This is a genomic window from Rhizobium sp. WW_1, assembly GCF_003610155.1.
Taxonomy (GTDB): domain Bacteria; phylum Pseudomonadota; class Alphaproteobacteria; order Rhizobiales; family Rhizobiaceae; genus Rhizobium; species Rhizobium tropici_A.
Window position 1 is genome coordinate 166,130 of record NZ_RAIN01000004.1, and the last position, 56,380, is coordinate 222,509.

At 59.7% G+C, this 56,380-nt stretch carries 55 protein-coding genes and 1 riboswitch (2 of these 56 cut by a window edge); of the genes, 16 read left to right on the forward strand and 39 right to left on the reverse strand.

The annotated features are described in order from the left end of the window. Positions 1–438: the 3' portion of a hypothetical protein gene (locus tag BJ928_RS13890; RefSeq protein WP_047629880.1), read on the forward strand. It extends 195 nt beyond the left edge of the window; only the last 438 of its 633 coding nucleotides appear in the window; its start codon lies beyond the left edge, outside the window; the stop codon is at positions 436–438. A 167-nt stretch (positions 439–605) separates the two neighbouring features. Here BJ928_RS13890 and BJ928_RS13895 read toward each other — a convergent pair whose 3' ends face one another. Beyond that, positions 606–854 carry a hypothetical protein gene (locus tag BJ928_RS13895; protein WP_047629883.1) on the reverse strand — a complete coding sequence of 83 codons (249 nt, stop codon included), beginning with the start codon at positions 852–854 and terminating at the stop codon, positions 606–608. Between the two features lie 279 nt (positions 855–1,133). Between BJ928_RS13895 and BJ928_RS13900 the strand changes: the two genes are divergently transcribed. Further along, a complete protein-coding gene (locus BJ928_RS13900) occupies positions 1,134–2,354 on the forward strand; it encodes an ROK family transcriptional regulator (RefSeq protein WP_047629886.1) in 1,221 nt (406 codons plus the stop codon). A gap of 82 nt (positions 2,355–2,436) precedes the next feature. Here the strand turns inward: BJ928_RS13900 and BJ928_RS13905 are convergent, their stop codons facing one another. The 8 genes from BJ928_RS13905 to BJ928_RS13940 form a co-directional block, all read right to left on the reverse strand. Then, entirely contained in the window at positions 2,437–4,464 is a 2,028-nt protein-coding gene (locus BJ928_RS13905; RefSeq protein ID WP_183079407.1) for a beta-N-acetylhexosaminidase, read from the reverse strand. A gap of 22 nt (positions 4,465–4,486) precedes the next feature. Beyond that, positions 4,487–4,957: a GNAT family N-acetyltransferase gene (locus BJ928_RS13910; RefSeq protein ID WP_047629889.1), complete on the reverse strand. Its 471-nt coding sequence runs from the start codon at positions 4,955–4,957 to the stop codon at positions 4,487–4,489. Between the two features lie 13 nt (positions 4,958–4,970). Next, on the reverse strand, positions 4,971–5,897 hold the full coding sequence (locus BJ928_RS13915) for an ABC transporter ATP-binding protein (protein WP_047629891.1): 927 nt from the start codon (positions 5,895–5,897) through the stop codon (positions 4,971–4,973). Next, entirely contained in the window at positions 5,894–6,709 is an 816-nt protein-coding gene (locus BJ928_RS13920; RefSeq protein WP_047629892.1) for an ABC transporter ATP-binding protein, read from the reverse strand. The genes BJ928_RS13915 and BJ928_RS13920 overlap by 4 nt, the downstream gene beginning before the upstream one ends. Further along, positions 6,706–7,608: an ABC transporter permease gene (locus BJ928_RS13925; protein WP_047629896.1), complete on the reverse strand. Its 903-nt coding sequence runs from the start codon at positions 7,606–7,608 to the stop codon at positions 6,706–6,708. The genes BJ928_RS13920 and BJ928_RS13925 overlap by 4 nt, the downstream gene beginning before the upstream one ends. Continuing rightward, positions 7,605–8,588 (reverse strand): ABC transporter permease, encoded by a 984-nt coding sequence (locus BJ928_RS13930; protein WP_047629898.1) that lies wholly within the window; start codon positions 8,586–8,588, stop codon positions 7,605–7,607. Before BJ928_RS13930 ends, BJ928_RS13925 begins: the two co-directional genes overlap by 4 nt. A gap of 22 nt (positions 8,589–8,610) precedes the next feature. Next, positions 8,611–10,299: an ABC transporter substrate-binding protein gene (locus BJ928_RS13935; RefSeq protein ID WP_047629900.1), complete on the reverse strand. Its 1,689-nt coding sequence runs from the start codon at positions 10,297–10,299 to the stop codon at positions 8,611–8,613. 436 nt (positions 10,300–10,735) lie between these two features. Next, on the reverse strand, positions 10,736–11,131 hold the full coding sequence (locus BJ928_RS13940) for a RidA family protein (protein ID WP_082011793.1): 396 nt from the start codon (positions 11,129–11,131) through the stop codon (positions 10,736–10,738). Positions 11,132–11,528: 397 nt separating this feature from the next. Between BJ928_RS13940 and BJ928_RS13945 the strand changes: the two genes are divergently transcribed. Continuing rightward, the gene (locus BJ928_RS13945) at positions 11,529–12,323 is read left to right on the forward strand and encodes an SDR family oxidoreductase (protein ID WP_047629901.1); all 795 of its coding nucleotides are present in this window, start codon (positions 11,529–11,531) and stop codon (positions 12,321–12,323) included. 89 nt (positions 12,324–12,412) lie between these two features. Next, positions 12,413–13,300 (forward strand): non-homologous end-joining DNA ligase, encoded by an 888-nt coding sequence (gene ligD / locus BJ928_RS13950; protein ID WP_052227579.1) that lies wholly within the window; start codon positions 12,413–12,415, stop codon positions 13,298–13,300. 2 nt (positions 13,301–13,302) lie between these two features. Here ligD and BJ928_RS13955 read toward each other — a convergent pair whose 3' ends face one another. From BJ928_RS13955 to BJ928_RS13975, 5 genes are all read right to left on the reverse strand, one after another. Further along, positions 13,303–13,869, reverse strand: a complete 567-nt coding sequence (locus tag BJ928_RS13955; RefSeq protein WP_047629902.1) for an isoprenylcysteine carboxylmethyltransferase family protein — start codon at positions 13,867–13,869, stop codon at positions 13,303–13,305. A gap of 3 nt (positions 13,870–13,872) precedes the next feature. Beyond that, entirely contained in the window at positions 13,873–14,610 is a 738-nt protein-coding gene (locus BJ928_RS13960; protein ID WP_047629904.1) for a glutathione S-transferase, read from the reverse strand. Positions 14,611–14,876: 266 nt separating this feature from the next. After that, positions 14,877–15,191 carry a hypothetical protein gene (locus BJ928_RS13965; protein WP_047629906.1) on the reverse strand — a complete coding sequence of 105 codons (315 nt, stop codon included), beginning with the start codon at positions 15,189–15,191 and terminating at the stop codon, positions 14,877–14,879. A 40-nt stretch (positions 15,192–15,231) separates the two neighbouring features. After that, on the reverse strand, positions 15,232–15,426 hold the full coding sequence (locus BJ928_RS13970) for a hypothetical protein (protein WP_047629908.1): 195 nt from the start codon (positions 15,424–15,426) through the stop codon (positions 15,232–15,234). Between the two features lie 274 nt (positions 15,427–15,700). Beyond that, a complete protein-coding gene (locus BJ928_RS13975; RefSeq protein WP_047630467.1) occupies positions 15,701–15,970 on the reverse strand; it encodes a DUF2934 domain-containing protein in 270 nt (89 codons plus the stop codon). Positions 15,971–16,305: 335 nt separating this feature from the next. Here BJ928_RS13975 and BJ928_RS13985 point away from each other — a divergent pair, with 335 nt between their 5' ends. From BJ928_RS13985 to BJ928_RS13995, 3 genes are all read left to right on the forward strand, one after another. Beyond that, on the forward strand, positions 16,306–17,769 hold the full coding sequence (locus tag BJ928_RS13985) for a phosphatidylserine/phosphatidylglycerophosphate/cardiolipin synthase family protein (protein ID WP_047629909.1): 1,464 nt from the start codon (positions 16,306–16,308) through the stop codon (positions 17,767–17,769). A 123-nt stretch (positions 17,770–17,892) separates the two neighbouring features. Continuing rightward, positions 17,893–18,732, forward strand: coding sequence for an endonuclease/exonuclease/phosphatase family protein (locus BJ928_RS13990; protein ID WP_047629911.1), 840 nt, complete (start codon positions 17,893–17,895; stop codon positions 18,730–18,732). A gap of 103 nt (positions 18,733–18,835) precedes the next feature. Then, positions 18,836–19,633 (forward strand): NAD(P)-dependent oxidoreductase, encoded by a 798-nt coding sequence (locus BJ928_RS13995; RefSeq protein ID WP_047629912.1) that lies wholly within the window; start codon positions 18,836–18,838, stop codon positions 19,631–19,633. Positions 19,634–19,637: 4 nt separating this feature from the next. Here the strand turns inward: BJ928_RS13995 and BJ928_RS14000 are convergent, their stop codons facing one another. From BJ928_RS14000 to kdpF, 12 genes are all read right to left on the reverse strand, one after another. Beyond that, entirely contained in the window at positions 19,638–20,684 is a 1,047-nt protein-coding gene (locus tag BJ928_RS14000; RefSeq protein WP_047629913.1) for a sulfate/molybdate ABC transporter ATP-binding protein, read from the reverse strand. 11 nt (positions 20,685–20,695) lie between these two features. Then, positions 20,696–21,568 carry a sulfate ABC transporter permease subunit CysW gene (cysW, locus tag BJ928_RS14005; RefSeq protein WP_047629914.1) on the reverse strand — a complete coding sequence of 291 codons (873 nt, stop codon included), beginning with the start codon at positions 21,566–21,568 and terminating at the stop codon, positions 20,696–20,698. After that, positions 21,558–22,415 (reverse strand): sulfate ABC transporter permease subunit CysT, encoded by an 858-nt coding sequence (cysT, locus tag BJ928_RS14010; protein ID WP_047629915.1) that lies wholly within the window; start codon positions 22,413–22,415, stop codon positions 21,558–21,560. The genes cysW and cysT overlap by 11 nt, the downstream gene beginning before the upstream one ends. A gap of 6 nt (positions 22,416–22,421) precedes the next feature. After that, a complete protein-coding gene (locus BJ928_RS14015; protein ID WP_047629916.1) occupies positions 22,422–23,450 on the reverse strand; it encodes a sulfate ABC transporter substrate-binding protein in 1,029 nt (342 codons plus the stop codon). Between the two features lie 161 nt (positions 23,451–23,611). After that, positions 23,612–24,067: a PTS sugar transporter subunit IIA gene (locus BJ928_RS14020; RefSeq protein ID WP_047629918.1), complete on the reverse strand. Its 456-nt coding sequence runs from the start codon at positions 24,065–24,067 to the stop codon at positions 23,612–23,614. 100 nt (positions 24,068–24,167) lie between these two features. Next, on the reverse strand, positions 24,168–24,860 hold the full coding sequence (locus BJ928_RS14025; protein WP_047629919.1) for a response regulator transcription factor: 693 nt from the start codon (positions 24,858–24,860) through the stop codon (positions 24,168–24,170). Next, positions 24,857–27,568 carry a sensor histidine kinase KdpD gene (locus BJ928_RS14030; RefSeq protein WP_047629921.1) on the reverse strand — a complete coding sequence of 904 codons (2,712 nt, stop codon included), beginning with the start codon at positions 27,566–27,568 and terminating at the stop codon, positions 24,857–24,859. The genes BJ928_RS14025 and BJ928_RS14030 overlap by 4 nt, the downstream gene beginning before the upstream one ends. A gap of 62 nt (positions 27,569–27,630) precedes the next feature. Further along, complete coding sequence (locus BJ928_RS14035) at positions 27,631–28,236, reverse strand: K(+)-transporting ATPase subunit C (RefSeq protein WP_047629922.1); 606 nt, start codon at positions 28,234–28,236, stop codon at positions 27,631–27,633. Between the two features lie 12 nt (positions 28,237–28,248). Next, a complete protein-coding gene (gene kdpB, locus BJ928_RS14040) occupies positions 28,249–30,336 on the reverse strand; it encodes a potassium-transporting ATPase subunit KdpB (RefSeq protein ID WP_047629924.1) in 2,088 nt (695 codons plus the stop codon). Between the two features lie 48 nt (positions 30,337–30,384). Continuing rightward, the gene (locus BJ928_RS38810; protein WP_183079408.1) at positions 30,385–30,546 is read right to left on the reverse strand and encodes a hypothetical protein; all 162 of its coding nucleotides are present in this window, start codon (positions 30,544–30,546) and stop codon (positions 30,385–30,387) included. Positions 30,547–30,557: 11 nt separating this feature from the next. Then, on the reverse strand, positions 30,558–32,261 hold the full coding sequence (gene kdpA / locus BJ928_RS14045; RefSeq protein ID WP_047629927.1) for a potassium-transporting ATPase subunit KdpA: 1,704 nt from the start codon (positions 32,259–32,261) through the stop codon (positions 30,558–30,560). A gap of 27 nt (positions 32,262–32,288) precedes the next feature. Next, a complete protein-coding gene (gene kdpF / locus BJ928_RS14050) occupies positions 32,289–32,378 on the reverse strand; it encodes a K(+)-transporting ATPase subunit F (RefSeq protein ID WP_047629929.1) in 90 nt (29 codons plus the stop codon). A 652-nt stretch (positions 32,379–33,030) separates the two neighbouring features. Between kdpF and BJ928_RS14055 the strand changes: the two genes are divergently transcribed. After that, entirely contained in the window at positions 33,031–34,050 is a 1,020-nt protein-coding gene (locus BJ928_RS14055) for a LacI family DNA-binding transcriptional regulator (protein ID WP_047629930.1), read from the forward strand. 24 nt (positions 34,051–34,074) lie between these two features. On the opposite strand, the gene BJ928_RS14060 is transcribed toward BJ928_RS14055, so the two are convergent. From BJ928_RS14060 to BJ928_RS14080, 5 genes are all read right to left on the reverse strand, one after another. After that, entirely contained in the window at positions 34,075–35,085 is a 1,011-nt protein-coding gene (locus BJ928_RS14060; RefSeq protein ID WP_047629932.1) for a zinc-dependent alcohol dehydrogenase family protein, read from the reverse strand. Positions 35,086–35,182: 97 nt separating this feature from the next. After that, positions 35,183–36,247, reverse strand: coding sequence for a carbohydrate kinase family protein (locus tag BJ928_RS14065; RefSeq protein ID WP_047629934.1), 1,065 nt, complete (start codon positions 36,245–36,247; stop codon positions 35,183–35,185). Continuing rightward, positions 36,247–36,918, reverse strand: a complete 672-nt coding sequence (locus tag BJ928_RS14070) for a D-lyxose/D-mannose family sugar isomerase (protein ID WP_047629935.1) — start codon at positions 36,916–36,918, stop codon at positions 36,247–36,249. Before BJ928_RS14070 ends, BJ928_RS14065 begins: the two co-directional genes overlap by 1 nt. Continuing rightward, on the reverse strand, positions 36,915–38,072 hold the full coding sequence (locus BJ928_RS14075; protein WP_047629936.1) for a Gfo/Idh/MocA family oxidoreductase: 1,158 nt from the start codon (positions 38,070–38,072) through the stop codon (positions 36,915–36,917). Before BJ928_RS14075 ends, BJ928_RS14070 begins: the two co-directional genes overlap by 4 nt. A gap of 21 nt (positions 38,073–38,093) precedes the next feature. Further along, entirely contained in the window at positions 38,094–38,918 is an 825-nt protein-coding gene (locus BJ928_RS14080) for an aldolase (RefSeq protein ID WP_047629937.1), read from the reverse strand. A gap of 262 nt (positions 38,919–39,180) precedes the next feature. Here BJ928_RS14080 and BJ928_RS14085 point away from each other — a divergent pair, with 262 nt between their 5' ends. Beyond that, positions 39,181–41,199 carry an ankyrin repeat domain-containing protein gene (locus BJ928_RS14085; RefSeq protein WP_052227542.1) on the forward strand — a complete coding sequence of 673 codons (2,019 nt, stop codon included), beginning with the start codon at positions 39,181–39,183 and terminating at the stop codon, positions 41,197–41,199. 88 nt (positions 41,200–41,287) lie between these two features. Here BJ928_RS14085 and BJ928_RS14090 read toward each other — a convergent pair whose 3' ends face one another. Together BJ928_RS14090 and BJ928_RS14095 are read right to left on the reverse strand one after the other, a co-directional pair. Beyond that, the gene (locus BJ928_RS14090; protein WP_047629938.1) at positions 41,288–42,286 is read right to left on the reverse strand and encodes a Tim44 domain-containing protein; all 999 of its coding nucleotides are present in this window, start codon (positions 42,284–42,286) and stop codon (positions 41,288–41,290) included. A gap of 190 nt (positions 42,287–42,476) precedes the next feature. Further along, a complete protein-coding gene (locus BJ928_RS14095) occupies positions 42,477–42,698 on the reverse strand; it encodes a hypothetical protein (RefSeq protein ID WP_047629939.1) in 222 nt (73 codons plus the stop codon). A gap of 353 nt (positions 42,699–43,051) precedes the next feature. Between BJ928_RS14095 and BJ928_RS14100 the strand changes: the two genes are divergently transcribed. Beyond that, entirely contained in the window at positions 43,052–43,330 is a 279-nt protein-coding gene (locus tag BJ928_RS14100; protein ID WP_047629941.1) for an HU family DNA-binding protein, read from the forward strand. Between the two features lie 139 nt (positions 43,331–43,469). Here BJ928_RS14100 and BJ928_RS14105 read toward each other — a convergent pair whose 3' ends face one another. The 5 genes from BJ928_RS14105 to nrdH form a co-directional block, all read right to left on the reverse strand. Continuing rightward, a complete protein-coding gene (locus tag BJ928_RS14105; RefSeq protein ID WP_047629943.1) occupies positions 43,470–44,312 on the reverse strand; it encodes a glycerophosphodiester phosphodiesterase family protein in 843 nt (280 codons plus the stop codon). A 196-nt stretch (positions 44,313–44,508) separates the two neighbouring features. After that, complete coding sequence (gene nrdF / locus BJ928_RS14110; RefSeq protein WP_047630469.1) at positions 44,509–45,483, reverse strand: class 1b ribonucleoside-diphosphate reductase subunit beta; 975 nt, start codon at positions 45,481–45,483, stop codon at positions 44,509–44,511. 26 nt (positions 45,484–45,509) lie between these two features. After that, positions 45,510–47,663 (reverse strand): class 1b ribonucleoside-diphosphate reductase subunit alpha, encoded by a 2,154-nt coding sequence (nrdE, locus tag BJ928_RS14115; protein ID WP_047629945.1) that lies wholly within the window; start codon positions 47,661–47,663, stop codon positions 45,510–45,512. Further along, complete coding sequence (nrdI, locus tag BJ928_RS14120; protein WP_047629946.1) at positions 47,651–48,046, reverse strand: class Ib ribonucleoside-diphosphate reductase assembly flavoprotein NrdI; 396 nt, start codon at positions 48,044–48,046, stop codon at positions 47,651–47,653. Before nrdI ends, nrdE begins: the two co-directional genes overlap by 13 nt. An 11-nt stretch (positions 48,047–48,057) precedes the next feature. Next, entirely contained in the window at positions 48,058–48,279 is a 222-nt protein-coding gene (nrdH, locus tag BJ928_RS14125) for a glutaredoxin-like protein NrdH (protein WP_047629947.1), read from the reverse strand. 249 nt (positions 48,280–48,528) lie between these two features. Beyond that, a riboswitch (cobalamin riboswitch) is annotated at positions 48,529–48,747 on the reverse strand. 161 nt (positions 48,748–48,908) lie between these two features. On the opposite strand from nrdH, the gene aztD reads away from it, so the two are divergent. Then, positions 48,909–50,147, forward strand: coding sequence for a zinc metallochaperone AztD (aztD, locus tag BJ928_RS14130; protein ID WP_047629949.1), 1,239 nt, complete (start codon positions 48,909–48,911; stop codon positions 50,145–50,147). 197 nt (positions 50,148–50,344) lie between these two features. On the opposite strand, the gene BJ928_RS14135 is transcribed toward aztD, so the two are convergent. Further along, positions 50,345–51,487: an acyltransferase family protein gene (locus BJ928_RS14135; RefSeq protein ID WP_047629951.1), complete on the reverse strand. Its 1,143-nt coding sequence runs from the start codon at positions 51,485–51,487 to the stop codon at positions 50,345–50,347. A gap of 244 nt (positions 51,488–51,731) precedes the next feature. Between BJ928_RS14135 and BJ928_RS14140 the strand changes: the two genes are divergently transcribed. The 5 genes in view from BJ928_RS14140 to BJ928_RS14160 are tightly spaced (at most 49 nt apart) and all read left to right on the forward strand, a layout consistent with a single transcriptional unit that may run on beyond the window. Continuing rightward, positions 51,732–52,745 (forward strand): LacI family DNA-binding transcriptional regulator, encoded by a 1,014-nt coding sequence (locus BJ928_RS14140; protein WP_047629954.1) that lies wholly within the window; start codon positions 51,732–51,734, stop codon positions 52,743–52,745. Between the two features lie 20 nt (positions 52,746–52,765). Continuing rightward, the gene (locus BJ928_RS14145) at positions 52,766–54,085 is read left to right on the forward strand and encodes an extracellular solute-binding protein (RefSeq protein ID WP_047629958.1); all 1,320 of its coding nucleotides are present in this window, start codon (positions 52,766–52,768) and stop codon (positions 54,083–54,085) included. Between the two features lie 49 nt (positions 54,086–54,134). Continuing rightward, positions 54,135–54,980 (forward strand): sugar ABC transporter permease, encoded by an 846-nt coding sequence (locus BJ928_RS14150; protein ID WP_082011794.1) that lies wholly within the window; start codon positions 54,135–54,137, stop codon positions 54,978–54,980. After that, positions 54,977–55,810, forward strand: coding sequence for a carbohydrate ABC transporter permease (locus BJ928_RS14155; RefSeq protein WP_047629960.1), 834 nt, complete (start codon positions 54,977–54,979; stop codon positions 55,808–55,810). Before BJ928_RS14150 ends, BJ928_RS14155 begins: the two co-directional genes overlap by 4 nt. 32 nt (positions 55,811–55,842) lie before the next feature. Next, positions 55,843–56,380: the beginning of an ADP-ribosylglycohydrolase family protein gene (locus BJ928_RS14160; protein WP_047629962.1), read on the forward strand. 1,571 nt of this gene lie beyond the right edge of the window; the window shows 538 of its 2,109 coding nt (coding positions 1–538); its start codon is at positions 55,843–55,845; its stop codon lies beyond the right edge, outside the window.

Sequence of the window (56,380 nt, forward strand, 5' to 3'; positions counted from 1 at the left end):
AAGATCCGGGAGCGGCAACGGCGCTGGATTACCAAAGTGCAGTCCTGCAGCGACGCCACATGCGTCCGGCAGGCCTATGACGACCAGATCGGCTCACTGCTCAGAACCAAAGGCGGTCAAGGCATATCGGCAGATTTCCAGTCAAACGGCGCTGATGGCAACGAGGGGCATCTTGTGATCTATGGACCGGTCGACGGCTTCCTCGCGGTCTCGCTCAGTTCGACCTATGTCGGCTCTGGCGGCGCCGACGCAGGCGATGTCAATGCAGATGGCATCGACAGCGTAGTTGGGCTCACGAAGGAACATGCCGAACTTTCCAGAGACGAGTGCAAGGTCAGCCTCGATCGCCTCACCGCAACGACCTGGCGCGTGTCGCAGGCGGGCCAATGTAATTTCGCTGACGGAGTGACCATGCAAGGCACTTATCACAAGGATTGACGCCGGCTGGCGCACGGTTGATTGCTGGCATGAAAATGCGATGCAAGCGACATCTCGTGGCAACGAAATGTCGCTGCGCCTCCGATCAGCGCCGGCGACGATGATCACGTTACTGCCCGGCCGCCACAGACGGCCGGAGCGCCTCAAGAGAAAACGAAACCGGGCGATCAACTGCCGACGGCGTCGGAGGTGCACTTCTTGACGAAGCTCGTCTTGGCAGCGCCGGCAAGCTTCTTTGTCGCCGCCTGCGTATCACAGGCGCTCGCCGCATCCTTCTCACATTTCTTGGTAAAACTGGTCAAAGCGGCGCCCGCCAGCTTCTTGTCGGCGGCCTGGGCCTTGCATGTTGCATCTGCCGCCATCGCACCGCCTGCAATGCAGGTCGAAACAATAGCAATTCCGAGCAATTTGATCATCGAATTCCTCCACGCGATCCCCGGCAAAAGACCGGGGTCAGAAAACTCTAGTCGAATACCTGTCGTAGTAAAGATCTACTCCGATCATCTACAGAAAAGAAAAAGCTCCACGTATTACCCAGCAAACGACGTAAACCCGGTCGATCGCGCCTTGAACCGATCGACAAAAGGATGGAAACTACCCACATAGGGGGAACAACGGCATGCTTCCACCCTCACCTCGCTCGATGACAAAGCGCGAGGAGCAACAACACCAACCGAGTCCTTCCCTATCCTCTCATGAAGACTATTTCAGGCACGAATCTCGAACAGGCCAAATCGCACAACCGGCGTGTCGTGATCGAAGCCATCCGCACCAACGGGCCGATGTCGCGCGCGGCCATTGCCCGCATGACGGCGCTGACCACGCAGACGGTTTCCAATATCGTCGAAGAACTGGCGCGCTCGCACCTCCTGATCCCGATGGCAGCGCAAAAAATTGCCCGCGGTCAGCCGATAACCCCCTACATGATCAATCCGACCGGTGCCTACTCCATCGGCCTCGAACTCGGTCGCCAGCGCGCGGCGGGCGTGCTTACCGATCTGTCCGGCACGGTCTGCGCCCGCATCGAACGCCATGTCGACAGGCCGGGACCGATAGAGGCCATGCCCGTCTTTGCCGAGGTCGTCGGAGATCTGCAGCAGGCCTTCACCTTCGATCGCGACCGCCTGCTCGGTGTCGGCATCGCCCTGCCTGGGCGCTATGCCGATGGCGGCGTGACGTCGCTGAGCCCGCTGAACCTGCCGGGCTGGCAGGATTTCCCGGTTGCAAGCGAGCTCGAACGGCTCATCGACCTGCCCGTACTCGTCGAAAACGATGCCACCGCCGCCGCCATCGGCGAGCGCCTCTATGGCGTGGCGCGCGGCCTTGGCAGCTTTGTCTATCTCTTTCTGGCGGGAGACGGCGGCATTGGCGCCGGCATGTTCCTGGACGGCCATCTCTATAAAGGTAGCCGCGCCAATGCCGGTGAAATCGGCCACATCATCGTCGAGCCGCATGGCAGGCTCTGTACCTGCGGCAAGCGCGGTTGCCTCGACCGCTATGTCTCTCCATCCGTTGCCTATGAATGTCTCGGCATCGAAGACGCGCAGGAATTGAACCCGGACGAACTGGATGCGATGATCTCAGCCAACAGCCACGGCCTGCAGGTCTGGCTGGAACAGGCGGTGCAGCCGCTACGGCAGACGATCGATTTCCTCGAACTGGCCTTCGATCCACAGACGATCGTGCTTGGCGGCAGCGCACCCACATCCCTGATGATCGGGCTGGCCGAGCGCGTAGAGCCGCTGCACATACCGGTAAATCCGATGGAAAAGCGCACCATTCCCCGCTTAATGATCGGGGCGACCGGCAAGGATACTGCCATTCTCGGCGCGGCGGCCCTGCCGATCTTTTCGGAGACCAACCCGCAATTCGATGTCCTGCAGAAGCCGCTGACGCATCGCGCGGTCATGGGCTAGGTAAGCGGCTCGACCTGCATCCCCCCAATCTCGCTCAGGCGCGACCCGCATGGATCGCGCCTGAGGGCCATGCATCAAGCTGTCAAAATTGATGCAGGCCGTAGAGCAGCGGCATGGTGCCGGCGAGCGCCTTGAAGCGCTCCCAGGATTTTGCCGAGGGCTTGGTCCAGCCGGTTTCTGCCAGTGCCGAAAGGCGCGGGAAGACGAGCCGGTCGAATACGGCGCGGTCGGTCATCGGTTCCGACCAGATGCAGGCCTGGATGCCGCGCAGCTTTTCCTTCTGCACATCGGTCCAGCCGCCGACCGGATCGAAGGTGTAGATCTTCTCCGCATCGGAATAGCCTGCCCAGCTGCCACCCGGCTCGTCCCAGTCGGGGCGCATTGCCATGTCGAGATAGTAGACCTGGCCCGGGCAGACGACGATCTCATATCCGCGTCCGGCAAGCTCGGCTGCGACCTCGACATTGCGCCAGCTGCAGAGGTAACTCTTGTCCTTGTCGATCCTGTCGCCATGCGCCGCCTCTTCCCAGCCGCCGGTGACGCAGCCCTTCGAGGCGAGAAATGCCTGGATGCGCTCCAGAAATTCGGCCTGAAGGACAGCCGCGCCCGAACCGTGAATATCGTCGGCTCCATGCGTATTCGTGACGACATTCAGGCGTTTGGCATGCGCGTCCGCAATCTCGTCGCCGGCCAGCTCACGCAGATGGGCCAAGGCTTCCGGCGACCCAGACCACGCGCCGAGCGGCACCTCGTCGGCACCGATATGGATAGTCTTGAACGGAAAGAGTTCAATCAGTTCGGACAGGATTGTCTCGATGACCTCATAGGTCTTCTCGCGCGCCGGATTGATGCAATTGTCCGGAAAGCCCTGAACCGAATAGTAGCTGCCGACTTCGCTTGGATCGCGAAGTTCCGGGATCGCCTGCTGCATCGCATAGCAATGGCCGGGCATATCGATCTCTGGCAGGATCTCGATGCCGAAGCCCCTGGCGTAGCTGACGATCTCGCGCACGGCCGCCTTGGTGTAATAGCCGCCTGTGCGGGCCGGACTGGAGCCGAGAAGCGGCGGCAGCGGCAGGCCGTGGCCGCGCCATGCGCCGATCTCCGTCAGTGCCGGATAGGCGTCGATCTCGACACGCCAGGATTCGTCGTCCGACAGGTGCCAATGGAAGCGGTTCAGCTTGTTCCAGGCAAGTACCGCCATCAACTTCTTGATTTCGGCCGTGGCGTAGAACTGGCGAGAGACATCAAGATGCAGGCCACGCCAGCTCATGGATGGTTCGTCGACAATCTCGCCAGCCGCCGGGAAATGGAAGGCTTGCGGATGCAGACGCGCACCGCGCCAGATCTGGCCGATGGTCACGAGGCCATAGACGAAACCGGTCTCAGCACTTGCCTCGACAGTGACGATCTCGGGTGAAAACTCCAACCTGTAGGCCTCGGGACCAAGACCTTCCATCTGGCGCAGAACGACCGTTGTCGCCCCTTCGGCTTCCGGACGGACAAGACCTTCAGCCGAGAAGAGATGCTCGACAAGGGTCGTGAAGCTTGCGGCGGCTGCCTGTGCTGCCGGTGTATCGGCTTCGAGCGCAAAGCCTGCCGGCAGCGGACGGCGAGAGGAAACGGCAACGCGGTTCGGCCAGGGAATGATCGACAGCGGAACTGGCGGATTGGCCGGAACGGGATAGATTTCGGCGCCACGCTTCAACGGCGCATTGCTCGATGACGTCCGCGTCGGCTCGGCGGCAAGCGATACGGCAGTTCCATCCGGCAGCGCGAGATAGGCGCTGGTGGCGCCATCGGTCCAGTGACGGAACGGCCAGCTGAGGGCATGGACCGTGATGGTCCATGTATCGCCGGCTCCCAGCACGAAGCCCTCGGGCGGCTGGAACTCTGTAAAATTGGAAAGCCGTTTCGTCACAGTCGCACCTTCGACGACGCCGGCTGGGTCGACGCGGCCAGGACCGCTGACGCAGAGCGCGAAGCCCGAAAGCGGCTCCGAGGACAGGTTCTTCAGCCGCAGGACATAGGAAAACTCCTTGTCGTCGGTCGGCGGGTTCCAAGTTGTTTCAAGCCGCAGAGCCAGGGATCGCGGTGTGGACATGAGCATTCTCTCTTCTTGCAAGGTTCGTTCAAAGCTTGAGCATGCCGGCATAAATGCCGGGTTCTGAATTGGGAATCTGTATCGCACCGACCGTTTTCTCGTAGAATTCCGATGGGCCGACATCGCCGATGACGGTATAGGCGTAGCCCATGGCCTTCTGGTCGTTGAGGCAGGCGAAGAGCAGCGCGCGGCCGATGCCGAGGCCACGAACGCTTTCGTCGACGCCGGTTGGGCCGAAGAAGCCGCGCGCCGTCGCCTCGTGGCAGGCAAAGCCGACAAGCTCCTGATTACGCGTGGCGACGAAGCATGTCGGCGGCTGTCGCGTCATCGCTACCGTCGTCTCGCTCGCCCAGCCCTGGCTGAAATGTTCGGCCACCCAGCCGGTGATGAGCCTCAGCTCCGGCGGCAGCGCGCGCCGGATGGTGACGCCAGCCTTCGCCATGCGCTCAGCCGATTGCGTGTCGACCGGCAAGGTCGATAAATTGACCAGGTAATCCAAGGCAAAAATCCTTCTAATTCGATGCGACGAGCGCACGCATGAAATGATTGGGACCGATCTGTTCGACCTCGGTCGAGATCGGCCGGCTGAGCGCACGGATCTTCTCCGCCTGCTCCAGGAAGCGAGCGCTACCGCCAGTTACGAACCTGCGGCCACCATCCGGCACCGCTGAAAGCAGAAGCTGCGTATAGGGATGCTTCGGGTTAGCGAGCACGGCATTGCTCTCGCCCCACTCGACCATCTGCCCGGCAAACATAACCACGATCTCTTCGGCGACATGCGCCGCCGTTGCGATATCATGGGTGATGTAGAGCATGGCGAGATCGTTTTCCCGCTTCACTCGGGCCAGCAGATCGAGAATGTCCTTACGGATCGACACGTCGAGCATCGAAGTCGGCTCGTCTGCCACCAAGACGCTCGGCGCAACGGCCAGAGCGCGGGCGATATTGACGCGCTGGCGTTGGCCGCCAGACAGTTCGTGCGGGAACTTTTGGCGCGTCACGGACGCATCGAGACCGACGCTTTCGAGCAGCTTCGCTATATCCTCGTCCCGCTCGACCTTCGGCTTGTCTTCGCCATGCAACTGCAGCGGCCTTGCGATGTGATGATTAATCGTGAATGCGGGATTGAGCGACGAGAACGGGTCCTGGAAGACCATCTGGACGTCCTTCCGGTACATCCGCTCGTCCTTGCCCGACCCGCGTGCGGTAAGGTCCTGTCCGCGGAAGAGGAGTCTCCCCGCGGTTGGCTTGTCGAGCCGGGCGATGATGCGGGCACAGGTGGTCTTGCCGCAGCCGGATTCACCGACCAATGCCAGCGCCTTCCCCGCAAATAGCGAGAAAGAAACGCTCTTCAGCGCGTGCACCGAGCCGAAATGGCGCTGGATATCATCGAGCCGGATGACGGGTTCTGCAGTTACGGCCTGTATCTGCGGTTTCATGCGAAAACTCCGGAAGGGTGAACGCTGGCTGGAAGCTGCGGGATCGCATTCCAGAGCTTGCGCGTGTATTCATGGGCGGGCGACTGGCTGACCTGCGTGACATCGCCGACCTCGACCAGTTCTCCTTTCAGCATGACGCCGATACGGTGGCAAAGCTGCGCCATCAGATGCAGGTCGTGAGTGATGAAGAGCACCGAGAAACCATAGGTCTGCTGCAGATCGAGAACCTGTTCCAATATCTCGCGCTGTACGACGACATCCAGAGCCGTCGTCGGTTCGTCCATGATGATGAGTTCGGGACGTAGCGCCAGGCAGATGGCGATGACGATACGCTGGCGCATGCCGCCGGAAAACTGGTGCGGATAATCGCTGACGCGATCCGGGGCGATGCCCACCAGCTTGAACATTTCTTCGGCGCGAGCCCGAGACTCCTGCCGCGAGCATCCGGTATGACGATGTAGCACATCGTGGAACTGCGCTTCCACCCGCATCAGCGGATTGAGCGAATTCATGGCGCTCTGGAATACCATGCCGATGCGCTTCCAGCGAATCCTCTGCAGATCGCGCTCCGGCATCTTGAGCAGATCCTGCCCGTCGAGCCGGATGCTTCCGCCGCTGATCCAGGCCGGCGCCTTCGAGAGCCGCGTGATCGCATAGGCGATCGTACTCTTGCCGCAGCCGGATTCACCGGCAAGACCAAAGATCTCGCCGCGGCCGATATTGAAGGACACGTCCTTCACGGCACGGAAATCACCCTTGTCGACCAGATAGTCGATGTCGAGATGTTCGATCTCAAGCAGATTATCGCTCATTGGCCTGACCTCATCATGCGATTGCGGGCACGCGTCAGGCGGAACCAGCGGGTCAAGGCCGGACCGGAACGCAATTGCGGATTGGCGATTTCGTCGAAGGTGAAGTTGATCAGCGCGAGACCCAGCCCCGTCAACGCGATACCGATGGCCGGCACGCCGATATCCCACCAGGCGCCGACCATGATCGCCGAGGCATTCTGGGCGTTGTAGAGCATGGTGCCCCAAGTGACCTTCAGCGGATCGCCGAAGCCGAGATATTCAAGCGTGGTCTGGGCAACAATCGCGTAGATGATGCTGCCGACCAAATTGATCCCGATGAGCGGCGTCAGGTTCGGCAGGATTTCGACGAAAATGATGCGCCAAGCCGGCTCGCCGATCATCTTGGCAGCGGTGACGAATTCACGATTGCGCAGCGCCATCGTCTGCGACCGCGTCATGCGCGCGCCCCACGGCCAGGACGTCAATGCGATGATGATCATGATCGTCATCGGCCCGACCGTCCCCGCGAAGGAAGCGAGCAGGATAAGGAGCGGCATGTTGGGGATGACCAGCACGGCATTGGTAGCGAGATCGAGTGCTGCGTCCGTCTTACCGCCGGTATAACCGGCGATGAGACCGATCGCTGTGCCGAGCACGGTAATCGCGATGCCCGTGGCGAAGCCGACGGACAGCGAGCTTCTCGCGCCCCAGACGAATTGCTTATAGACGTCGCGGCCCATCTTCGTCGTGCCGAAAACATGTTCGACGGATGGCGGCTGATGCGACCGGCCGACGCGGGCGCCGGGTTCGCCGGGTGCGATGATCGGCGCGAAGATCGCCGTCAGGCATAGGGCGGCAACGATGATGAAACCGACAAGCGCTTTCTTCTGGCTGAAAATGGTTCGGAAGGAGAAGCTCATCGGCCGCCCTCCCTCAATCGTGGGTCGACAAGGCCATAGAGGATGTCGACGAGGAAATTGGCGCCGAGCGTCGCAAGCGTCATCAGCAGCAATTGCCCCTGGATGACCGGATAGTCGCGCGCCACGCTGGCGGTAAACAGCGTCAGGCCAAGGCCGGGATAATTGAAGACGATCTCGGTGACGATCGAGCCGCCGAACACGGCGCCGAGTATCAGCGCGAGATTGGTGAGGACAGGCAAGAGGGCGTTGCGAGCGCCATAGCCGAACATGACGGCGAGATTACTCAACCCCTTGGCACGGCCCATCGTCACATAGTCCTCGCCGAGCACGACGATCATGGCCGAACGCATGGTCGTCTGGAACTCGCCGATAAGGAATGGCGACAGCGTCAGGACCGGCAGGATGGCATGCATGAAGACGCTGCCAAAGAAGGTGAAATTAAAGCCCGGATCGAGATTGGGATCATAGGCATATCCGACGGGGAACCAGCGCAGCGACACGGCAAAGACGAACAGGGTCGTAAGTGCCACGATGACGGGCGGTATCGAGAACAGGATGACGGCGAAGGGCGATACGACCGTATCGAACCGCCCGCCGCGCCTCCAGGCCGCAATCGCGCCGAGGATGACGCCGACGCACAGCGAAAAGATGATCGCGGTTACCACCAGGAAGATGGTCCACAGCGTGGCCCGGCTCAACACCTGGACCACCGTCTGCGGATAGTATTTGACCGAAACGCCAAGATCGAAGGTGGCAAGGCCTTTAAGGTAGTCGAAAAACTGCATCATGATCGGCTGATCGATCTCGCCGAAGCGGGCCTTGATCGCCTCGACTGCCGCGGGCGTGGCCCGCGGCCCGAGCTGGGCAACCATGGCATCGACGGGGCTCCCCGGCATAAGCCGGGGAAGAATGAAGTTCACGACGATCGCGAAGGCCAAAGCCACCGCATAGACGCCAAGGCGCCGGCTTGAAACACGCATGTATGCTTCCTTCGCTGTGGTCTTATTGGACCGGCTTCAGACGCAGCAGATGCATGAGACGCATGCGGTTGTTGTCGTGGTTTTCCGGGTTCATGACCGGGTCCTTATCCGTGACCCAACCGGTGAAACGCTTGCTGGAATACTGATACCAGGTAGGACCGTTGAAGACGGGAACGACCGGGAAATCATCGGCAATCAGCACCTGAATGTCGTTGAAGATCTTCTTGTGATCGTCATCGGAAGACGATTTCAGATACTGATCGAAGAGCGCATCAAGCTTCGGGTTGGAGTAACGCGGCGCAGAAACCGTGAGCTTGCCGGCATAGTTGGTCGACAGGCTCTGATAATAGCCCTGGAACGGCGTGGCGCTATCGGCGCGCGAGTTCATGACGACATCGAAGCTGCCATCGAGAAGCTGCTTGCGCCACTGCTCGTATTCAGGCGTGGCAACTGAGGCATTGATGCCCGCCGCGCGCAGGCCTTCGACGGCGATCTGGACGGCATCGATCCAGTCGGTCCAGCCATTTGGCACAATGACCGCAAAGGTGATCGGCTTGCCGCTCGGCGTGGTGCGGAAGCCATCGGCACCCTTCTTGTAGCCGGCATCATCGAGGATCTTGTTTGCCTTGTCGGTGTCGAAGCCCATGAAGGCATCCTTGTCGCCTTCGGCAGCCTTGTTGCGCCAGCTGTCGAAGCGTGGCGGCAGGCCGCTGGCATGCAGGTTGACAACGGGATAACCGAAGCCGGCAATATCGACCATCGACTTGCGATCCATCGCCATACTGAAGGCGTGGCGGAAATTGAGATCCTTGAAAGCCTCGAGGTTACCGGCATTCGTCGACTTGAAGTTCATCTGGAAGGCGACGGTTTCTGCCGGCGGCTGCCAGTAGCCGTTATGTTGCGGATCGAGCGCGACGAAGGTCTTGTCGATCTGCGGCAGGAACGAGCCGATCCAGTCGACCGTGCCTTCCGGCAGCAGCGCCAGCATCTGGTCGTTGCCCGAGATCTGCGGCAGGCGCAGGCAATCGACATGAAGCGACGCGGCATCCCAATAGTTCGGATTGCGGCACTGCTCGTAAACCTGCGGCGTGAAGCGGCGAACTTCCGTCATCGGGCCAGAGCCGATGGGCTTTTCGTTCTTGAAAGCGACCGGATCGGCAACGTCCTTCCAGACATGCTCGGGCACGACGGCGAGATCGGCGAGCGATTCCGGGAATTCGGAATTTACGGTCTTGAGGTTGATCTTCACCTCCGTCGGCGACGGCGCTTCGACGGAGGCGACCGTCTGGCCAACACCGACGGTATCGACGGCCGGATTCTTGAGCATCAGGTCGATCGTGTATTTCACGTCGGCCGAGGTCAGTGGCTGACCGTCCGACCATTTCACGCCGGGACGCAGCTCATAGGTGATCGACATCAGATCATCGGAGAACTTGTAGCTCGTCGCCAGGCGCCAGACCGGCTTGCCGCCATCATTCGCGTTGAAGATGACCAGCGGCTCGTAAATGAAATCCATCGTGCTCTGGCGGCGACCGGCGAGATCGAAGGGGTTGAAGTTGCTGACCCAGCTGGTCTGCTCTTCGATGTGCATCGTCAGCACGGATTCGGCCGCGGAAGCAGCGCCCGCACCGAATGCCAGCGAAGCGCCAAGCGCCGCTGCCAATGATGTCCGTTGAAATAGATTGCGCAATGACCTTTTCCTCATTCCCATTTGCAGCTCCCTCTCGCTGTTTTGAGTAGTCAATCAAATTGATTTAATCGTGAGTTTTGGGAATCGTCAATCGCTGATTGGAAATCAACAGGCACTCATTTCGATGCTCGCGGGAATGACTCAGAGCGCGGCAACGATCGATTGCCGTTCGGGATCGATGGTGAAAATCGCGGGCTGCTCGCCTCTCCCGGCTCAAAGGCGGGGAACAAGGAGCGACGCATCGCGCGGAGGCGCAACAAAAACGGCTGCTGGAAAGAACGAGACATGCATCTCCGATGCCGGCCCTCCGGCGTTGAAGGCGTGACAATCAAATGTACCGGTAGATGTCCCAGAGATCAGCCATTCGCTCGGCGTCTACGCCCGGGGAAAACGGCTGATAGTTCGGATTGCGATGAGGCCACCCTCATCGCAATCCGAACGGCAAAGCCGCTTGCACTCAGTCGAGCGGCTTGTAGGCGATGACGTCCATCTCGACCTTTACGTCGACCATCATCGGCGACTGAACGGTCGAGCGCGCCGGCGGATGATCGATGAAATGCTTCTCGAATACGGCATTGAAGCTCGAGAAATCTCGCGCATCATCCAGCCAAACATTGACCTTCACCACATGCTCGAGCGTGCAATCGGCAAGGGCAAGCACATCCTTGATGTTGGCGATGACCTGCTCGGTCTGTTTGACGATATTGCCGGTAACGATTTCACCGTTGACGGTCGGGACCTGGCCCGAGACGTAAATGAAATCCCCTGCCCGAACTGCTTTGGCGAAGGGACGCCGCTGGCCGCCGGCCTGATTGTCGGCGACGTCAAAACGGATCAGCTTTTTCTTGCTCATGATATCTTCGATTTCTCCCTATTGCCGAAAGCCGCAGCCGCCATCGCCCCATCGTACAAGGCGCAAGCACCCAGCTCCTCTGCGTCCTCATTATCTGGCGCGGCATCGGCACGCCAGATCGTTTCACGTATTCAGCTGGCTGATTCTGACTATTCAAATCCAGCTCAACTGAAGCAAGAACGTTAGCTCTCCAATAAAGAGGCGCAAATTCAATAGGTTGCAAGAGCAATCTCAGTGAACTCCTCTCGCACCAAGCCTCACTTCCTCTGCTTTAGCCGGTCGGCAGGGAGCGTCGCCTGCTTTCGCAAACCCCGCCACGATTGCATTTCCGCCCTCGCCCCTGATAAGACATGACATGTTTCGTCATATGATTGATTGACGTTCAGGAGGAGTTGTCATGGCAGAACTCGCGCAATTGCTTGCGTCCATTCGCATTCCAGATCTTGCCGGCAAACGGGTGTTGATCACGGGCGCTTCGACCGGCATCGGCGCTGCGGTCGCGCGCGCCTTTGCCGCGCAGGGCATGAAGATCGGTCTACACTTCAATGCGAGCCGCGATCCGGCTGAAAAGCTGGCCGCCGAAATCAAGGCTGGCGGTGGAACAGTGCATCTCATCCAGGGCGATGTCTCGCAGGACGGCGAGACCGAACGCGTCGTCAAGGATGCAGCGGAAGCGCTTGGTGGCCTCGATGGTCTCGTCAACAATGCCGGCGGCATGCTGGGGCGACTTCCGACCGCCGAGATGACCGATGCGCATTATGAGCGGGTGATGAACCTCAATGCCCGCTCCGTGCTTGCGGCGACCCGCGCCGCCCATCCTTACCTCAAGCAGCAGGGCGGCTTCGTCATCAATACGACTTCCATCGCCGCGCGCAATGGCGGCGGCAACGGCGCCATTCTCTACGCGGCGTCGAAGGGCTTCGTCTCGACCATTACGCACGGTCACGCCAAGGAGTTCGTCAACGACAAGATCCGCGTCAATGCCGTCGCGCCCGGCGTCATCGCAACGCCGTTCCACGAGCGCTATACCAACGACGAGCAGATGGAATTGCAGCGCAAGACGATCCCCATGGGTTTTGTCGGCACGTCCGAGGATTGCGTCGGCGCCTACCTCTTCCTCGCCTCTCCGACGCTATCCGGCTACGTCACCGGTCAGATCATCGAGGTCAATGGCGGTCAGCTCATGCCGTGAAACCGGCTATTGGTCGCTTTGCGCGCCGGGCGATGCTAGTCTGGCCAGGCGCGACGGCCTTCACGTTGCAGAAGATGGAGCGGATGCGGATGGCAAGGACGCCCATTCAGGACGGCAGCAAGACCTCGGTGGAATTGACGCATCCGGAGCGGATCTATTGGCCCGATGACGGGGTCAGCAAGCAGGATCTTCTCGACTATTACGCCCTGGCTTGGCAGCGCATGATGCCTTTCATCGCCAATCGTCCGCTGGCTCTGCTGCGCTGTCCCGATGGCATTCAAGGGCCACGTTTTTTCCAGAAGCATGCCTGGAAGGGGATCAACCCGCATATCGAGGAAATCGCCGATCCCGAGGACAAGGACGCCACGAAGCTCCTGAAGATCACCGATTTCGACGGTCTCGCCGCCCTCGTCCAGTCGGCTGCGCTGGAAATTCATCCCTGGGGCACGACGACGGACCATTGGGAGAGGCCAGACATGATCATCATGGACCTGGACCCCGGCGAGGACGTCGCCTGGAGCAAGGTCGTGAATGCGGCGAAGGAAATCAAAGAGCGTTTCTCGGCTCTGGGGCTAACATCCTTCGTCAAAACCTCCGGCGGCAAGGGGCTGCATGTTGTCGCATCCGTCAAGTCGCAGGCGACCTGGCCTGATATCAAGGGCGCCGCCGAAGCGATCGCCCATACCATGAGCGCGGATAGTCCGGAGGCATATTTATCGATTGCAAGCAAGGCAAAGCGCACTGGCCACATCTTCATCGATTATCTACGCAACGGCCGCGGCAATACGGCAGTGGCGCCCTATTCGGCGCGGGCAAGAAAGGGCGCAGCGGTTTCTATGCCGGTCACTTGGGAGGAATTGGACGGCAAGATCGGGCCGGCTTCCTTTACCGTCAGCAACGCGGCCTCACGCCTCGGCCAATCGAGCAACGATCCCTGGGCCGATTTTTTCACGGCGGCAGCGCCACTCAAGGTCTGACCTCATACCAGAAACGGAATCAGCGCCGGCGTGCTGGCCTTGTAGTCGGCATAGGCCGGGCCGAAGGTCTCGCTCATCCAGCGCTCCTCGATCGATACGCGGCGGAGCACCGCATAGAGCATGGCGGCAACCGCAAACACGGCGGCGATATCGCCGCGCGCAATTGCCGAGCCGATGATGGCGAGCATCAGACCGGAATAGATCGGGTGCCTCACAAGCGCATAGGGGCCGGAACGGATGAGCGTGTGATCTTCCTTCAGTGTAATCACCCCGCTCCAGTTGCGCCCGATATGATAGCGGGCCCAGACGGCGAAAAGGAGACCTATGAAGGTCAGGGCAGCACCGATCGCGTAGGTTGCCGGGTCTTGCGGGATGATGCGATACTGCAGCGGACCCAGCCAGATCCGGTTGACCGCCAGAAGAAAGGCACCGATCCAGATCGGCACGGTATTGCCGAGCCTAGATAGCGGGTCCTCCTGCCGCACGCTCCTCTTGACGCTGAACGAGGCAAACAGCCAGATCAGCAGCCAGACGATCCAGCAGGCAGGAATGAATTGATAGAGGAGCATCGCTTACGCCATGTCTTTATCGAGCTCCGGATAATGCCGGAAAATGCCGTTCTCATTGAAGGGAATGCGGCGGTCGGAGTGAAGATAGCGAGCAATGTTGGGCCGTTTCATGACATCAGCGTGCAGTGCTGTCAGATGCTGATATCGCCGATCCAGATGCTTCGTCGCGCGGGGGAAAGCATAGCGCAGCCCCTCATAGACCTGAAACAGCGAGAGATCGACATAGGTCAATTCACCGCCGAAGATGTGGGTCGGTCCGTGCGTGTTCTGCTGCAGCACCCGCTCGAAATAGCCGAGAAATTTCGGGATGCGGTTTTCGATGAATTCCGCGGCGCGCGCCTTGGCTTCAGGCTTCTGGTCCTCGTAATATTTCGATGTGGCGATGGGATGGTGTGTGTCGTGCACCTCGGCGACAAGATCGGTGATCGTCAGTTGCAGGCCGTTCAAGACGTGACGCTGGCCCTCATCAGCGGGCGCCAGGCCAAGCTTCGGCCCAAGATACATCAGTATGTTCGCGACATGCGGGATAATCAGATCGCCGTCCTTCAAGAACGGTGGGGCAAACGGGATGTCGGGCTCGGCCTTGCCATCCATGATGGCAAACATCGCTGGCATTCCCTGCCCCTTGCTTGTCGGGCCGCGACAAATATCCACATAGTCGGCACCAGCTTCTTCCAGCGCGAGCCGCACGAATTCACCACGCCCCTGGATGCCGTCCCAATAATAGAGTTCATAGGCCACTGGTTTTCGCTCCCACGAATTGAAGACGGCTGGCGGCGGCTATCGCAACACCCGGCGCTGCACCGTCGCATCACGTTCAATGCCAAACGACGTTTCCGGCCGAGCCGACCATCGGCTCGTTCCAAGCTTACAATCTAGCGTCGGCATGGCGGAAGATAAGGGGCAATCGACGACGAGGGACGATACTCGTGCAAGGAGACTGCATGGCTTCGTCACCGTCTGCCCGAAGGAAAGGATCGCGCTGAGGGCGCCCTTCCCGTCCGTGATTAGGAATTCGGGCTTTGCTCGTGGCGCTTGCGCGTCGCGGCCGCCTTCTTTGCAGAGGCGGATCGCTCGCCGGCCGGCCGGCTTGCCGCAGCATGGCCACCGATCCTGCCGCCCCTTTCGGACGATTCATGATTTTCGGGATGCCCGCGGCCCGAACCCGACTTCTTGCCGCCGCCACTTTCCCTGTTCACCGTCGCCCATGCACGCCGTTCCGCCTCCTCATGGGAGACGCCGCGGCCCTCATAACTTTCTTCGATATGTTCAGCCTTGCGCTTCTGCTTGTCGGTATAGGCGGATTTATCTCCTCGGGGCATGATCTTTCTCCTTGGCTCAGGATGAAAGACCAATCCGTCGTCAGGGAAAAGGTTCCGAAATTTGGCCGGGCGAATTGCGATGCGCAGAGAACATCCGAAAGCGCCGATCATGCGGGGCCGGGACATGTTGCTTGGCCGACGCCGGAAAGAAGACGCCGACCGAGCGATCGATGATCAAAATGAGGACCAAAGCCGTGAGAAGATAGATCGCGGCGAGCACAAGGAGAGATGTCATCTCATCGTCTCCAAGCTGCCGGCAGGACACAAAAAACACCACGCTGCGACGATCGTCATAACAGTCATTTCCAGATCATCGATATAGCTTCCACACATTGCCGGACTCCCTTCGCAACCTGTAGCAGCGATGTGTGACAACTATTTCGCGGAATGGAGCCAAATCACCGAAATGATTGCGAATATTTCGCCCGCAGCCGTCTTCTGAAAGAGAGACGGCCCGATGTTGCCATCGAGCCGCTCTCATCTCCGCCACACCCCTAAAGCTGACAGGCCTAGGCCTTTGCGGCAGTAGCCTTCTTCGACGATTTCTTCGCTGGTTTGGCTACCTTCTCCTCGGTGACGGCGGCTGCGGCAGCCGGCGTCTTGCGCTTGGCCTTCGGCTTGACGTCGATCGTGCTGCCGTTTGCTGTGGTTTCTTCAAGCTCAATGCGCTCGCTGCTCGCCCGAGCCCAATGCTCGACGTCACGTCCCGAAGGATGACCTTCCTCTTCCCATATGGCGTATGCGCGCTTCTTGATCCATTCGTCCCGAGGTTCCAACATCTGCCGTTCTCCGTTCGCATCATTGAACAAGGTTTTGATGAACAATGCCCGTTCTTGAAATGCGGGCTTTCACGCCTCCCCCGAGCAGCCAACCAAGACGCCGTTGCTGGCATTCTTCCGGTTTCGACTCTCGAACCGCAGTGGCGCTTCAAACAAGAAACAGAAGTTACCGTGGGGGCGGTAGCGAAGCAGCCGAAGCACTCCGAGTATGCTGCTGGGAGCAACAGGGTTCAATTAAAAATATCTAGTGGGCTCAGGTTTCACACCGCTATCAATGGTGCGGTGATCACGAGTCGGCTCATTGCAGCTTTTGCGGGCAAGGATATACTCGTGGCATGATCGACCTCGTGGCTGCCCATTGGGGCCAAATTCTTGCCGTCCTATCGATATTGATGGGGGCCGCCGCTGCAATCCATGCAGCCATGACCAAAGAGGATGTCCGAGCCGCGATCGGGTGGGTCGGTGTCGTCATCCTGTCGCCGATCATCGGCGCCCTGCTCTATGCCGTCGCCGGTATCAATCGCATTCGCCGGGCCTCACTCGGCTCGCAGCGAGACGCGCTCTTTCGCAAGGATGCGAATGGCGAGCTCTCCAGCTTCGATGCCGATGACGAACAGGTGCGGCAGCTGTTCGGCGATCGTTTCGGCTCGATGAAGACACTCGGCGATCGCGTCGTGCGCTACACGATGAGTACCGGCAACACGATCGAGATGCTGACGAACGGCGATGTCGCCTATGCCGCGATGAAGGCCGCAATCGACGGTGCCGAACGCAGCATCCTGATGGAAACCTACATCTTCGATCGCGACCCGATCGGCCTTCGCATCGCCGATTCGCTGATTTCGGCCACCAAACGCGGCGTCAGCGTGCGCGTGCTGATCGATGCCGTCGGCGCACGTTATTCCGTGCCGAGCATCATGGGCTATCTGAGCGAGGGCGGCGTGAAGGTGGACGTCTTCAACGGTAACGTCATCATCGGCCTGCGATTGCCCTATGCCAATCTGCGCACGCACCGGAAGATCCTTACCATCGACGGGCGGATCGCCTTTACCGGCGGCATGAACATCCGTCAGGGTTTCACACGAGAATTCGCACATGAGCACAGCGCCCGTGACATGCATTTTTGCGTCACGGGTCCGGCAGTCGCCGATCTCTTCAATACGGCCGCCGAGGATTGGCGCTTCACCGCAGACGAAATCCTGAATGGCGAGGAATGGCGGATCGCGGCGCCCGCCAACGAACCTGGAGCGCCAGTCTTCATGCGCGTGGTCGCCTCCGGCCCGGACCGCAGCGTCGAGACCAATCACAAGATGCTGATTGGCGCGCTGTCGGTGGCGCATAAGTCCATCCGCATCATGTCGCCCTACTTCCTGCCGGATCGCGAACTGATCAGCGCGCTGGTGACGGCGGCCCGGCGTGGGGTTGAGGTCGATATCGTCGTGCCGACGGCCAACAATCTGGTGCTTGTCGACCGCGCCATGACGGCACAATTCGACCAGATGCTGAAGAACTATTGCCGCATCTGGCGCGCCGAAGGAGCGTTCAACCATTCGAAACTTTTGGCCATTGACGGCACATGGGCCTATGTCGGCTCTTCCAATCTCGATCCTCGCTCGCTGCGGCTCAACTTCGAAGTGGATCTCGAGGTGCTCGATCGGGGTTTTGCCGGCACGATCGACGCTCATATCGGCGCAATCCTGGAAACGGCGCACCCCGTCGATCTCGAAAAGCTCCGGGCACGGCCTTTCATCGTGAGACTTGTCGAAAAGGTCCTCTGGCTCGGCTCGCCCTATCTCTGACGGTGCCCCTGAGGGGCGATCCGCCATTGTCGCAGCCTTTTTACATGACAAGGCGAGCTATAGCTCCCTATACTCGCCTTGAGGTACCCGACATGGTCTGATCAAGGAACGGTCGACGGATAGATGCGAAAGAAGAAAGAAAGTCTCCGTGCGAGCATTCTGGAAAGCCTGAAGAATCGAAAAAAGGCGCGCCCGAGATCGGCAAGCGGGCTCGACCGCCCCGAGGGCACGCTGATCGCCTCCTACAACGTCCATAAATGCGTCGGCGCGGATCGCCGCTTCGATCCCGAACGGACCAGCCGCGTCATTCATGAAATCGATGCCGACGTCATCGGCCTGCAGGAGGCCGACACGCGTTTCGGGGAGCGCACCGGAATCCTTGATTTGCGCCGGCTGGAGCGCGAGACGGGGCTCATTCCGGTGCCGATCGCCGGCGTCACCAAGGCGCACGGCTGGCACGGTAATGTCGTTCTTTTCAAGCAGGGCACGGTGCGCGACGTCCATCAGATCAATCTGCCTGGGCTCGAACCGCGCGGTGCCCTGATCGCCGAACTGGAACTGGTTCGCGGCGGCAGCATCAGAATCATCGCCGCTCACCTTGGCCTGCTGCATCGCTCCCGCGCCCAGCAGACGCGCCTGATCGTCGAGCTCATGAACGATGGCAGCGAGACGCCAACCATCCTGCTTGGCGACCTCAACGAATGGCGCCTCGGTGACCGTTCGTCCCTCAATACCATCCAGAACGCATTCGGGCCGCTGCCGCCCGCCGTGCCGAGCTTTCCCTCGACGTTGCCGCTTCTGGCTCTCGACCGCATCATGGCAAACCGCCGCGGCATGATCTCAGCGGTCGAAGTGCATGACTCGCCGCTGGCCCGCGTTGCTTCCGATCACTTGCCCATCAAAGCCGTGGTCAGTCTGGAAACGCTCGATAGCGGCGCCGAAATGCATTCGCGGACTGCCTAGACATCATCGACATGCTTCATGTCGATTCCACCGATATATGTGATGACGGGCGCTGGACCATCTTATAGGCTGTCCGCCGAAATGACCGATCCGGGAGACAATCATGCTGAAAACTCTGTTGCTGACTGGTGCCGCCGGCGGTGTCGGCCAGGCACTCAGGCCGCTTCTATCGCAAATCGCCGAAAACGTCGTGCTCTCCGACCTGGCGCCGATCAGCGATCTCCGTCCGAACGAACGTTTTATTGCCTGCGACCTCGCCGACCGCGACGGCGTCGACGCGATGGTCAAGGGTGTCGACGGCATCATCCATCTCGGCGGCATCTCGGTGGAAAAGCCATTCGATCTCATCGTGCAGGGCAATGTCATCGGCCTCTACAATCTCTATGAGGCCGCGCGTGCGGCCGGCAAGCCGCGCATCGTCTTCGCAAGTTCCAACCACGCAATCGGCTTTTATCGCCGGGACGAGCGGATCGACAACAAGGTGCCGACAAGGCCGGATTCGCTCTATGGCGTGTCAAAGGTGTTCGGTGAGGCGGTCGCGAGCCTCTACTTCGACAAGTTCGGCCAGGAAACACTCTCGGTGCGCATCGGCTCGTGCTTTCCCGAACCACGCAACACGCGCATGCTCGCAACCTGGTTCAGCGTTCGCGATTTTCTTTCCCTTTGCGGCTGCGCATTCGACGCGCCCCGGCTTGGCCACACGATCGTCTACGGTGTCTCCGACAATGACGAGCAATGGTGGGATAATAGCAACGCCGCCTTCCTAGGCTGGAAGCCGCGTGACAGCGCGGCTCCGTGGCGGGCTGAAATTCTATCGAGAACGCAGCCGGAAGATCCCAGCGATCCGGCCGTCATCTATCAGGGCGGCGGCTTCGCCTCGGCCGGTCATCCGGAGGATTGACCGGTCACCCGCCGTTGCGAAACAGCTTCCAGCGGGTCGGCCTGAAGGCGATGCGATTGCGATCCAGCGCATCGGCCTTGTTCGGCGGTAGCTCGATTTCGATGCCGTCATGCCCGGCGCCGATATCGATTTCCAGATGGCGGGTGCCTGCGACGCGACGGCTGGCGACCAGCAAACCGGCGATCGCCCCGCCGTCGCCGTCGCGAAGTTCGATGTCGTGCGGTCGGAAATAGAGATGAGCCTCGCCATCCGGCTCATGCGGCGTGCTAAGCCCCAACGGCTTGTCGTCGAACCAGATCTCGCCGCTGGCGATGCGCACCTTGACCCGATTGGACTGGCCGATGAACCCATAAACGAAGGGAGAATTCGGCGTATCGTAGATCTCGTCCGGCGTACCGACCTGCTCAATCGCGCCCTTGTTGAGCACGACGACGCGGTCGGCAAGCTCAAGCGCCTCTTCCTGGTCGTGCGTGACGAAAACGGTGGTATGGCCGGTCCGATCGTGAATTTCGCGCAACCACCTGCGCAGATCCTTGCGCACCTGAGCATCGAGAGCGCCGAAGGGTTCGTCGAGGAGTAGAACATTCGGCTCCACCGCCATGGCGCGCGCCAATGCCACGCGCTGCCGCTGTCCACCTGAAAGCTGCGTCGGGTAGCGCTTCTCCAGGCCATTCAGTTGCACGAGTTCCAACAGTTCCATTGCGCGCCGGCGGATTTCATCACGCGGCGGGCGACGCGATGCCGAGCGGACTTTCAGGCCGAAGGAGATATTGTCGAGCACCGTCATGTGCCGGAACAGCGCGTAATGCTGAAACACGAAGCCGATGTTGCGCTGCTGCACGGTCTTCAGCGAAGCATCGTCCTCGCCGAAGAAGATCTTGCCTTCCGTTGGCGTTTCCAGGCCGGCAATCAGGCGCAACAGCGTCGTCTTGCCCGAACCGGATGGCCCGAGAAGCGCGATCAGCTCGCTTGAGCGAATATCCAGTGAAACGTCGTGCAAAGCGGGAAATCGACCGAATTCCTTGCGCAGATTTTGAACGCGAACTTCCATCAAGAATTCCTTCAGTGACGCCGGCTGGCTGCGATCTCTTCGCTATAGCGCATTTCCAGCAGCGTCTTCAGTATCAATGTGATGAGGGCAAGCAGAGCCAGAAGCGTGGCAACGGCAAAGGCCCCCGAGAAATTATATTCGTTATAGAGAATCTCGACCTGCAGCGGCATGGTGTTGGTTTCACCACGAATATGACCCGACACGACCGACACGGCACCGAACTCACCCATCGCGCGGGCGTTGCAGAGCAACACGCCATAGAGCAAGCCCCATTTGATGTTCGGCAACGTGACGTACCAAAAGGTCTGCCAGCCATTCGCCCCGAGGGAGAGTGCTGCCTCCTCGTCCGCACTGCCCTGCTCCTGCATCAGCGGGATCAATTCACGGGCGACGAAGGGAAAGGTAACGAACATCGTCGCCAGCACGAGCCCCGGAACCGCAAACAGGATCTGGATACCGTTGCTCTGCAACCAGGGGCCAAGCGCGCTGTTCGAACCGAACAGAAGCACGAAAACCAGACCCGAGATAACCGGGGAAACGGAGAACGGCAGATCGATCAGCGTCGTCAGGAAGGCCTTGCCCTTGAACTCGAACTTGGCGATCGCCCATGCCGCCGCGACACCGCAGACGAGGTTCAACGGCACGCTGATGCCCGCAACGATCAGCGTGAGGCGGATCGCAGCAAAGGTTTCTTCGTCAACCAAGGAATCGAAGAAGGTCCCAACCCCCTTGCGGAAAGCCTCGACAAAGACTGCTGCCAGCGGCAACAGCACCATGAGCGTCAGGAAAGTGAGCGAGATCAACACGAAGACGATGCGTGCGAACCGGCTTTCGGTAATGACAGACTGACCCGTGTCGGCGGCAGCGGAAAGATTATGCGCCATAGCCATATCTCCTTCTGCTCCATGACTGGATGAGATTGATGATCAAAAGCATGGTGAAGGAAATGAACAGCATCACCGTCGCGATCGCCGTTGCCGCGGCATAGTTATATTCCTCCAGCCGGATGACGATGAGCAGCGGCGCGATTTCCGAAACATAGGGCTTGTTGCCAGCGATGAAGATCACCGATCCGTACTCACCGGCGGCGCGCGCGAACGCCAGCGCAAACCCGGTGAGCGCTGCCGGTGCAAGGCCGGGAAGCAGCACCCGGGTTATCGTCTGGAAACGCGACGCACCAAGGGTCGCCGCCGCCTCTTCGACTTCGCGGTCGATCTCCTCCATGACAGGCTGCGCGGTACGCACCACGAAGGGCAAGCCGACGAAAATCAGCGCGATGACGATACCGATCGGGGTAAAGGCGATCTTGATGCCGAGCGGCGTCAGGAACTGACCGATCCAGCCGTTCGGCGCGTAGAGCGTCGTGAGCGCAATACCGGCCACAGCCGTCGGCAGCGCGAACGGCAGATCGACCATCGCATCGAGGATGCGCTTGCCCGGAAAGCGATAGCGCACCAGCACCCAGGCCAGGATAAGCCCGAGCACGGCATTGACGAGCGCGGCGATAAATGCGCCGCCGAAACTCATGCGCAGCGCATAGAGCGTACGCACGTCAAGCGCGAGAGCCCAGAATTTCTCCCAGCCGAGAGCGCTGCTTTTCCACAACAGTCCCGACAGAGGAATGAGAACGATAAAGATGAGCCAAGCCAAGGTAACGCCGAGCGCCAATCCGAATCCCGGAATGACGCTCGGCTGCCGTAACCGCCACCGTTTGCGGGTTATAGAATGCATCCAGCCTTATTGCCCCGGCTTGTAGACTTGGTCGAAGATCCCACCATCATCGAAGAATTTCGGCTGAGCTTGGGCCCATCCGCCGAAATCGTCAATCGTCGCAAGCTTCAGGGTCGGGAAACGGGCGATATCCTTGGGATCGGCCACTTCCGGCTTGATGGGCCGGTAGTAATGCTTGGCGGCGATCTTCTGGCCTTCATCCGAGTAGAGATAGTTCAAATAGGCTTCCGCGACCTTGCGCGTGCCTTTCTTGTCCACATTCCCGTCGACGACGGCAACCGGCGGATCGGCGCGGATCGAGAAGGACGGGGTCACGACTTCGAATTTGTCGGGGCCAAGCTCGTCGAGCGAGAGGTAGGCCTCGTTTTCCCAGGCGAGCAGGACGTCGCCGAGACCGCGCTGGACGAAGGTGGTCGTCGCGCCGCGCGCACCGGTGTCGAGAACCGGCACATGTTTCAGCAACTGCGTCAGATATTCCTGTGCCTTGGCATCATCGCCGCCATTGGCCTGCTTGGCCCAGGCCCAGGCTGCAAGGATGTTCCAGCGGGCGCCGCCAGAGGTCTTCGGGTTCGGCGTGATGACTTCCACGCCATCCTTGATAAGATCCGGCCAGTCCTTGATACCCTTGGGATTGCCCTTGCGCACCAGGAAGACGATGGTCGAGGTATAGGGAACGGAATTGTTCGGGAATTTGGTCTTCCAGTCGGCCGGGATCTTGTGCGTCGCCTTGGCGATCGCATCGATATCGCCTTCAAGAGCGAGCGTCACGACATCGGCATCGAGACCGTCGATGACGGAGCGCGCCTGCGCGCCGGAACCACCGTGCGAAGCCTTGATATTGACGGTTTCGCCCGTGTCCTTCTTCCATTTGGCGGCAAAGGCCGTGTTGAAGTCCTTATAGAGTTCACGGGTCGGATCGTAGGAAACATTGAGAAGCGTCTTGTCCGCCGCAAAGGTCGGCGCAACGGCCGCGATCGAGAAACTGCCGATCAGAACTGCGGTGGCGAGAAGCCGTGAAAGCTTAATCGTCTGCATGAATGCACCCCCTTCGTTTGTCCCTAAACCCTATCAACTTGGTCGTATAAAGTAACGAAGACAGTTCCCGTTTTGAGCAACTGCGGAGAACAGCATCCCATAGAATCCGGAAAAGTGAAATCACATTCCCGAATAACAATCAGCGCGCGATTGGCGCACTGTCAGAGGATGGTGTCGGACATGAACACGGAGTAGAGTTCGTCGGCCTTCTTCGTCTGCCGCATCGCCGCCAGGACGCCTTCAGTCCGCAAACGCCTCGCGATCGCCGCCAGCACGTTCAGATAATCGCTGCGACCACCTTCCCCGAACAGCAGGACGAATGCCCATTCGGTCGGCACGTCGTCGATCGCCTCGAAATCGATGGCATGGGCAAAATGCACCATCAGACCTCGCGGCCTCGTCATGCCGGCAAGGGCGGCATGCGGAACCGCAACGCCATTGCCAATCCCCGTCGTACCTAATTTTTCGCGCGTCTCCAACGCCCGCAGAACCATTCCCTCATCCAAGCCGAAGCAACTGGCCGCTTTCGACGACAGCATCTGCAATGCCCGCCATTTGGTCGGAGCGGAGACGCCGACGAAGACATGTTCGGGAAGAATGATCGTGGAAAGGTCCATGGTCGCACTCAAGGTCGGGCAATAAATTCTGAAATGGCATTGGTCGTCACACGATCGAGGCCAGATCGCCTCGATAATGGGTCTTTAAGTCCCTACCGCGTCAATCCGGTTCGCGTAGCCGATAGCCGACGCCTGTTTCGGTGGTGATATATTGCGGCTGATCGGGAATGTCCTCGATCTTCTGCCGGAGCTGGCGCACATAGACGCGCAGATACTGCACATCGGCTGCCGGACCCCAGATCTGCTTCAACAGGAACTGATGGGTCAGCACCTTGCCGGCGTGCTGCGCCAGCACCCGCAGGATGTCATACTCCTTCGGTGACAGCTTGATCTCCTTGCCGTCGACCTTGACGATGCGCTTGACCAGATCGATCGAGAGACCACCGGTCTGGAAGATTGCCTTCTCGCCTTGCTGCTGCAGGCGATGGCGCAGCGCCACACGGATGCGGGCTGCAAGCTCGTTGACGCCGAAAGGCTTGGTCACATAATCGTCGGCACCGCTTTCCAGCGCCTTGACGATACCCGCCTCGTCGGTGCGACTGGAGAGGATGACGACGGGGATCTGCACCCCGTCCTCCCGCCAGCCGAGCAGCAGATCCTGGCCCGACTTATCCGGTAGGCCGAGATCGAGCACGATCAGGTCGGGTTGGTCTTCGTCAACCGATGCCTGAGCCGACGCGGCGTTCTGCGCCTCGTTGACGACGTAGCCCTGAGCACCGAGGCCGACGCGCAACAGTTTGCGGATCGGCGGTTCATCATCGACGACGAGAATCTTGACGGCAGTTGTGTTCATTTCAGTTCATCCAGCTTAGGGACATCTGTTGGTTTCGGCAGGCGGATGGTGAAAACAGCTCCCTGCCGATCCGTTCTGTTGCCGGCAGCGATCGTTCCACCCATCGCTTCGATGAAGCCCCGGCAGATGGAAAGGCCAAGGCCGGTGCCAGCACGCACCTGATCGCCCTTGCGCACGCGGTAGAAGGTATCGAATACACGTTCAAGGTCGGCGGGCGGAATGCCCGGTCCTTCGTCCATCACCCGAAAGACGATATTGTCGATGTCGGCCCATGCTTCGAGGCGAATGGCCGAGTCCTCCGGCGCATATTTGGCGGCATTGTCGAGCAAGTTGAACAGCACCTGCTCGAACAGAACCGGATCGACCTTCACCATCGGCAGATCGACGGGCATCTGCACGTCGACACGATGATGGGTCAGGATCTTTCCCGCACGACGCAGGGCACTCCCGACGATATCGCCGGCGTAATGCAGCGCATAGTTCGGCTCCATGGCGCCGGACTCGATCTTGGTCATGTCGAGCAGGTTGGCAATGAAGCGATTGAGGCGTTCGGATTCGTCGATGACGGTCGACAGGAGATCGACCCGGTCCTCGTGCGGCAATGTCTCCAGATAGTCGCGCAGCGTTCCCGCCGCACCGAGGATGGCCGCAAGCGGTGTTTTCAAATCATGCGAGATGGAGGTGAGCAGCGCGGAGCGCAGCCGGTCGGCCTCCACGGCCAGCTTGGCGCGGTCGACATCGGCAACCAGTTGCACGCGCTCGATGGCGAGTGCCGCCTGGTCGGCAAGAGCATCGAGCAGCCGCTGCTGCTCCGGCGTCAAAAGCGGGCCGTCGCGGCGATCGCTGTCGAGGCCGATGACGCCGACAGCGGTCCGGCCGGTGCGCAGGGGAACATAAAGACGCTTGGCGCCGGGCAGCGTGTCCGCGCCGCGGCCGGCGGCATGATTGTGCTCCCAGGCCCAGCGCGCCGCAGCGATATCGGCGTCGTCGAGCGTATCGTCAGGCGGATAGCCCGCCTTGACCGCAATCGTGCCGTGTTCCGGCAGAAGCAGCACGACGCGCAGCTTCAGCATCGAGGCCAATTGAAACGCGGTTGCCCAAAGAACGTCGTCAAGCGTACCCGTGCCCGCGAGTTTCTTCGAGAAAAGGTAGAGGTCTTCGGTCGTTCGCGCGCGCTGGCGCGCCGCCGCCGCCTGCCTCTGCACGGTCGCCGTCAGATTGCTTGCAATCACCGCGACACCGAGGAAGAAGAAGAAGGCGAGCACGCTCTCCGGATCGCTGATCGTCAGCGTATAGCGCGGTGGCAGGAAGAAGAAATTGAAGGCAAGCGCGCCGAGAATACAGGAATACAGCGCTGGGCGCAGGCCCTGCGTTACAGCGCTCGCCAGAACCGCCATCAGGAAGACCAACGCCAGATTGCGCACATCCAATACCTGATCGAGGATGACGCAGAAGCCGAGCGCGATGGCCACGTAAAGCGTTGCCAGGACATAGCTGCGGAGCTGGAAGACCGGAGCCGGCGCTGCGACCTTGAGGCCGCGGCTTGCGGCCGGGCCATCGGCATCGCTGCCGGAGATGACATGGACGCTGATATCTCCAGCCTTACGGATGAGATCATAGGAAACCGAACGGCGCGACCAATCGCGCCACGACCCGATCTTCGGCGAACCGATGACAATATGCGTCACATTGTTGCTGGCAGAATGGCGAAGCAGCTCCTCCGCCACCTCGCGGCCCGGAAGGGTGATCGCTTCACCGCCGAGTTGTTCGGCGAGCCTGAGCGTTGCGGCAATCGTGTCGCGCTGCGCCTCGGTCAGGCTGATGGAGCGGTTGGTCTCGACATAAACGGCGGCCCAGGGCGCACGCAGGCGTGACGCCATGCGCGCCGCGTAGCGGACCAACGACGCCGACCGAGGATGATGGTCGATGGAAACGAGCACACGCTCGCCGGCTGCCCACGGTCCCTGGATCGCATGCGCCTGCATGTGTGTGAGGAGCTGGTCGTCGACGCGCTGGGCCGTACGCCTCAGCGCCAGTTCGCGCAGCGCCGTCAGATTGCCAGGCGTGAAATAGTTGGTCAGCGCCCTTTCGGCCGTCTTCGATACATAGACCTTGCCGTCGTGCAGTCGTTTGATGAGGTCGTCCGGCGTCAGGTCGATGATCTCGACGTCGTCTGCCATATCGATGATCGAATCCGGCACTGTCTCCCGCACGCGGATGCGCGTGATCTGCGAGACGACATCGTTCAGACTTTCCACATGCTGGATATTCAGCGTCGTGTAGACATCGATCCCGCGCTCCAGAAGCTCTTTGACGTCGAGATAGCGCTTCGGATGGCGACTGCCCTGTGCATTGGTGTGAGCCAGCTCGTCGACGAGCACGAGTTCGGGCCGGCGCTTCAGAATGGCATCGAGGTCCATTTCCTCGAGCGCCCTGCCCTTGTAATCGACATTGACGCGGGGGATGATCTCGAAACCGTCGAGCAATGCCTGCGTCTCGCGGCGACCATGCGTTTCGACGACGCCGACCACGACATCGACGCCATCGGCAATCTTCGCCCTGCCGGACATCAGCATTTCATAGGTCTTGCCGACGCCGGGGGCAGCACCCAGAAAGATTTTCAACCGACCGCGTGTCTCTGCCCGCGCCTTTTCCAAAAGTGCATCGGGCGAAGGCCTGCTTAGCGTGTCGCGGCTGTCATCTGCCATCAGAGTGCTTTGTCTTTCCTGACGAGATTGAGACGGCGTGAAGCCGTCTCAATCTGCTCAACTTACTGTTTCATAGAAGCATCGAGCGCCTGGTTCAATGCCAGCACGTTGACAACAGGCTCGCCGAGAACGCCAAGCTCCCTGGGTTCGACAGCTGCGTCGACAAGCGCCTTGACCTTGGCCTCATCCATGTTGCGAGCCTTGGCGACACGCGGCACCTGGAAATAGGCTGCTTCGGGCGAGATATCCGGATCGAGACCACTGCCGGAAGTGGTCAACAAATCCATGGGAACCGGCGTATTCGGATTCTGCGCCTGCAACGTCGCGGCGTCACCCTTGATCCGAGTGATCAGGCTCGAATTGGTGGGGCCCAGATTGGAGCCCATGGAATTGACGGCGTTATAGGGCGCAGAAACCGTTTTGGTCGAGTCGTTCGGGTCGGCAGCGGTTGTCGCCGACGGGCGACCGTGGAAATACCGGTCGCTCGTGAAGTTCTGGCCGATGAGGGTGGAGCCGATCACCTTGCCGTCCTTCTCCACCAGGCTGCCATTGGCCTGGTTTGGAAAGAGCGCCTGGGCGACACCCGTCATGGCTAGCGGGTAGGCAAGGCCGGTCAGGACGGTCGTGGCGACGATCATGACGATGGCGGGTCTGATTTGTTTAAGCATGATGGGAACTCCTTAGGCGAGGCCGATGGCGGTAATCACCAGGTCGATGGCCTTGATGCCGATGAAGGGGACGATGATGCCGCCGACGCCATAGATCAACAAGTTGCGGCTGAGCAGCGCACCTGCACCGATCGGACGGTAGCGGACACCCTTCAGCGACAACGGGATCAATGCGACGATGATGAGCGCATTGAAGATGATCGCCGAGAGGATGGCGCTTTGCGGCGTTGCCAGATCCATGATGTTCAGCATTTTCAATTGCGGATAGAAGGCGATGAACATTGCGGGGATGATGGCGAAGTACTTCGCGATGTCGTTGGCGATCGAGAAGGTGGTCAACGCGCCGCGGGTCATGAGCAACTGCTTGCCGATCTCGACGATTTCGATCAGCTTCGTCGGGTCGCTGTCGAGGTCAACCATGTTGCCGGCCTCGCGGGCGGCGACCGTGCCGGTGTTCATGGCGACGCCGACATCAGCCTGGGCGAGTGCCGGGGCGTCGTTCGTGCCGTCACCGCACATGGCGACCAGCTTACCCTGTGCCTGTTCCTGGCGCATCAGCGCCAGTTTCATCTCAGGCGTTGCCTGGGCAAGGAAGTCGTCGACGCCGGCTTCGGCAGCGATGGCGGCAGCCGTCAGCGGGTTGTCACCCGTGATCATGACAGTGCGGATACCCATGCGGCGCAGCTCGGCAAAACGCTCGCGGATACCGCCCTTGACGATGTCCTTGAGGTGAATGACGCCAAGCAGGCGGCCGTCGCGGGCAACGGCAAGCGGCGTGCCGCCGGCCTTGGCGATCTCGTCGGCAATCGCCTGCAGTTCGCGCAGCGTCTCGCTTGATGTGCGGGATATCACAGCCGTGCCTTCGGCCCCGCTGTTGGCGGCACCTTCGACATAGGCGACCACAGCATCGACAGCGCCCTTGCGGATCGAGGAGCCATCGAGGTCGACGCCGCTCATGCGCGTCTGGGCAGTGAAAGGCACGAAGGTCGCCTTCAAGCTCGTCATGTCGCGGCCGCGGATCGCATATTTCTCCTTGGCGAGCACGACGATGGAACGACCCTCCGGCGTTTCGTCGGCAAGCGAAGCAAGCTGAGCCGCGTCAGCCAGATCCTGTTCGCTGATGCCGCGGACAGGGCGGAACGCGGTTGCCTGGCGGTTGCCGAGGGTGATCGTGCCGGTCTTGTCGAGCAGCAGCGTGTCGACGTCACCGGCGGCTTCAACCGCACGACCGGACATGGCGAGCACGTTGAAACGGACGAGACGGTCCATGCCGGCGATACCAATCGCTGAAAGCAAGGCGCCGATAGTGGTCGGGATCAGGGTGACGAAGAGAGCAACCAGCACGACCGTCTGGATCGATCCGCCTGCATAGGCGGCAAAGCTCGGGATCGTCACCGTCGCCAGGACGAAGATCAGCGTCATGCCGGCCAGCAGGATGTTGAGCGCGATTTCGTTCGGCGTCTTCTGACGTTCGGCGCCTTCGACAAGTGCGATCATGCGATCGATGAAGGTCGATCCGGCGGCAGCCGTAATGCGCACACGGATTTCGTCCGACAGGACCTGAGTACCGCCTGTTACTGCCGAGCGGTCACCGCCCGATTCACGGATGACGGGGGCCGACTCGCCGGTGATCGCGGCTTCGTTGACGGAGGCGACGCCTTCGATGACTTCGCCATCCGACGGAATGATGTCGCCGGCTTCGACCAGAACGACATCGCCGACCTTCAGGCTGGTGCCGGGCACCATCTTGTAGTCGGTGCGGCTGTTGCCGACGAGAAGCTTCGCCTGGGTTTCGGTGCGCGACTTGCGCAGCGAATCCGCCTGTGCCTTGCCGCGGCCTTCGGCAACGGCCTCGGCGAAATTGGCGAACAGGACCGTGAACCACAGCCAGATGTTGATCTGCAGCGAGAAGGCGAGATTGCCGCCGCCGGTGATAAGGTCGCGCAGGAAGAGGATGGTCGTCAGCATCGAAACGACGGCGACCACGAACATGACGGGGTTTTTGGCAAGCGTGCGCGGGTTCAACTTCTTGAAAGCGGCGCCGATAGCCGGAACGAGGATGCGAGAATCCAGAAGACTCGCTGATTTTAACTGGCTCATAAGAGGCTCCAGCGTGAAGAGGAAAACGTCAGATCGGAACGCTGCCGATCAGCCGATTAAAAATCCGAAGACGACGAGGCCGAGAAACAGGGCCGCCATCGCCAGCAAAATGGCGTCGGAAGCACAGGTTATTCCGGCCGGGCCACGCCCCCTGTCTGAGGGGCGTGGATCGATGACTTTTCGAAGCCTGGCCAAAAGCGGTTGGCTCATGACATCATTCCTTAGAAGGTCTGACCAGCGATCATCGACAGATGTTCGACGATCGGTCCAAGCGCCAACGCCGGGAAGAAGGTCAGCCCACCGACGATCAGGATCGTGCCGACGAGAAGGCCGACGAAGAGCGGGCCGTCCGTCGGGAAAGTGCCGGCGGAAGCAGGGACCGTCTTCTTGCCGATCAAGGAGCCAGCGATAGCGAGGGCCGGTACGATGACCAGGAAGCGACCGATCAGCATGACGATACCGAGCGTGGTGTTATACCAGGGGGTATTACCGGATAGACCGCCGAAGGCAGAGCCGTTGTTCGCCGCCGCCGAGCTGTAGGCGTAGAGGATCTCCGAGAAGCCATGCGGGCCGGAATTGCCGACAGATGCGACGGCGGCAGGCAGCACCACGGAGATTGCGGTGAAGATCAGCATGCCGAAGGGCAAGCAAAGCACGGCAAGCATTGCCATCTTCACTTCTTTGGCTTCGATCTTCTTGCCGAGATATTCCGGCGTGCGGCCGACCATCAGGCCAGCAACGAAGATGGCGATGATGACGAACATCAGGATGCCGTAGAAACCGGCGCCGACACCGCCGACGATGACTTCGCCGAGCTGCAGGTTGATGAGCGGGATCATGCCGCCGATTGCGGTGAAGCTGTCGAGCATGCCGTTGACCGCGCCGCAGGACGCCGCAGTGGTGATGACAGCAAACAGCGAGGAGGCAGCAATGCCGAAGCGGACTTCCTTGCCTTCCATGTTGCCGCCCTGGATGCCGAGCGCGTGAACGAGCGGATTGCCGGCGGCCTCTGCCCAGTAAGTGACAAGCACGCCGACAATGAACAATACGCCCATGGCGGCAAGGATCGCCCAGCCCTGACGCTGGCTACCGACCATGCGACCGAAGACGTTGGTCAGCGCGGCACCGATGGCGAAGATCGACAACATCTGAATGAAGTTGGAGATCGCGTCCGGGTTTTCGAACGGATGAGCGGAATTGGCGTTGAAGAAGCCGCCACCGTTCGTACCGAGCATCTTGATGGCCAGCTGCGAGGCAACCGGTCCGACGGCTATCGTCTGCTGCGCGCCTTCGAGCGTCGTGGCGTTGACATAGGGTCCGAGCGTCTGCGGCACGCCAAGATAGACGTAGACCAGCGTCAGCACGATGCAGATCGGCAGCAGGACGTAGAGCGTCGCACGAGTCATGTCGACCCAGAAATTGCCGATCGCCTTACCCGAGGCACGCGCGAATGCGCGGATCAAGGCCACCGCAATGGCAATACCGGTTGCGGCGGACACGAAGTTCTGCACCGTGAGGCCCGCCATCTGCACGAGATAGGACATCGTGCTTTCGCCACCATAGTTCTGCCAGTTGGTATTGGTGACGAAACTGGTCGAGGTGTTGAAGGACAAATACGGGTCGAGGGACGTCATGCCGGCCGGATTATACGGCAGGCTGCCCTGCAATCGCTGAAGGAAATAGAGAACGATGAAGCCGGCAAGGCTGAATAGCAGCATGGAGACCGAATAGGTCGTCCAGTGCTGTTCTTCGCGTTCGTTCGTGCCGGACAAACGATAAAGCCCCCGCTCCACAGGACCGAGGACGAAAGAGAGAAGAGTGCGCTCGCCGGTAAAGACACGCGTCATATAACCGCCGAGCGGTTTGACGAGCAGGAGTAAGATCCCGATGTAAAGGAGGATCTGAAGCCATCCGTTGAAGGTCATGGAGGTAACTTTCCCTACCCAGCGCTGCTAGAAGCGCTCGGGGCGAATGAGAGCGTAAACCAGGTAGGCGGTAAGAAAAATCGTTACGCCGCCACCGAGAATGTAATCGAGAAGCATTGCCGTCTCTCCGACTAGAGGCTGTCGCAGGCCTTGGTGTAAGCGACACAGAGGAGGAAGAATAAAACGCCGATCCCGACAAGAATAATGTCCATCATCGATCGCGATTCCTTGATTGTTATTGTTGACTGCAGAAGCGATGAAAGGCGCGCTCCGACGAAGAGGCGCCTCTTTTCTCTCTGCCGAGGGGGAAGACCACTTCGTGTGTATCTTCGCCATACAATATGCGACTGAACTGCATTAACGTTCGAGACGGCCGGAATGTGGAAGATATAAAAATCTTATAAATGCCGATATGAGTGGCGGCGGCCCGAAACTATGCTCACACGCCAGCCCGCTGCCTGCCTCTGTTGCCAAATTCGTTGAAGAACCAGACGCAGTTCATAAACATGCGGCAGGTATTTCATTGAATTTTATGGACTATCTACGCGAGATACCGAAACCATCTCCGCAATGGCCACCACCCTCAATGATTGTATATTAGCATACACTACCAGCTTCACCTAGATGGAATTGCGAGACCGAATATAAAGCCATATGCATCGCGCTTGATGCCGCAACCCGACGGTGATTTAGTTCCAATCCATATGAGTCACACTGCGACACCCCTTCAGGACCAATCGACAGCAAGCGAAAGAAGCGCGACGAGCACGTGACGACCAGCATCCGACATATCGCCAGGCTAGCGGGGACCTCGGTCTCATCGGTCTCCCGGGTACTCAATAATAGCGGCTATGCGTCTCCTGAGCTTCGCGAGCGCGTGGAGGCCGCCATCCGCACGCTCAGCTACACGCCGAGCAAGGGCGCTCGCATGCTTCGCGGTGCGCCGAGCCGGATGATCGGGCTGATGTTGCCGTCGATCGACGTGCCATTCTTCGGCATCCTTGCCCACGCCATAGAGCAGGACCTGTTCAGCCGCGGCTACCAGACGCTGATCTGCAGCACGGCCGAAAACATCGATCACGAAGCACGCTACATCTCGATGCTCCTTTCTCAGCGCGTCGATGGCGTCATCGTGGCGAGCGCCTTTGGCAGCACGAAACATTTCGAGACGTTGCGCGATGCGCACATCCCGATCGTTGCCATAGACCGAGATTTACCCGGGATCGCCGATGATGCCGTCATGGCTGACCATGAGCAGGGAGGGCGCTTGATGGCTCGTCACCTGATCGAGCTCGGCCATCGCGCAATCGGCATTGTCGGCGCCCCCGCCCATAGTCAACCGGTTCAGCTTCGGCTTTGTGGCATAACAGCAGAGATGGCTACGAGCGGCATCGCGCCCATCGCCGTGACCATGGCCGAGGAGCATAGCTTCACTGCCGCCTATCCGCTTGCAAAGGCGCTGGTGGCTTCACGACCGGACATGACGGCGATCATCGGGACGACGGATATTTCGGCGATTGCCGCAATTCACGCCGTTCAGGATCGCGGTTTTTCCGTACCCCAGGACTACTCGGTGATCGGCTTCGACGATCTACCTGAGGCAGCCTATGTCTTTCCACGGCTGACGACCGTCGCCCAGCCGATCCGCGGTGTCGGCGAGCAGGCTGTGCGTCGATTGGAAGCTCTGATCGAGGAACAGCCGGCGGATCGAAAGCCTGCTGTTGGCGCAATCGCCAAAGTGCCCGTCAACTTGATCGAACGCGACTCCACCGGCCCCGTACGCGCATAAGGAGACCGGGCCCGAAGACCATGTTCATGGCCGGACGATAACCTTGATCTCGCCGGGCAACGGCACCCCACCAACCACCTCCGCAACCTCCTCGAGGCCGATCGCCTTCGTGACCAGCGAATCCAGTTCCAGAATCCCGCTCGCCACCATGGCGGCGGCTCGCGAATGGGTGAATGGATTAAGATAAGCAGGCCTGATGTCTACTTCGTTGACGAGCAGATCGAACGGCAAAACCGGCACCGCCAGACCCGCCGGCGTCACGCCGAACAGTATGAAAGCGCCGCCGCGCCGCACCATCTGCACACCGGTCTGAAGCGTCTCGGGAACGCCGGCGCATTCGATAACGACATCCACCCCGCCGTCGGTCAAATCCCGGACGGCGGCAACGACATCGGTCGCCGTTGGATCGATGGCCTGCGTCGCACCCAACCGCAAGGCCGCCTCGCGCCGCGACAGCTGCCTGGTGATCAGGATGATCTGGTCCGCGCCAGCTAGACGTGCCAGTTGCACCATCAGCAGCCCGATCACGCCGCCGCCCAGGATCGCAACGCTTTCGCCCGGACGGATCTTCGCCCTGTCGATGGCGTGGATACAACAGGCGAGCGGCTCGCAAAAGGCGCCATGAACTGGATCGAGGTCGGAGGGCAGTGTAAACGCCTGGCCGCAGGGAACCGCGACATATTCGGCAAAGCCGCCATCCCGCGTCACGCCGATGGCCTTCAGATTGGCGCAAAGGTTCGGTCGCCCACGCCGGCAGGCGGGGCAGGTGCCGCAAGCGATATTCGGGTCCACCGTCACGAGCTCTCCGCCGACAAACGACGAAACGCCCTCGCCCACTTCCTCAACCAGACCACAGAATTCATGACCGAGGGTCACCGGGATCGCCGTCGGATATTCGCCCTTGTACATGTGCCGGTCGGACCCGCAAATGCCCGCGGCCAGCACACGGACGACGACTTCTCCCGGCCCCGCATTCGGCTTCTCGACCATGTGGATGGCCATCGATCCGATCGATTCCAAACGGACTGCCCTCATTCTCCTCCTCCGAACTCAGGGACCGATTCGCCGATGCTACTGCGCTCGCCCGATGAGCGCCATAGCATCCAATTATCCGCACCGCGCTTTGCCCCGATCATGTTTGAGCGCATACCGGCGGTGTCCCCTTCACATCCTCGAGAAGCACAGCCATGTCGGGAATACCATCCGTCGCGGTCGCTCCACCAAGACAACGTGCGGCGGCGGCATGAGCAACGGCGCAGATACGCTCGATGGGCCAATCCTCATGCAGACCGTAGAGCACGGCGGCACAGAATGCGTCGCCCGCGCCCACGGTGCTGACGATCTCTGCCGGATCGACCGGTCGAGAACGGGAGACAACCGGTGTGCGCCCCGGCGCAAACCAGATGCAGATTTCCGGGGCATGGATGATCGCTCCCTTGACAACGCCCGCCACGAGCAGCCGCTCGCCGGCTGCCAGAAGCGCTGCCTCGTCCAACTCTCCCTCTACGCCGCGCACGGTAATGCCGGTTGCCCGCCCGGCTTCGATCTCATTGATGACGATGAAATCGCAATATGGCAGAGCCGCACCGACCTTGGCCGCAAACTCCGTGTCCTCGCTGGAAACGAAATCGACACAGGTGGTCAGGCCGGCATTGCGCGCGGCCTCCAGCAGCCGCGATGCTCCCGAACGACCATCGGCATCGAGCGCGTCGAGACCGGGCAGCAACATCAGATAGCCAAGATAGAACAACCGGTAGCCGGAGCCTGCAAAGGTCGCCGGCGTAACGAGCGCATCCGTCACCGCGTCATTGGCACCGCCATGATAGAAGAAGGTGCGGTTCTGACCCGGCACATTCATGACATGGGTGTGCGCTGTCGCGCGATCCGAAAGCGCCTGCAGACCACCGACATCGACGCCGGCGCCCTGAAGGCGCGTCTTGACGATCTCTCCGTCTATATCCGCGCCGATACAGCCGGCCGCGGCTAATCTTGCGGGAAAGCCCAGCGACGAGAGATCAGTGACGACATTGGCAGCGCCACCGCCAACGCCGACATCCTGGTGGACGATGTGAGCGAGATTACCCTGCTCGGGCCAATAGGACAGCGTATGGACGCGGTCGACAATGAAGTTTCCCGCGCAGACGATGCCTCCTCCACTTTTCCTTTCACTAGTGCGAACCTCCTCCCCGGTTCGCATCAGCCGCCCGCCTCATTCCACAGTGGCCTTAGTGGCGGCTCATCCTCCTCGATCGCGGCGAAGCGCCCGATCGGCTCCAGAAAGTAATTGTCGCTGTTGTCGTCGTTGACCTGGCTGACCTCGCCGACGAAGACAGGCCCGCCGCCCTTGCGACCGTAAAAGCGATGATAGAGCCCGGTGTGGATCGTGACGCTCTGGCCGGGCGAGAGAACCAACGGTTCCCACGCGGTGAGCTTCTTTGGCAGACCATCGACCGGAACCGTCACATCGTCGGGCAGAACATTGCCCTCGGCATCCGTCGCAGCGAATTCGATGACGAGATCGCCGCCGGCCCTGTTGATGATGTCTTCCATCTTGGCTTGATGGCGATGGGTCGGCGTCACCTGCCCTTCCTCGACGAAAAGCAGCTTTTCGGCATAGGTGCGTTCGCCTTCCACGCCGACGATGCCGTTGCGCAGGCAGAAGAGCACGAGGCCACATTCGGCAAACCGGCCTGAGCCGAAGTCCGTGACGTCCCAACCCAGCTGATGGCGACGCAGATAGCGCGCCGCTTCCCGATTGGCGGCGAAATCCGCCGCTGACCAGTAGCCCCATTCCGGCAGAGACCAGCGCCAATGTTCAAGGGTCTTGCTTGCGCGCGTGAGCGCTTCGTTGATCTCGGAACGCTTCATCGGACGGTCGCTCCTTCATAGTCGACCGGTACCACAATGTTCTCACGGCCGGATTTCAACGCCGCTGTTAGCACTGCATGATGAGCCTGCGCTTCTTCCGGCGTGGCGCAGGCAAAGCCGTTGGCATTTCCGCCTGCCAGCTCATCGACGAAAGCGGCCCACATCTGCTGGATGGCATCGGCAAAGCCGAACTCGAAGATCTTTCCGGTGATTGCCGGGAAGAGCGAACCGTATCCGAGGTCTTCGGTGCTCCAGGCCTGCGCGCCACCACTATAGTCCATCCACTGCCACTGACGCGGCGACTTGGTGGTGAAGAAGGCGCTCTTCTTCATGCCGAGGATGCGAATGTACCAGGTATTGGCCTCACCCGGCGCGATACGCCAGGTCTTCAGCACCATCGGAAAATCCTGATCGCCCGCGCTGACGCGCGTGCTGATCGTCGCATTGTCCCAGGTCGTGCACGGCACCATGCCGCCCTTGCCATCCGGCCGCTCAGTGATCTTCTTGACCAGTTGCGCATGCAGGGTCTGCGGACGCCAGCCGAGACGCAGGGGCACATGCAGGACATGCATGCCGAGATCGCCCATGCAGCCATACTCGCCGTTGATATCGGCCATACGCTTCCAGTTGATCGGCTTCTGCCTGTCGATGTCGGAGGAATGCAGGAAGCCCGCCTCGACCTCAAGGATATCGCCCATCTCGCCGCTTTCGGCGAGTGCGATGACTTTCTGCGCGCCGGGGAAGAACGGCATTTCCGACGAGCAGCGGACAAGAAGCTTGGGGTTCTCAGCAAGAACCGCCATGATCTCGCGGTTCTGAGCCGCGTCCATGCCGAAAGGCTTCTCCCCAAGCAGATGCTTTCCGGCCTTCAGGATATCGACATAGAACTGCTGGTGAATCACATGCGGCACGGCACAATAGACGGCGTCTACATCCGGATTGGCAAGCAGCTCCTTATAGTCGCCGGTGAATTGCCGAACCGACGGCACATTGTCCTTGAACCAATCCAGAAGTGCCGGATTGGTATCGCAGACGGCGACGATTTCCGGTCGCGCCCTCGTATCGGCAAGATGGAGCCAGCGCGCGGCAGCGCTTGCGAATTCGCGTCCCATCAAGCCGCAGCCGATAACGCCGAAGCGGAATACTTTTTTCATGTTTACTCCTCCCAGGATGCGTCAGGCGAGATGTCGCGCGGCATCGTCGACGGAAGCCCCCTCGTGGACGATCGCCATCAGGGCACGTGTCATGCCGGCCGGATTATTGTGCTGGATGACATTACGGCCATAGACGATGCCGCGGGCGCCCTGCTCCATCAACTGCTTGGTGCGGGTCAGGATCTCCTGATCCGATACGCGGCCACCGCCCCGCACCAGAACGGGAAGCCCCTGAGCGATCTCGATGACGCGATGGTACTCCTGCACGTTGTCGCAGGGGTCCGCCTTGATAATATCAGCGCCAAGTTCGGCGGCCTGACGCACCAGAGGCAAGATCTTGTCGATCGCGCCATCGACCATGTAGGCACCCTTGGAATTATCCTGCATGACCAGCGGCTCGACCATCAGCGGCATGCCATAGATTTCGCATTCGCGCTTGAGGCTGTTCACGTTGCGCACGCAGGCGCGGTAAACTTCCGGCTGATCCGGCAGCATCAGGAGATTGACGACAACGCAGGCGGCATCGAGCGCCACCGCCTGCTCCACACCCCTGTCGATCATCTCGGAAAACAGCGCCGAGGGCAGCGGATTACCGTAGATATTGGCAATATCCGTGCGCAAAACCAGCGCCGGACGATTTTTGCCGGGGATCGCCTGCAAAATGGGGGCAGTTCCAGGCGGAAGCTGGATGGCATCGGGCGCGGCATCCGCAATCACCCTGATCGCCGTCCGCATGTCCTCGATGCCGGCGAGAAAGGTCCGCTCATTGAACATGCCGTGATCGATTGCAACGTCGAAGCAATTTCCGGACACGCCAAACAGGCGGTTGAGCCGCGCGGATTTCATCTCTTTCCTCCCAATGTGGTAACGTTTCCACATACTCACAATAATGGCGGAACCCGATGAGTCAAGATCAATGCGGCATCGTCTCCACAGTGGGCAGCCGCTTCTACGGCAAGCCTCCCGCGCTGGGACACGAACAGTCGCAGGCCAAATAACCCCGGCGAACTGGCCGCCGGAGCCCGTCACGCTATATCGAGGGAAGTTCTGGTAGGCTCGATATGACTTGGGGCCAAGGCATATCACCGATCACGGCAGCGGAGGCGAAATGATGGACGAGCTATGGCAGCGTTGGCAGGCAGATTGGCGATGGATGGAGGAGATTGCGCGCAGGCGCGGCTGGAATCTTACGCCACTATCCATAAGTCCGCCCGCAAGCGAAGGTGCGCTACGCCGCATCGAGGATGCCATCGGCATGGCCATGCCCATGCAGTTGCGCCAGGTGCTGGCGCAATATTCCGCCAACGTCGAGTTTGAATGGCACATTCCTTCGCACCTCCATCCGATGGAGCAACGCCAGTTTCCGACATCAAGCCTTAATCGCGGCGCGATCTGGGACATCGATCAGATCGAAAGCCGCGCGATCCCCAACTTCCTCGGTTGGAAACGCGATCTGGCGACCGTCGAAGAAGCCGAGGCGCCCAACACACCGGAAATGTGGGAACGACAATTTCCGTTCTATGAGCTTATCAACGGCGACATGCTGACGATCGACATGCGCGCGGCGGACGGCCCGCATCCGGTGCGCTACTTCAGCCACGAGCTGGCAGTGCTGCACGGACAGGCCCTCGCACCGGATTTCTTCACCTTCATCACCGAAATGGCAAAACTCGGACAGGCCGGCACCGAATGGGCTTCCTGGGCTCGCTTCGGCACCTGGGATGAGGACCGCTGTTACCTGAGCGCCGACAGTGCTGGCGGGCGCGAATGGCGGCAGTGGCTGGAAAGCGACCCTGCCGCCGTAACCAGCGATGAACCGCCACCCGTGATCTTGGGAGAGACCGATTCCGAGCGGACACTTCTGGAAGCTGCCCAAAGCGGCGACACGGCAGCTGCACTCGCTGCGATGACGGCTGGGGCTCGGCCGGATGTGGTCTGGAATCCCAATTGGCCGCTCGAGTACCCCTCCTACAATGACGAGTTCCCGACCGCGCTGACCTATGCCATCCGTCAGAACAACATTGTCCTGGCTGAACGGCTCGTCGCAATGGGTGCGGGTTTGAATACGCGCCGCCTTGCTGTCGCCGAAGCGATCTCGAACGGCTCGCTCTCTACGCTGGAGTGGCTCATCGCAAACGGCGGGCGCGTCAACGGCTGGGAAAGCGAGCGGTATTGGCCGCTGCACCTCCTCATTACCCGACGCAGCAGATTTGTTGCAGCATCGCGTGAGCAACTGGAAAAAAGACTGCGTGAGGAAAATAAGGGATTTTGGGACGGTGAAGGAATGGATTCCGAGATCCGCGCAATTCTCGCCGAACAGACGGAAAAGACAATCGCAAGCGATCTTGCTGCCTATATCAGCCGGGAAGATTATCTGGCCATGCTGGAGAAGCTTCTTCACGCAGGCGCCGACCCGGACGCACGCTGGGATAACGGCACGACGATGTTGATGTGGGCCGATCCCGATGTAGCGCGTATCCTCATCCGTCACGGCGCAGATCCGAATGCACGAACACCGGGCGGTCAGACACCCCTCCATTATACAAGTTCGGCCGATACCGCCCGGGTGCTCGTGGACGCCGGAGCAGATATCGACGCCTTGGCCTCGCCCGACGGACGCAAAAGCGAAACCGACCCAGTCTACACTCCGCTTCAATCATCCCTGATGCTTGGCGACCTGCGAGGCATCAAACTCCCCCGAACGCTGCTGGAACTGGGAGCCGATCCGGCCAAACGGGATGGTGAGGGCTTTCCAACGCTCGCCTACGCAACAAGCGTCTCGTCCTTCAAGCTGATGGAACCTTATGGCCTTGATCCATTGGAGCGTATGCCGGACGGCGGCACGCTGTTGCATAGGCTATATAGACAACGAGGTGCCATCCGCGCCGGTTTCCCTAATGAAGTCGCCATACTGGATCTTTTGCTATCACAGGGCATCGACATCAATGCAGTCGACAATACCGGACAGACCGTTCTGCATGTTGCGGCGCCCGACGCGATAGACGCCGCTTCCATCGAGCTCCTGTTGGTAAGGGGATCGGACAGCTCCATCCGCGATCACGCGGGCAAACTCGCCATCGACCGGGTTCCCCGCTCGAAAAAGGATCTCCGCGCGGCATTGAAATAGCTTCGCTGACGATCGACATCAGAGGCTATCAAACCGATTGCCCCGGCTTTTGTGCGGGGCAATCTCATCAGCAAATATCAGTTCAGGCTTAATGCTCGCCCGTACCCTGGATCGCGGAAAGCGTCCAGTCTGTGCCGGGCTTGCGCACGAAGGTCCAGAGCTCCGTCGTTTCCGAAGGATTGCGATCATCGCCGTCGACGAGTTTTCCGGTCGCACGGTCGACCATCGCGTCGATGCTCGAGTAGCGCATGGCAAGCGTCGCATATTCGGCATTGTCCTCGCGCCAGGCTTCGGCGATATCGCCCTGCAGCAGGCGGACGTCCGAGACGCTGTTGCGGACGCCGTTCGTGGCATTCTCGCCCAGTTCCTCGGCAAGATAGGACATGGCTTCCGGCGTCGTCAGATGACGCAGCGTCGCATAATCTTCCTTCCCGTAAGCCGACTGGATTTCGGTGAGAAGATGCTCGAAGCGATCGAGATCGGCCTGTTGCAGTCCGATCTCGTCATTGGCCTCGCGTGCTTTCGGCGCGGCTGCCGCTCCACCGCCAATGGACGGGATGGAGAAGGATGGGCGCGGCGATGCATTCGCGTTGTTCATCGGATTCATGGCGTAGGGTGACGCCGAGCCCGGGCCGGCATATTGCGTACGCTGGCGGTTTGCGAAAAAGCGCATGGCAAAACTGATCAGCAGCACGATCAGGCCGATCTGCAGCAACATACCAAGGAAGCCGATGCCGCCACCGAACCCGTGGCCGAGCATCATGCCGAGCAGGCCGCCGGCGATCAAACCGCCGATCATCGACCCACCAAAGCCGCCAAAGAGACCCGGGCGCTGCGGCGCGCCGACCGGCGGCTGGGTCGCTGTTTGCTGCTGCGGCCGCTGCGTCATCGTCCGATCGACCGGAGCTGCCTGTGTGGGCGCGGTCCTCGTAACGGCCGGGGTATCGAAAGTGCGCGTCCCGCGACTTCCGAACCCGCTTGACCCTGCCCGACGCGCATCGGCAGCATCAAAGGTCGCTAAAGATGAAGCGGCGGCAAGGACGACGATGGCTGCGATCTTGGCAAAACGCGGTACTGCACTCAGCATTGGCTCTCCTGTCATTGGGCAGAAAAATCGTTTCCGCCGCTATATGGGGACGCCAGGTTGCGATTGTAAGTTGGCAACCCGTTAAATTTCAATCCTGGGCATGCCGACACCTCGGCCGAGCGACCTGATCCTTGCTTGCACTAACCGCAAGCCTCCTAAAATTCCGGCCTTTCCGGCCGATCAGAGCACTCTAGCGCTCATCGAGCTTTTTAAGCAGGCCGTCGTAAACCTCCATCAATGCATTGGTAATTGCCTGCCCAAGCGCATTGCCGGCGGCGCGGACATCGTCGTCCGTGCCATCACGCGCAGCCCTCGCAAGCTCGAAGCCCTGCTCGCCGATGATCTGCTTTGCGACCTCTATGGCCCAGAGACCAAAGTCGCCACGATTGTCTATTCTGATCTCGTCTTCCATGGCCTATTCCCACCTTTCGTCATGACCAGGCACTATACGCCCCGACCGCGAATGGCCAGTCTTGATTGCACAGGCCCAGATATCCGACCCGTCCGAAAGGCACGGCTGGGGCCTGAATATCAGCTCTCGCGGCAGATTCGGGCGGCGCAGCAGGAGGCGCGACCGGCGTCCTAATGCCGTGCTGCACGGCGACCGGCCCTCCGGATTCACCGACAAAAGTTGGGGGAAATGGCTCCAATACGTCGGAACCTGTGGAAATACAGGCATTCTGGGCCTTTCCGCACAGAACTCCAGGTGACAATGGACATCGGCAATGGAAATGATTCCGGTGTCATCAATGCGGGGGAAGCCTCATGACCACTACCAATGAAATCGCAGACAAGATTGCTGCCGACCACAAGCTTACCAAAGTCCAGAGCAAGGCGATTGTCGAAGCCGTCTTTGCAGCCATAACCGAAGCTGCAACATCCGGCGCAGAAACTTCGATCCCGGGCTTTGGCAAGTTCAAAGTCAAGGACACGCCGGCACGCGAAGCGCGCAATCCGGGAACGGGCGCAACCATTAAGGTCGCTGCCTCGAAGAAGCTCTCCTTCACGCCGGCCAAGGCGCTGAAGGATGCGCTCAACAAATAATCCCGCTTTAGGCCGGTAAGGTCTGACGGTTCAGTGGCCGGCTCTATCCGCTAGGGCCGGCCATTTGCATCTTCGAATAAAGGCTGGCAGCGCCACTCGAGCGCAAACGGCAGCAGCGACGCGAGCGGCTTGGCAAACATCACGTCGAAAGCTGCACCCGGCGCGTCTTCAGGTAGGTCTTCAGCGCCTCGGCCTCGTCCGTCTGGATGGCGGAAACACCTGCATCGATCAACCGGCCCCAGATCGCCGCGGGATTGTCCAGTGCGGCTGTATCCGTGAATCCAGCGCAGGATACGGAATCGAGCGTATTGACCCATAGTTTGATACCAGCCTTGTCGAACAGCGCTCTGCGCGCCGCAAGCTGATCCAGACTGTCGAAGTAGATTTCGCACAGAAGCGGGTTGAGCTCGGACAGAAGATCGAGCTGGCGCTCGGCATCAGGAGACCCCAGGCGTGTCTTTGCCATGAACAGAACCATCTCCGGCGATATGTTGTCGCGGACCCATGCAAGATCGTCCTGAGTTTTCAGGTCGCCCCAGAAATCGACTTCCCGATCAACACCCATGGCGCGGGCGCATGCGATCACGCCTGGAATCACGTCTCTGCGCTTGACGTCGAGATGCAGGAAAATGCGTCCGCGCGTGAGGTCGAAGACATCCTTCAGGCTTGGCAGCCTCTCTCCGGTCATCCGGTTCGTCTCTCCGCCGTCACGATCGCGCAGATGCAGGCTCGACAGCTGGTGGAGCGTCAACCCTTCTGCCTCCTGGGCAAGGTCCGCCGTCCGCGCCAGCGTATCGTCATGCAGGAGAAAGAACTCGCCGTCGCTGCTGCGTCGCACGTCGATCTCGACTGCATCGTAACCGGCTGAAATTGCCCGCTCGATCGCCAGCAAGCTGTTTTCCGGTGCAGCGCGCCAGACACCGCGATGAACAACGATCGCGCAGTCGCGCAAGGGATCGGCGATGTAGTCGGCATAGTCCATGATACGTCCTCACCTCACGGAGATGCGCGCGAATCGTCCGGGGGCCGAACGTCCTTAGCGAGGCGTATCATGAGATTTTGACGAATCTGCAAAGCGCAAAACAACTATTGCGAGCTGCGCTTCGCGACAACGATCGCAGCCGAATGACTGCGATCGGAAATGATAGAGGCTTATCCAAGTTACGGGAGACGCAATCTCAGAAGTTCCAGTCCTCGTCTTCGGTCGCGACAGCCTTGCCGATCACGTAGGAAGATCCGGAGCCCGAGAAGAAGTCGTGGTTCTCGTCCGCATTCGGCGATAGCGCCGAAAGGATAGCCGGATTGACCTTGCAGGCCTCGGCAGGGAAAAGCGCTTCGTAACCGAGGTTCATCAGCGCCTTGTTGGCGTTGTAATGCAGGAACTTCTTGACGTCCTCGGTCAGCCCCACGCCATCATAAAGCGCCTCGGTATATTTTGCTTCGTTGTCGTAGAGTTCGAGCAGCAGGTCAAAGGCGAAATCCTTGATTTCCTGCTTGCGCTCTTCCGAAAGCCGCTCGAGACCTCGCTGGAATTTGTAGCCGATATAATAGCCATGCACGGCTTCGTCGCGAATGATGAGACGGATCATGTCGGCCGTGTTGGTGAGCTTGGCGCGGCTCGACCAGAACATCGGCAGATAGAAGCCGGAATAGAACAGGAAGCTTTCGAGAAAGACGCTTGCGACCTTCTTCTTCAAAGGATCGCCCGAGGCATACTGCTCCATGATCAGCGTCGACTTGCGCTGCAGGAACTCGTTCTCTTCCGACCAGCGGTAGGCGTCGTCGACATCGGGCGTTAGGCAAAGCGTCGAGAAGATCGACGAATAGGAACGCGCGTGCACCGCTTCCATGAAAGAGATGTTCGAAAGAACGGCCTCTTCATGCGGCGTTGCGGCATCGGCCATCAGCTTGACCGAACCGACGCCGTTCTGGATCGTGTCGAGCAGCGTCAGGCCGGTGAATACACGGATGGTGAGCTGCTGTTCCTCCGGCTTCAACGTCGCCCAGGACTGGATGTCGTTCGACAGCGGCACCTTTTCCGGCAGCCAGAAATTGCCGGTCAAGCGATTCCAGACCTCGAGATCCTTGTCGTCTTCGATACGATTCCAGTTGATGGCGCGAACGCGGCTTGCCGGCTTGAATTGCATGTTCATGAGAATGTCCTTTTTCAAACCGGTCATCAAAGCGCGCAGGAAACGCAGCCCTGCACCTCGGTGCCGGACAGCGCCATCTGGCGAAGGCGGATGTAGTAGATCGTCTTGATACCCTTCTTCCAGGCGTAGATCTGCGCCTTGTTGATATCGCGGGTTGTCGCGGTATCGCGGAAGAACAGCGTCAGCGACAGGCCCTGATCGACGTGCTGCGTCGCTGCCGCATAGGTATCGATGATCTTTTCCGGTCCGATTTCGTAGGCATCCTGGTAGTAGTCGAGATTGTCGTTGGTCATGAAGGCGGCCGGATAATAGACGCGGCCGATCTTGCCTTCCTTGCGGATCTCGATCTTCGATACGATCGGATGGATCGAAGAGGTTGAATGGTTGATGTAAGAGATCGAGCCTGTGGGAGGCACGGCCTGCAGGTTCTGGTTATAGAGCCCGCCTTCCATCACAGCCTTCTTCAATGCCAGCCAATCTTCCTGCGTCGGGATGGCGATGCCGGCCTTCTCAAAGATTTCCGTGACATGCTCGGTCGCCGGCTTCCATTCCTGCTCCGTATATTTGTCGAAATATTCGCCGGAGGCATATTTCGAATTCTCGAAGCCCTTGAAGCTCTGGCCGCGCTCGACCGCAAGCCGGTTCGAAGCACGGATGGCGTGATAGGTGACCGTGTAGAAATAGATATTGGTGAAATCGACGCCTTCCTCAGAGCCGTAGAAGATGCGCTCGCGGGCGAGATAGCCGTGCAGGTTCATCTGGCCGAGACCAATGGCGTGGCTGTCGTCATTACCCTTTTCGATCGAAGGCACCGACGAAATGTGGCTCATGTCGGAGACGGCCGTCAGCGCGCGGATCGACATTTCGATCGTCTTGCCGAAATCCGGGCTGTCCATCGCGGCGGCAATGTTGAGCGAGCCGAGATTGCAGGAAATGTCCTTGCCCATGTGCTTGTAGGAAAGGTCGTCGCTGTATTCGCTGGCTTCGCTGACCTGCAGGATTTCCGAGCAAAGATTGCTCATGGTGATGCGGCCGGCAACCGGATTGGCGCGGTTCACCGTGTCTTCGAACATGATGTAGGGATAGCCGCTCTCGAACTGGATCTCGGCGATCACCTGGAAGAATTCGCGCGCCTTGATCTTCTTCTTGCGAATTCGGCTGTCGGCTACCATCTCGCGGTACTTCTCCGTCACCGAAACCTCGGTAAACGGCACGCCGTAGACGCGCTCCACATCGTAGGGCGAGAAGAGGTACATGTCCTCGTTATTCTTCGCGAGCTCGAAGGTGATGTCAGGGATGACGACGCCGAGCGACAGCGTCTTGATGCGGATCTTCTCATCGGCATTTTCGCGCTTGGTATCGAGGAAGCGCATGATGTCCGGGTGGTGGGCGTTCAGATAGACGGCGCCTGCACCCTGCCGCGCGCCAAGCTGGTTGGCGTAGGAGAAGGAGTCTTCCAGCAGCTTCATCACGGGAATGATGCCAGACGACTGGTTCTCGATGTGCTTGATCGGCGCACCGGCCTCGCGGATATTGGTGAGCGACAGAGCGACGCCGCCGCCGCGCTTCGACAGCTGCAGCGCGGAATTGATGGCGCGGCCAATCGATTCCATATTGTCTTCGACACGCAGCAGGAAGCAGGAAACCAGCTCGCCGCGTTGCTTCTTGCCGGCATTGAGGAAGGTCGGCGTCGCCGGCTGGAAGCGGCCGGAGATGATCTCGTCGACCAGATCGTGGGCAATCTGCTCACTGCCCTGCGCCAGCGTCATCGCCACCATGCAGACGCGATCCTCGTAGCGCTCAAGGTAGCGCTTTCCATCGAAGGTCTTCAGCGTGTAGCTGGTGTAATATTTGAAGGCGCCGAGGAAGGTCGGGAAGCGGAATTTCTTCGCATAGGCGTGATCGAAGAGATCGCGCACGAAATTGAAGGAATATTGGTCCAGCACCTCCTGCTCGTAATAGCCCTCCGTTACCAGATAATCGAGCTTCTCCCGAAGGTTATGGAAGAAAACCGTGTTCTGGTTGACGTGCTGGAGGAAATATTGCTTGGCCGCCATGCGGTCCTTGTCGAGCTGGATCTTTCCCTGCTCGTCATAGAGGTTCAACATGGCGTTGAGGGCGTGATAGTCCAATGCCGTTTCCGTGGCCTTCGCTGGCCGGTCAAGCGTTAGCGTGTCCAAAATCGTTCCAATCCGTGTCTGACATTGGCGACATCCTCATCCGTGCCCAGAAGTTCGAACCGATAGAGATACGGCACCTGGCATTTTGTGGAGATAATGTCGCCGGCGATCCCGTAGGTCGCGCCGAAGTTGCTGTTGCCCGCGGCGATCACCCCGCGGATGTTCGAACGGTTTCCCGCATCATTGAGGAAGCGGATCACCTGCTTGGGCACGGCCCCCTTTCCTCCTTCGCCGCAATAGGTCGGGACGATGAGGACATAGGGCGAGGTCGCACGAAACTCGTCTCCCGCAGCAAGCGGAATACGGGCGGCCGGCAATGCAAGCTTTGCAACAAAGCGATGGGTGTTTTCCGATCGGCTTGAGAAATAGACGATCTCGCCCATCGCACAGCTCCTCAGGCGAGCGCGCTGATCATGTCAGGACGGAAACCAGCCCAATGCAGTTCGCCGGCGACAACAACCGGGACCTGACGATAGCCGAGACCCTGCACCAGCTCATAGGCCGCCGAATCGGCAGATACGTCGATTATGGTGTAGTCGATACCCTGGCGATCGAGGGCGCGGGTCGTGGCTGTGCATTGAACGCAGGCGGGCTTGCTGTAAACGGTGATGCTCATTGGATATCCTCGTGTATGGTGTGGGCATGCAAATCGTTCGGGCACCGGATGATGCCCGTTGGTCGGGATGGAGATAGTGGCAAAAGCCTAGCCGGAGCCGGACGCTTAAGCGGCCGTCATTCGCGTGGGCGACTATGGATACTCAAGAACATGCACTTCACCCCGAAATCATTCATACGGGGCACTTCGGGAAGCGACGACGGCAATCATGCCGCGCAAACCATCGCTCGCCAACCGGACACCCCGCCCGTGGACGCTGTTATTCGAGGCAGGTCTCCTGGCTCGCGGGTCAAAACATTCGTCTCGCCTTCCCAAGGCACAGGGCCTCAGTGACTTTACCCAACGAATGCTCACCGCTCACAGTTGCGGGGGCAGCCCCGGCTTGACAAGCATCATATTTGCCGACCGGATTCCCATCTTAGCCTCCAATTCTTGCGAATCAGCGGAACCTCGAACACTATATATAGTATTCCAGGTTAAAATTACGTCAACTGCTTCGACGGCCTACGACCGATTTCCATACTGATACACACAGATAATTTGGCTTGAAGCCTGCACGCAAGGGCTGGACAAGCGCCACGTTACTCTATTACGTTGCATATGTAATGTTATTACATAAAGGATTCCGTATGCCTCGCACAAGTTCTGGTACCTTCCTGGCGGCTTCATCACTTGCCTGCGCCTTGCTCTTTCCATTTCCGTCCATCGCCGACGACGAAAACGAGACGGAAAGCTGGCGGCTGTTCGTCGCCGATCATAGCCTGCCAATCGTCCGCACGATCGACGCGGCCAGCGGCAAGGAAATTGGCCGATTCGATCTCGAAGGCTATGCCGCGCTATCGCTTAGCCAGTCGGGCCGGACGGTCTTTGCGGTTCAAGGCGAAAAGAATGTGGTCAACGCAATTGCCACCGGCATATCCCTTTCCGATCATGGAGAGCACCGCGACATCGAACTTTCCGACCCGAAGCTACTTTCAGTATCGATCAAAGGCGAAAAGCCTGGCCACGTGGTGACGCACGGCAATGATGTCGCGATCTTCTTCGACCGTGAGGACAAATTCGACCTTCTCTCCGAAAGCGACCTTGTCACAGGCAAAGCCGACATCCGCGCATTCAAGACGATGGCTGCCCACCACGGCGTTGCCGTTCCGATGGGCAATCATCTCCTTGTTTCGGCACCGAATGTCGAAGCACCCGTCAAGGAGGGCGAATTGCCGCCACGTCTGGGCCTGCGCGTCCTCGACCGAAAGGGTGAACAGGTCGGCGATATCAAGCCCTGCACAGGGCTCCACGGCGAAGCCACATCTGCCCGGTTGGTTGCCTTTGGCTGCGAGGAAGGCGTTCTCATCGCGCATCCCGGCGGCACGGACGGCCCGAAAATCCAGATGCTCGCCTATGGTTCATCGCTCCCCAAGGGCAAGGTATCGACATTGCTCGGCGGCACATCCATCCAATTCTTCCTCGGTAATTATGGCGAACAGAATGTCGTGCTGATCGATCCCGACAACGCGGCCGAGCCCTACAAGCTTATCGAACTGCCGACGCGACGTGTCGACTTCGTACTCGACCCGGCAAAGCCGCAGCATGCCTACATTCTGACCGAGGACGGCAAACTACATCTTCTCGATGTCGTCAAAGGCGCGATCGTCCAGTCCCAGACCGTTACCGAACCTTACAGCAAGGACGGACATTGGCGCGACCCGCGACCGCGCCTTGCCGTGGCCGGCGGCCTCATCGCCATCACCGACCCTCGCCACGGTCTCGTGCGCATGGTCGACAACCAGTCCCTGAAGGAAGTCCGCAGCATCCCAGTCGAAGGGCAACCCTTCGCGATCGTTGCGGTCGGCGGATCGGGTGCCGTACACTAACAGATCAGGGATAGAGGACGGCGGTGGGAGGGGTAACGACACGCACAAGCCTTCGACCTCTCACAGCCGGCACGGTTCATATCTTGCGCGGCGTCATCAGTCGTCGGATTTGGTGAAAGAAAACGGGGCCAGTTGCTCGGCTGGCCCCCGAGCATTGATGATCGACCGAGAAGCAGACCGCCCGCCCGTCAACCACATCAAGCGGCATGCGGGCGAAATATGGTTTTCGCGACAGTCTCGAGGCGAAGCTTCAACTCGTATGCCACAGCACATATCGCCAATGTGGCCAGAGCGATCGGAATGAAAGCTGAAGCGGACAGGAGCCCCATACGGTCCAGTTCATAGGCGATCAGCAGCATGATGGTCTGGTGGAGAACATAATAGGTAAGAACCGCCCTGTTGAGATAACGGATCACAGCGTTCTCAGATCGGCACAAAATTCTGGCATAGCCCAGAACGGCGACGATCGCGCACCACTGGAACGCGCCGCCGAGCATCCTCCCCGCCGACAGCCGCCACATTTCCGGATCGGTGGATGGTAAGACGGGAAACAGCAGCACCAAGGCGAGAGCGCAGGCGACAGTCAGGATCAACGCCGGTTTGCGCATATTGACCACGGCATCCCAGCAGTCGTCGCGCGTTGCCATCACGATGCCCATCAGAAACGCGGCCATGTAGGCGGCATGGCTGTACCAATCGGTCACAAAGTCCAGCGTCGGGGGAAAAACCGGCCTCAACACCAGCCGCAGCCCGACGAACAGCAAAACGGGCGCTATCAACACCCATTTGCCTCTCAGCCAGGGCGCCAACCGATCTCCCATAGCCGGCAACAGCGACGGCCATGCCGCCACGGCAAGCGTGACGATGACGGTATAACTCCAGAGATAAACCAAATACCAGAGATGCTGCATACCGATGAACAATGCTTGCCCGCCATCCGGCAAGGAAACCGGAGTCAAGGTCAAATAGTCCCAAAAGACCTTCGAAAGGCTGATGTCCATCCCCATCGCATTCAGACAGACATACAGCTGCGGCGGCAGGAGAAACAGCATCCCCGCCAGAAAGGGCATTAGCAACTGCCTCGTTCGAACGCTCCTCAACATGCCGGGGGAATGCTTCCCCAGCAGAATGCCGGTCACGGCACCGGAGATGAAAAACAGTAGCGTCATGCGCCAGGGATGCGTCCACAAATGGATAACGTCGAAAGCGGAAGAGCTGTCCGGAGCCTTCAGCAGGAATTCCCTGGAATTGTATATTAAGCTGACGTGATAGACGATCAGCAGCATGAATGCTGCCACCCTGACAAAATCCAGATCGTGCCGACGCGATGATTTCTCCATAGCCGGTATTTTAAATCTCAGTCATTAACTAATTATCTAATATTCCACATAGAATCTCGCGAAGATAGAATTTTTGATCGGCAAACTCAACCGTAGACCGAACATGCGCCCACCTCGAAGAGCCTTTCCAGAGGCACTTTGGCGCCTTCCCACAAACGACCGATAGCTCCTCCGCCTGATGCTTGACATCAGAAAAACCGCCTTCTATTGATACGTATCACTAATACGTATAAGTAAGCGATCAATGACGAACGGACGAGCTACACAAAAGGATGTCGCACGGGCAGCGGGGGTCTCGCAGGCCACCGTTTCCATGGTGCTGAGCGGCGGCGGAGCATCCATTCCCGAGGAGACATGGGCTCGTATTACCAAGGCGGCAAAAGACCTCGGCTATGTGCCGAACCGGTTTGCCCAGGCGCTCAAGACGAGCCGTTCGATGACCATCGCCTGCATCGTGCCCGACATTACCAATCCGTTCTATCCCTCGCTGATCCGCGGCATACAATCGGTTGCCGATGGCCTGAACTACGATGTCATCACGGTCAACACCGATGGCACGCCGGAGCGCGAACGCCATTTCCTTGATTGGGCACGGCAGGGTCGCGTCGACGGCGTGATCGGGGTCTTCTTCACGCTGAAGGCCAAGGATTTCAGCCCGCTGGTCGAGGCAGGCGTTCCCATAGTCCGGATTGAATCGTCAAAGAAGCGCGGCGGCGAGATTCCGATCGACGATATCTATGTCGACAGTCGCGCGGCAGCCCAGACGGTAACCGAATATCTTTTAGGCCTTGGTCACACGCGTATAGCACTTGTCGCGGGCCGCGGCGGGCCACAAGCCCACCGCATCGAGGGTTACCGCAAAGCCCTCGCAAAACAGGGCCATTCCGATCATGTCGTCATCGATGACGAATTTTCGGAGCTCGGCGGCATTCGTGCAGCCGAGGCCATCCTTGGCGGCGATTTTCGACCGACCGCCATTTTTGCCGCAAACGACCTGATGGCGATCGGGGTGATGCAGTCGCTTCGCGAGCGCAGCATCCGTATTCCGGAAGATATCGCCGTCGTCGGCTTCGACGATATTTCCGCCGCCAAGCTCGTCACACCGACGCTGACGACGGTCGCGCAGTTTCAATGGAAAATGGGAGAACGTGCCGCGCAGACACTGATGGACCGTCTGCGAGGGGAGAAGACCGGTGCAGGTACAGCCGTCGAAATGCCCTTTGATCTCATCGTCCGAGGCTCGACGCACAACGAATAAAACAAATCGGAGGAGTAACTATGCACAGACGTACAGTTTTGAAGGCCGGTCTCGGCCTTGCCGCCTTGCCGCTCATGTCCCGCCTCGCATTCGCGGCGGATCAGAAGCCGATATCCTTCTGGTATGAATCGGCATCGCCCGAGAACCAGGACAATCTGAAGAACATCCTGATCGACCCGTTCAATACAGCCCATCCCGACGAGCTCCTGAGCATCGACTTCCGCGGCTCCGATCTCGACAAGCAGTTGCGCGTTGCCATGCTCGCCGGCACCGGTCCCGATGTCGTCTTCACGGCAGGCCCAAGCTATGTCGCGGCGATGGCCCAAGCCGGCCAACTGCTACCACTCGACGACTACGCCAAGAAATATGGTTGGAACGAACGCCTGCTGCCGCTTTTCCTCGATCTCGGCCGTTACAACGGCAAGCTGTACGCATTGGCAAAGACATACGAGACACTTGGCCTCTTCTACAACAAGACACTGTTCGAACAGAACAAGTGGAAAGTACCGACGTCGCTTGCCGAATTCGACGCACTTGCGCAGGAGATGAAGGCCAAAGGTATCACGCCATTCGGTGCCGGTAATGCCGACTGGCGCCCCGCCAACGAACATTATGTCTCGATCGCCTTCAATTCGATCGCTGGACCTGAAAACGTCTACAAGGCGTTGACCGGCGCCATCCCGTGGACTGATCCGGCCTTCGTACACTCGATCGACAAGCTCGCGGAGTGGTGGGACAAGGGCTACTTCGGCGACAATTATTTCTCGCTGACGCTTGAGCAAGCTTTCGCGCAGATCGCCACTGGGCAAGCCGGCATGGCGCCGACCGGCACGTGGAATTTCAGCAACATCCCCACCTATTTCCCGCAGAACAACGCCGAACCCGGCTTTGTCGGCTTCCCGAGCGAGAAGGGCGATCCGATCTTCGCGCTCGGCATCGGCTCGACACTGTCGATCAACGCCAAGGCAGACAATGCCGACGGCGCCGCCGCCGTTCTCGACTACATGTTCACGGACGACTACTACAGCAAGATGAACTCGGTCTGGCAGGGAGAATGGAACCTGCCACTCGCCGATCTCTCCAAGGTTAAGCTCTCCGACAAGGTATTGCCTCTCTACGAAGATACCATGAAACAGCTCGCAAGCGCCGTCGCCGCCGGCAAATACGGCTACACGACCTGGACCTTCCTGCCCCCCGCCACGGACACTTATCTCGTCAGCGGCATGGAAGAGGTCTGGCTCAAGAAGGCGAAGCCTGCGGACTTCCTCAAGAAGCTGGACGATACCTTCAAGCAGGAACGCGATGCCGGCAAGGCGCCGGCGGTTCCGGCTCGTACCTGATCTGGCCGCAGGGCGACGCATAGGGCGTCGCCCTTCCCCGGAGGACAATATGCACCGACTTTATCTCGTTCCGACGATGCTCATCAACATCGTCATCGTTCTCGTGCCCGCCTTGCTGACAGTGGCTCTCGCCTTCTGCAATTGGGATGGCATCTCGTCGCCCACCTTTGCGGGCCTCGATAATTTTCGCGCGCTTGCTGCCGATCGCGTCTTCTGGCTGGCGCTCGGCAACAATATCCTCTGGACGCTGGTTTTCCTGATTGTACCGATCCTGATGGGGCTACTGGCTGCCTCGATGCTGCTCATCGTACGCCGCGGCAGCAATTTCTTTCAGGTGGTCTATTTCCTGCCCGTCGTCATCGCGACCGCGATCACAGCCCGTATCTGGCAAGGCATGATCTATAGCCCCGTGACCGGCGTATTCGCCGTTCTCAAGAAATACGGCCTGCCGATCCCCAATCCCCTGACGCAGCCGCCAATCGCTCTTTTCGGCGTCGCCACCGTGGATTTGTGGCATTGGTGGGGATTTCTCTGCGTCATCTTCTTTGCGGCACTTCGGCAGGTGCCGCAGGAACAGATCGAAGCCGCCCGCATCGAGGGCGCCACCTATTACCAGATGATGCGCTACGTGCTGCTGCCGGGCATCCGCCCGACCATCACGCTCATGATGATCATGACCGTCATCTGGTCGTTCCTCGCCTTCGATTTCGTCTACATCCTGACCCAGGGTGGCCCCGCTTTCTCCAGCGAACTACTTTCGACGCTCGCCTACCGCAAGGCATTTTACGACCTGAACGTCGGACAGGCTGCAGCCGCAGCGCTCGTCATCAGCCTCTTCGGGCTGGTCGGCACCTTCTTCTACGTACGTGTTCAGACCAGGGAGGGCGAACAATGAGGCTCGTGGAAAGCCGTCTGACCCTCTGGGTCTGTTATATACTTCTTGGAATCTTCGCCTTTCTCGCGCTGTTCCCGATCGTGCTTCTGGTGTTGAACTCACTGAAGCCGGCAGCCCAGATCGTGCAGAATCCACTCGGGCTGCCGCAGCCGATCCGCTGGCAGAATTTTGCCAATGCATGGAATCACGCGAAATTCTCGCAGACCTTCATCAACTCGCTGATCGTATCCGGCACGACCATCGCGCTCGTCTGCACGACATCGTCGCTGACGGCCTATGTGATCGCGCGTCGCAAGATCAAAAGCTGGAAGATCTTCACCTTCTACCTGCTGGCAACCACGACAGCGCCGATCCAGCTTTACATCTTCCCGCTCTATTTCGGCTTTGCGAAGCTCGGTCTCATCAACAACATCTTCGGCGTGGCGCTGATCTATACCGCGCTCTACAGCCCCTTCGCGGTCATGCTGCTCAGAACCTATTTCCTCGCGGTTCCCAAGGAGCTCGAGGAGGCGGCGATCGTCGACGGCGCCACGCATTGGCAGGTTTTCTGGCGGGTGATGCTGCCGATCGTCTCCCCGGGCATCCTGACCGTGGCGCTGATCATCGGTCTGAATTCGTGGAACGAGTTTCTGATCGCAACGACCTTCCTTCAGAAGCAGGAGAACATGACGGCCGTCATCGCCTTCTTTCTGCTCTCTGGCCAATACAGCTCGGACTGGGGCGAGATCATGGCCGCAGCCCTCATCATCGTCGTGCCCGTCGTGACGCTCTTCGTCTTCATGCAGAGGCGCTTCATCGAAGGCATGGCCGGCGGCTCGGTCAAGGGCTGAGCAATTTTTTCAAACAATCTATGGAGTGAGCAATGCGACTTCCGAACGATTATCTCGAACGTGTCTATGCTGGCGTCCTCGGCAAACTCATCGGCGTCTATCTCGGCCGCCCCTTCGAGGGATGGACTTACCAGAAGATCATGGATGAACTCGGCCCGATCGAATACTACGTGCATGAGCGTCTGAACCAGCCGCTCGTCGTCACCGATGACGACGTGGCCGGCACTTTTACCTTCATTCGTGCGCTTGAAGACTACGGTATCAAGCCGAACCTCTCGGCCGAGGAAATCGGCAAGGCCTGGCTCAACTATATCGTCGAGGAACGGTCGATCCTCTGGTGGGGCGGCAACGGTAACTCCACCGAGCACACGGCCTGGCTCAACCTCAAGAAGGGTGTGCCGGCTCCGCATTCAGGTTCCATCGCCACCAATGGCCAAGGGGTCGCCGAGCAGATCGGCGCGCAGATTTTCATCGACGGATGGGCGATGGTCGCCCCCGGTCAACCGGAGCTCGCGGCGAGGCTTGCCGAGCAGGCCGGCAAGGTCAGCCATGACGGCGAATCCGTCCATG

Excerpts from the sequence above, each read along its gene's own strand:
- BJ928_RS13955 (WP_047629902.1), bottom strand. The coding sequence starts at position 13,869 with ATGCTCCTCTATCAATTCATTCCTGCCTGCTGGATCGTCTGGCTGCTG.
- BJ928_RS14060 (WP_047629932.1), bottom strand. The coding sequence starts at position 35,085 with ATGAGGGCAGTCCGTTTGGAATCGATCGGATCGATGGCCATCCACATG.
- BJ928_RS13915 (WP_047629891.1), bottom strand. The coding sequence starts at position 5,897 with ATGAAACCGCAGATACAGGCCGTAACTGCAGAACCCGTCATCCGGCTC.
- BJ928_RS14030 (WP_047629921.1), bottom strand. The coding sequence starts at position 27,568 with ATGGCAGATGACAGCCGCGACACGCTAAGCAGGCCTTCGCCCGATGCA.
- ligD (WP_052227579.1), top strand. The coding sequence starts at position 12,413 with ATGGCAAGGACGCCCATTCAGGACGGCAGCAAGACCTCGGTGGAATTG.
- BJ928_RS14150 (WP_082011794.1), top strand. The coding sequence starts at position 54,135 with ATGCACCGACTTTATCTCGTTCCGACGATGCTCATCAACATCGTCATC.
- cysW (WP_047629914.1), bottom strand. The coding sequence starts at position 21,568 with ATGGCGCATAATCTTTCCGCTGCCGCCGACACGGGTCAGTCTGTCATT.
- aztD (WP_047629949.1), top strand. The coding sequence starts at position 48,909 with ATGCCTCGCACAAGTTCTGGTACCTTCCTGGCGGCTTCATCACTTGCC.
- BJ928_RS13935 (WP_047629900.1), bottom strand. The coding sequence starts at position 10,299 with ATGGGAATGAGGAAAAGGTCATTGCGCAATCTATTTCAACGGACATCA.
- BJ928_RS14155 (WP_047629960.1), top strand. The coding sequence starts at position 54,977 with ATGAGGCTCGTGGAAAGCCGTCTGACCCTCTGGGTCTGTTATATACTT.
- BJ928_RS14145 (WP_047629958.1), top strand. The coding sequence starts at position 52,766 with ATGCACAGACGTACAGTTTTGAAGGCCGGTCTCGGCCTTGCCGCCTTG.
- BJ928_RS38810 (WP_183079408.1), bottom strand. The coding sequence starts at position 30,546 with ATGAGCCAACCGCTTTTGGCCAGGCTTCGAAAAGTCATCGATCCACGC.
- BJ928_RS14015 (WP_047629916.1), bottom strand. The coding sequence starts at position 23,450 with ATGCAGACGATTAAGCTTTCACGGCTTCTCGCCACCGCAGTTCTGATC.
- BJ928_RS14140 (WP_047629954.1), top strand. The coding sequence starts at position 51,732 with ATGACGAACGGACGAGCTACACAAAAGGATGTCGCACGGGCAGCGGGG.
- BJ928_RS13925 (WP_047629896.1), bottom strand. The coding sequence starts at position 7,608 with ATGAGCTTCTCCTTCCGAACCATTTTCAGCCAGAAGAAAGCGCTTGTC.
- BJ928_RS14085 (WP_052227542.1), top strand. The coding sequence starts at position 39,181 with ATGATGGACGAGCTATGGCAGCGTTGGCAGGCAGATTGGCGATGGATG.
- BJ928_RS14105 (WP_047629943.1), bottom strand. The coding sequence starts at position 44,312 with ATGGACTATGCCGACTACATCGCCGATCCCTTGCGCGACTGCGCGATC.
- BJ928_RS14065 (WP_047629934.1), bottom strand. The coding sequence starts at position 36,247 with ATGCGAACCGGGGAGGAGGTTCGCACTAGTGAAAGGAAAAGTGGAGGA.
- BJ928_RS13995 (WP_047629912.1), top strand. The coding sequence starts at position 18,836 with ATGCTGAAAACTCTGTTGCTGACTGGTGCCGCCGGCGGTGTCGGCCAG.
- BJ928_RS13920 (WP_047629892.1), bottom strand. The coding sequence starts at position 6,709 with ATGAGCGATAATCTGCTTGAGATCGAACATCTCGACATCGACTATCTG.
- BJ928_RS13990 (WP_047629911.1), top strand. The coding sequence starts at position 17,893 with ATGCGAAAGAAGAAAGAAAGTCTCCGTGCGAGCATTCTGGAAAGCCTG.
- BJ928_RS13900 (WP_047629886.1), top strand. The coding sequence starts at position 1,134 with ATGAAGACTATTTCAGGCACGAATCTCGAACAGGCCAAATCGCACAAC.
- BJ928_RS14135 (WP_047629951.1), bottom strand. The coding sequence starts at position 51,487 with ATGGAGAAATCATCGCGTCGGCACGATCTGGATTTTGTCAGGGTGGCA.
- BJ928_RS14080 (WP_047629937.1), bottom strand. The coding sequence starts at position 38,918 with ATGAAATCCGCGCGGCTCAACCGCCTGTTTGGCGTGTCCGGAAATTGC.
- BJ928_RS14025 (WP_047629919.1), bottom strand. The coding sequence starts at position 24,860 with ATGAACACAACTGCCGTCAAGATTCTCGTCGTCGATGATGAACCGCCG.
- BJ928_RS14090 (WP_047629938.1), bottom strand. The coding sequence starts at position 42,286 with ATGCTGAGTGCAGTACCGCGTTTTGCCAAGATCGCAGCCATCGTCGTC.
- BJ928_RS13905 (WP_183079407.1), bottom strand. The coding sequence starts at position 4,464 with ATGCTCATGTCCACACCGCGATCCCTGGCTCTGCGGCTTGAAACAACT.
- nrdH (WP_047629947.1), bottom strand. The coding sequence starts at position 48,279 with ATGAGCATCACCGTTTACAGCAAGCCCGCCTGCGTTCAATGCACAGCC.
- BJ928_RS14075 (WP_047629936.1), bottom strand. The coding sequence starts at position 38,072 with ATGAAAAAAGTATTCCGCTTCGGCGTTATCGGCTGCGGCTTGATGGGA.
- BJ928_RS14095 (WP_047629939.1), bottom strand. The coding sequence starts at position 42,698 with ATGGAAGACGAGATCAGAATAGACAATCGTGGCGACTTTGGTCTCTGG.
- BJ928_RS14020 (WP_047629918.1), bottom strand. The coding sequence starts at position 24,067 with ATGGACCTTTCCACGATCATTCTTCCCGAACATGTCTTCGTCGGCGTC.
- BJ928_RS13940 (WP_082011793.1), bottom strand. The coding sequence starts at position 11,131 with ATGAGCAAGAAAAAGCTGATCCGTTTTGACGTCGCCGACAATCAGGCC.
- BJ928_RS14100 (WP_047629941.1), top strand. The coding sequence starts at position 43,052 with ATGACCACTACCAATGAAATCGCAGACAAGATTGCTGCCGACCACAAG.
- BJ928_RS13930 (WP_047629898.1), bottom strand. The coding sequence starts at position 8,588 with ATGCGTGTTTCAAGCCGGCGCCTTGGCGTCTATGCGGTGGCTTTGGCC.
- BJ928_RS13945 (WP_047629901.1), top strand. The coding sequence starts at position 11,529 with ATGGCAGAACTCGCGCAATTGCTTGCGTCCATTCGCATTCCAGATCTT.
- BJ928_RS13975 (WP_047630467.1), bottom strand. The coding sequence starts at position 15,970 with ATGTTGGAACCTCGGGACGAATGGATCAAGAAGCGCGCATACGCCATA.
- BJ928_RS14035 (WP_047629922.1), bottom strand. The coding sequence starts at position 28,236 with ATGCTTAAACAAATCAGACCCGCCATCGTCATGATCGTCGCCACGACC.
- BJ928_RS13970 (WP_047629908.1), bottom strand. The coding sequence starts at position 15,426 with ATGACATCTCTCCTTGTGCTCGCCGCGATCTATCTTCTCACGGCTTTG.
- kdpA (WP_047629927.1), bottom strand. The coding sequence starts at position 32,261 with ATGACCTTCAACGGATGGCTTCAGATCCTCCTTTACATCGGGATCTTA.
- BJ928_RS13965 (WP_047629906.1), bottom strand. The coding sequence starts at position 15,191 with ATGCCCCGAGGAGATAAATCCGCCTATACCGACAAGCAGAAGCGCAAG.
- BJ928_RS14000 (WP_047629913.1), bottom strand. The coding sequence starts at position 20,684 with ATGGAAGTTCGCGTTCAAAATCTGCGCAAGGAATTCGGTCGATTTCCC.
- nrdF (WP_047630469.1), bottom strand. The coding sequence starts at position 45,483 with ATGAACATGCAATTCAAGCCGGCAAGCCGCGTTCGCGCCATCAACTGG.
- nrdI (WP_047629946.1), bottom strand. The coding sequence starts at position 48,046 with ATGGGCGAGATCGTCTATTTCTCAAGCCGATCGGAAAACACCCATCGC.
- kdpB (WP_047629924.1), bottom strand. The coding sequence starts at position 30,336 with ATGAGCCAGTTAAAATCAGCGAGTCTTCTGGATTCTCGCATCCTCGTT.
- kdpF (WP_047629929.1), bottom strand. The coding sequence starts at position 32,378 with ATGCTTCTCGATTACATTCTCGGTGGCGGCGTAACGATTTTTCTTACC.
- cysT (WP_047629915.1), bottom strand. The coding sequence starts at position 22,415 with ATGCATTCTATAACCCGCAAACGGTGGCGGTTACGGCAGCCGAGCGTC.
- BJ928_RS14070 (WP_047629935.1), bottom strand. The coding sequence starts at position 36,918 with ATGAAGCGTTCCGAGATCAACGAAGCGCTCACGCGCGCAAGCAAGACC.
- BJ928_RS13985 (WP_047629909.1), top strand. The coding sequence starts at position 16,306 with ATGATCGACCTCGTGGCTGCCCATTGGGGCCAAATTCTTGCCGTCCTA.
- BJ928_RS13895 (WP_047629883.1), bottom strand. The coding sequence starts at position 854 with ATGATCAAATTGCTCGGAATTGCTATTGTTTCGACCTGCATTGCAGGC.